Here is a 57,172-nt window from a genome sequence, read left to right on the forward strand (position 1 = left end):
TCGATGATGAGCGCGTATCGCCAAGTCATGTCACGAGCCTAGGCCCCGGGAATACCGTCCGGACATGGTCCGTTACACTGGAACAGCCGGGCCGCAGTAACCCCGGGCTCCATCTTCTGCCGCTGCGAGCGGCCTTGCGCCGAGAGGCGTTCTGCGGCCCGGCACCTTCTTGTCCGGGGCATGTCCCGGATGTCGGAGAATCGCGCGTTGGTCGGAGCATCGGCGAAGAACCCTCCGACATCGGCTCGATTCTCCGACTTCGGCGCGATCCCCTCGGTCAGGTGAGGGCGTCGCGCCGCCAGAGCGCAGCACTCGTCGCGAGGTCGGTGCCGTAGTCGGCCAAGCGCAGCGCGCGCCGGGTGAGCGCGCTCGCGCGGTCCGCCTCGGTCGGCTCGTAGTCGTCGGCGATGTGGGTCGAACCTGCCGCCTGCACGCGGCAGAATGCCGAGGCACGCTCGAGCGCGACCGCGAAGTCGCCCGAGAACGCACCCCGGAGGATCACGTCGATCAGCGTGACAAGCTCTTCCGGACCGGCGGGAGTGGGCGCTCCGGCGACGACGTCGTCGGCCGAGGAGAGCTCGATCCGCCCGCGCTCGTACAGCAGGGCCGCCGTCCCCGGATCGTCGTGGATCATCAGTTGGATCAGGTACAGACGCCACAGCGCTCCCGGCAGGCTCGTGGCCGGGGAACGTGACCACAGCTCGGCGATGTCGTCGATACCGTGCTGATCCGTGAAACCCACGAGTCTTTCGACGACGTCGGCGTCGGGCTCATCGCGCACCCTCGACAGGAGCGCCTGAGCCGTGGAGTGCGCGGCGCGGGAGACCTCCGCGGGGTCTTCGGCCGAATAGACCCGGTCGAAAAGCTCGGCCGGACGTCGGACCGGCTTGTGGAACTCCCGAGACTCGTCGCTCATCCCTCCAGGCTACGCGCGTGGAACCGGCCTCAGGCGGTCGGGATGACGACGATGGGCACCGTGGAGGGTGCACCCGTCGGCGAGCCACCCGCGGGTTCGACCGTCACAGCAAGGGCGTCTCCCGGCTCGAGCTCGCCGTCGAGCAGCGCCGGCTCGTCCCCCGGCGTGTACAGGCCGGCGGATATCGGCTGCTCACCACGGACGAACCAGAGCTCGTACGTCTCCTCGTCCGTCAGCGTCGGCAGATCGTCGGAGACCAGAACGGCTTGCCCGAGCGACTCCGACCAGTAGGCCGTGACGGTGCCCTCACCGGTGGCGAGCTCGGCGGTGGCCGCCTGCGAATCCGGCGCGTCTTCGATCTGCTGCAGCGCGACGATCGAGGCCGGTCGCGTCAGAAACTCATTGACGGTGACGGCGCCGAACCCGAGTGCGACCAGCAGCACCAGGGACGCGGCGAGGGCGAACATGCCCCGCATCCACTTCTGGCGGGCGACGGTCTGGACCGCCTCGGTGCGCGGCGCTCCCGGAGCTGCGGCCGCCTCTGCGGCCGGTGTCGCCGGAAGCTGTGGGGTCTGCGCGATCCGCGCGAAGAGAGCGTCTCTGACCGCCGGCGGCGGCTCTTCCGCCGGCACGGCGGAAGCGAGCACCGCGACGGTGTCCGCATCCTCGGCGGCGACATGCTGCCACTCGGGATTGGCGGCGAGCGCGGCCTGGTAGGCGCGCTCATCCTCGTCCGACAGGGCACGCATGACGTGCCCCGCCGACAACTCCGCGAACTCGTTCTGGTTCACGCCTTCACCCCCATCTCGACCCGCAGTCGCGACAGCCCGTCGCGCATCCTGGTCTTGACCGTTCCCAGCGGCGATCCTGTGAGCGCCGCGATCTCGCTTTGACTGTAACCCCCGTAATACGCCAGGACGATCGCCTCGCGCTGAGGGTCGGGAAGGGTCGAGAGAGCCGTCGAGACGCGTCGTCCCTCGAGCTTGAGCTCGACCTGCTCCGCGACCCCGTCGTGAGGTACTCCGAGATCACGGATGCCGGCGCGGACGTCACGATCACTGCTCGCCTGCGACGACCGCACGCGATCGACAGCTCGGCGATGGGCGATGGTGAGCACCCACGACCTTCCTTGCCCCTTCTTCGGAGCGAACTTCGCAGCGGATTGCCACACCTCGAGAAAAACCTCTTGCAGCACCTCCTCGCTCTGCGAGCGGTCGACCAGGACACGGAGGATGAGCCCGAACACGCGAGAGGAGAGCATGCCGTACAGAGCGGTGAACGCACTCTGCTCGCCGGCAGCGATCCGACCGAGCAGGTCGGCGACGTGGTCGGTGCGGTCGCTGCCGTCTTCGGGGACGTCGACGCCGTCAATGACCATAGGGTCCAGCATGCCGCACGCGCGCGCGTATGCCGGTATCCGACCGCCGTCCCTTGACATTTCGTCGGCGACCCGGGCAAGTCCTCGCGCGCCGGCGGAAACGAATCGACAAAAAACTTCCAATCCACCCGACGGGGGGCTCCGAACAGCCTGTGTACGCCGCTTCTGCGGACGACAATCCGGCCCTCGCGGCCACCTACACCGGAGGTAAGTCATGCTCACCAAGAAGTCGCACATCACTGCTGGTCTCTCGCTCGCCGTCGCCGCCACGTTCGCGCTGTCGGCCTGTTCCGGATCCACCTCGTCGGAGACGATGGACGAGGACATGACCGAAGAGACGACCGCCCCCATGGAAGAAGACACCATGGAGGACGACATGGAGATGGACCCGGCGGCGATGCTCGTCGGCCCGGGCTGCGCCGACTACGCCGAGGCCGTTCCGGACGGAGCCGGCTCGGTCGAGGGCATGGCGATGGATCCCGTCGCCGTGGCTGCGTCGAACAACCCGCTCCTCACCACCCTCACCGCTGCCGTCAGCGGCGGCCTCAACCCCGACGTCGATCTCGTCGACACCCTCAACGGGGATGAGTTCACCGTCTTCGCCCCGGTCGACGACGCCTTCGCGCAGATCGACGAGGCCACGATCGAGACGCTGTCCACGGACTCCGAGCTGCTCACCTCGATCCTGACCTACCACGTGGTCCCCGGTCAGCTGAGCCCCGACGAGGTCGTCGGCACGCAGACCACCGTCCAGGGCGGTGACGTCGAGGTCACGGGCTCGGGCGACGAGCTGATGGTCAACGACGCGATGGTCATCTGCGGTGGCGTGCAGACCGCCAACGCGACGGTCTACCTCATCGACTCGGTTCTGATGCCGTAAGGCCAGGACCGCCGGCGGCCGGACTCGGGGGAGGACCGGCCGTGAACAAGACGACGCGGTCGTCGACGCTATGCGAGGTGCGTCGGCGGCCGCGTCGCCCATTAGGCTGGTAGCTCGCGGGCCTCTAGCTCAGTCGGTAGAGCATCGGACTTTTAATCCGCGGGTCGTGGGTTCGAGCCCCACGGGGCCCACCGCATCACCATCGAGGACGCTGCCCGGTCACAGCGTCAGATAAAGGCCGATCGGCAGGATGACGGCCGCCGTTCCGATGACCAGGCCTGCCGCCGCCGGGAACCGGCCGCCGCGGCCCAACGCATGCAATCGGAACCCGAAGGCGCTGCAGGCCACGGCCGGCACCCCGACGAGGATGGACAGTGCCGGACTGACCACGCTCAGCAACAGAGCGATGATCGCGAGGACCAGCCCCGCGACCGCGACCGGATTGGTCACGCGATCCTCGGGCGAGTAGCCCGGTTGTTCCTCGGTCACACGTCGAGACTACGCACATCCGCACCCGGCCAGCGGATCAATCCACAGATGTGGCCAGGGATCCGCCGGCGTGGGCGATCTCGACGAGAGCCGCCTGGCTGGAGTCGGGCGCGACGCCGGCGACGAGGTCGGTGAGGACCCTCACATGACGGCCGGCGGCGATGGCGTCGAGGGCGGATGCGCGGACGCAGTAGTCGGTCGCGATTCCGACGACGTCGATGTCGAGGACGCCGTGTTCTTCGAGCAGTTGCAGCGCGGTCCGACCATCCTCGGTCGCCCCCTCGAAGAGGGAGTATGCAGGTTCGCCCTGACCCTTCTTCAGGTGATGCGTGACGGCGGAGGTGTCGAAGTGGTCGTCGTACTCCGCCCCCGGCGTGCCTGCCACGCAGTGCACCGGCCAGGTGTGGACGAAGTCCGGTTCCCCGGCGGCGAAGTGCCCGCCGTTGTCGCTGTCGGCGTCGTGCCAATCACGGGAGGCCACGATGACGGCGTAGTCGCCCCGGTGGTCGGCGAGGTAGGAGGTGATCCTCCGCGCGACGTCGTCACCGCCGGCCACCCCGAGCGCGCCACCCTCGGTGAAGTCGTTCTGGACGTCGACGATGAACAGCGACCTGGTCATTCTTCGAGCGTACGCCGGTACTCCGCGCGTGTCAGCGCATGGCCGTCCTCGGCGACCAGATCCTCGTCCGGCTCGGCCGCCGAGGATGCTCCCATCGGCTGTTCCCGGTCGTCGTGTGCGCCGGGCTCCTCCCCGCGCGAGAGCTTCGACGGCCACCAGATCGCGCGCCCGATGTCGTACGACAGCGCGGGGACGAGCAGCGAACGCACGACGAAGGTGTCCAGGAGCACGCCGAAGGCGACGATGAAGGCGATTTGGGCGAGGAACAGGATCGGGATCACCCCCAGCGCGGCGAACGTGGCCGCCAGGACCAGTCCCGCCGAGGTGATCACCCCACCGGTGGCGACCAAGCCGCGCAGGATTCCGCGTCGAGTGCCGTGGACGATGGATTCCTCGCGCACGCGCGACATCAAGAAGATGTTGTAGTCGACCCCGAGCGCGACCAGGAAGACGAATCCGTACAGCGGCACCGCGGGGTCGGCCCCCGGGAACTGGAAGACGCCGTTGAACACCAGGGCGGCCACTCCCAGCGCGGAGCCGAAGGACACGATCACGCTGAGGATCAGCAGGACGGGGGCCACGACGGCCCGCAGGAGGAGCATGAGGATGAGGAGGATCACCACCAGCACGACGGGGATGATGATCGTGCGATCGCGGATCGACGTGTCATTCGAGTCGATGTCGGTGGCCGTCACGCCCCCGACCAGGGCCGCGCCCTGCCCCATCTCCTCGTCGAACGAGGTGCGCAGCTCGCGGACCGCGTCTTCGGCTTCGACAGAGTCCGCCGCATCGGTGAGGGTCCCGATGAGCAGCACGTCGCCGTCGGACACGGTCGGCTCCGGCGCGGCGGTCCCCGGCGGGCCGAAAGCCTCGATGACGGCCTCCCCGCCATCGACCGACACGGCGGCCTGACCGGTCGGCGAGTCCTCGCTGGAGACGGCGACGGCATCCACACCGGCGTTGTCGTCGAGGATCTCGGCGGCGTCGGCCAGGTCGGACTCGGGGACGATCACGTACACGGGACTGCCCGACCCCGCGGGGAAGTGCTCGGACAGGACATCCTGTCCCTCCCGTGCCTCCGAGTAGCCGAGCACGAGGTCGCTCGTGGCGACACCGTCGGCCTTGAGCTGGGTGACCCCCACCGCGGCGGCCAGCAGCACCACGGTGCTGATGATCCACACCGGCCGGGAGTGGCGTGCGACCAGACGCGCCTGCCGCTGCCAGAAGCCCTTGACCGGCTGCGTGAGGTCCTCCGGGATCTGCGCCGGCGGACTCTTCGGGATGAAGGGCCAGAACGCCACCCGTCCGAACAGTGCCAGCAGGGCGGGGAGGAACGTGAGCGCGGAGAGCATCGAGAAGACGATGCCGATGGAGGCGATGGGGCCGAGCGCCCGGTTGGTCGCGAGATCGCTCAGCAGCAGGCAGAGCAGCCCGGCGATGACGGTGCCGCCGGAGGCCAGAATCGGCTCGAACGCCCCGCGCCACGCCCGCACCGCAGCATCCCAGCGCCGAGAGCCCTCGCCGATGGCCTCCCGGAAGCGCGCGACGTAGAGCAACGCGTAATCGGTCGCGGCGCCGATCACGAGGATGAACAGGATGCCCTGCACCTGCCCGTTGAGCACGACGATGTCGGCGAAGGCCAGCCACCACACCACGAGCAGCGCCACGCACAGCGCGAACACGCTTGTGAGCAGGACGAGGATCGGCAGCAGTGGCGACCGGTACACGATCACGAGGATGATGAACACCGCGATGAGGGCGACCGCGAGCAGCAGCCCGTCGATGCCCAGGAAGCCTTCCGTGAGGTCGGAGGTGAAGCCGGCCGGCCCGGTGACCCAGCCCTCGAGACCGGCGGGCAGATCGGCTTCGAGCAGGTCGCGGATCTCCTCGACGGTCTCCCTGACCTCGCCGGAGGAGTCGATCGGGACGAACATCTGGACCGCCTCACCGTCCTCGGAGGGAATCGGCGGCGAGACCCCGTCGACGACGCCGGGGAGCTCGGCGATCTCCTCGGAAACGGTGGTGATCTCCCCCAGCTCGTCTTCAGTGAGTTCGCCGTCGCCGGTGATCACGACGACAGCGGGGATCGTGTCGTCGCCCAGGAAGTCCGGAAGACGCTCCGAGACCTGCGTTGCGTCGGCGCTCTCCGGCAGGAAGCTCGACTGGTCGTTCGTCGCGACTTCGTCGACCTTCCCGAAGTACGGCCCGCCGACGGAACCGCCGACGAGCCAGACGAGGACCAAGACAAGGGGGATGCCCACCCGCACCCAGCGATGGGGTGAACGGCGGGCGTGATGCGGCGAGGTCATATAGCTAGCCTATCTAGCAATATCGACGGCTCGGTTCCCCGTAGGCTGATCGACGATGATCGCCGCACTCGTCGCCCTCGTGGGCGCGCTCGTGTACGGCGCCGCCGATTTCCTCGGCGGGCTTGCGGCACGGCGGTTGCGCTCTATCGTCGTCACCGCTGTGGCCGCCGTGTCGGGGCTGGTCGCCCTGGCAGCACTCCTCCCCCTCGTCGGCGGACAGTGGCACCCCGCCGACGTGCTGTGGGGCGCGCTGTCCGGGGTCGTGGGGGTCGTGGCGATCGTGCTGCTCTACGCCTGCCTGGGGATCGGACCGATGAGCATCCTCTCCCCCTTGACCGCGGTGATCACCGCGGTCGTGCCGATGTCGTGGGGCCTGCTCGTGCAGGGCGAGGCCTTCAGCACGCTCGGCTACGCCGGGCTCGCCGTCGCGCTGATCGCGGTGATCCTCGTGGGATTCGTCCCGGGTGAGAAGGTCGTCAGACCCAGCCTGCGCGGCCTCGGGATGGCGCTCGGCGCCGGTGCGGCCATCGGCGCATTCCTGATCATCCTCGACCAGACCAGCACCACCAGCGGGCTGGTTCCCCTGGTGGTCAACCGTGCGACCAACACCGTCATCACCGCGAGCATCGTCGTCGCCCTGATCATCCTCGCCCACCGCCGCGGGCTGACGATGGCCCGGGCGCTCGCCCCCGCCGGCATCCCGGTCGGTGCGGCACCCAGCGGACACGTCGACCTCGAGCACGCCGCCACGGCGCCGCCGCACACCGTCAGACCGGCCGGATTCTCGCCGTGGTGGCTCGCCATCGGCTGCGGCGTCCTGGATGCGGCGGCCAACCTCGCAGCACTCCTCGCGCTGCGTAGCGGCGACCTCGCGGTCGTCTCCGCGCTGACGGCGCTGTACCCGGCCGGCACGATTCTGCTGGCCGCCCTCGTGCTGCGCGAACGCGTGGCCGGTGTGCAGTGGGCGGGGCTCCTCCTCGCGATCACCGCCGGCGGCTTGTTGGCGGTGGGCTGAACGATCAGCCGCGCACGAAGATCATCACGATCGAGAGGGTCAGCGAGGCGGCGCCCACCGCGACGAACCCGACCGCGAACCACGCCACCGCCCGCACGAGCGGGGAGTGTGCCGTCAGTCGCAGCCGGTCCCGACTGCCCTGGCGAGCGAACGCATCGGCGTCATCGGCAGTCCCCAGCTGTCTGACCTGATCGTCGGTGAGCACGGCCTGACCGACGCCGTCATCGCCGAACCACCGGGCCACCCGCCCCTCGGGCGCATCATCGATCACGACGTGCACGGGCCGCCACGTACCGTCGATGAGATAGAGCACCAACGCCACACCGGCGACGAGGGCGCCGACTCCGAAGCCCAGCCACGCGAAGATCTCGGCGACGGTGTCGACCGCTCCATCCATCGGCGATTCCCCCGGTGAAGATGGCGAAAGGGGCCGCGGATGCGACCCCTTCGCGTGAGAGCCACCTGCGGGAATCGAACCCGCGACCTATTCATTACGAGTGAATCGCTCTGCCGACTGAGCTAAGGTGGCGCGCGTCGCTTGCGCGATGCACGATCAACGATCTTACAGCCTCGCGCGGGTCCCCGCGAACCACCCGCCGGAGCCGGAATCCCGTGGCGCTGAGCGGGACGGCTCGGCGACTCAGTCGCAGGTGAGATCCCCGTCGGGGACGATTCCGTCCAGGAGGTAGTCCTCGACCGCATCGTCGACGCAGGCGACACCCTTGTTGTAGCCGGTGTGCCCCTCCCCCACGCGGGTGACCAGCACACCGGAGGACAGCTGCTCGGCCAGTGCGACCGACCACTCGTAGGGTGTGGCCGGATCGTTGGTCGTGCCGACCACGAGAATCGGCGCCGCGCCGTCGGCCGGGATCGCCTCGCGCACCCCGGTCGGCGCCGCCGGCCAGGCGTCACAGGGGTCCGGCCCCGACCAGTACGGCGCGATCGTCGGCGCGTGGTCGGCGATGAGCTCCTCCGCCGCTGCTTCCTCCGCCGCTGAGGAATCGTCCGGGTAGTCCATGCAGTTGTACGCACGGAACGCCTCCGTGGAGTTGTCGGCGTACTCGCCGCCCTCGCGCCCGTTGTAGAAGTCCGCGAGCGTGAACGCCAGCGTCGGGTCCCCGGCGAGCGTGTCGGCGAGCGCCTGTGTCAGGAACGGCCAGCTGTCCTGCGAGTAGAGGGCGGCGATGATGCCGGTCATGAGGGAATCTGCTCCCAGCTCGCGCCCGTCGCCGGCCGGCAACGGCGCCGCGTCCACGGCGGCCAGCAGCGCCCCCAGGTCGGCCATGCCGTCGTCGACCGAGCCCCGGAAGGGACAGTCCTGCCCGTCGAGGCAGTCGGCCATATATGCCCGCAGCGCCGACTCGAACCCGAGCGCCTGCGTCGTGCCCACCTCCAGGCCCGGAATCGACGGGTCGATCGCGCCGTCGAGGACGAGCCTGCCCACCTTCTCCGGGTAGAGCTTGGCGTAGGTCGCACCGAGGAAGGTGCCGTAGGAGTAGCCGAGGTAGTTCAGTTCGGTATCACCGAGCACGGCACGGATGACGTCCATGTCACGTGCGGCGTCGTCGGTGGTGATGTGCGGCAGGATGCCGTCGCTGCCCGCCTCGCACGCATCGGCGAAGGCCTGATTGCGCTCCTCCAGTTCGGCGGTCCAGCCATCGCTTCCGCGCGGGTCCTCCGGGATGTCGTAGAGATACGAATCCATGTCGTCGGCATCGAAGCACGTCACCGCCGTGGACTCCCCCACGCCGCGCGGATCGAATCCGATCACGTCGTATGCCTCGATGACGTCGGACCCGACGGCGTAGGTGAGGGAGTCCCGGATGAGGGACACGCCGCTCGAGCCCGGACCGCCGGGGTTGGTCAGGAGCGAGCCGATCGGATTCCCGTCGGTCGCGCGGTGGCGGATGACCGAGAGCTCGATCTCCCCCGCACCGGGTTCGTCCCAATCGAGCGGGACGGCGACGGTCGTGCAATCGAACGCCCCGCACACGGCCCAGTCGAGGCTCTGCTCGTAGAAGGGCAGCAGATCGGCCGCGACGCCGTCGGTGTCCGGGTCTGCGCTCGTGGTGGGGGCGACCCGGGCGCCGTCTTCGGGGATCATCGCGTAGAGGCATCCGGTGAGCGTGAGACTCGCGGCGGCGAGCCCGGCGACGACGGCGCCTGCGCGGCGCAGCGGGGTGGTTTTCACGGTGTCCTCCCGCTGGCTACGGTCACCAGCAAGCTCTCAAGGGCCAAAGTGGGATTGGCGTTCTGTTCCAGGTTCCGCCGCGTCTCGGCGATGCGGTCGAGGACGAGCAGAGGGCGCTGTGGCCCCCACGTGTCGGCGAGCGCCCGCAATTCGGGTTCCAGCTCTCGATTGATGATCTGGGCCTCGCGGCCGAACGCGAGCATCACGACGTCCCGGTACATCGACTGCAGATCGGTCAGCACCCGGTCGATCCCGTCGCGCAGACTCCGCGTGGCCCGTCGCTTCTGTTCGTCCTCGAGAGCGGACAGCTGCGAACGGACGGCGGGCGGCACGGCCGCCCCCTCCGCGATGCCGAGCGTTCGGCGCAGATCGGCCCGCTCGGTCTCGTCACGTTCGACCGTGAGCGCCTTGGCGTCCTCCGTCGCCGCCTGCACGATCTGCGCGGCGACCTCGACCGCGTCGCCCACCCCGCGCACACCGAGGGCGGCGCGGAGGGTCTGCTCACGTCGGGCACGCGCGGCGACATCGGTGGCCAGTCGCTGCGCCATGCCGATGTGCCGCTGCGCGTGACGAGCGGACTGCTCGGCGACCCCCGCGTCGACGCCGGTGCGCTGGACGATCAGACGCGCGACATCTTCGATCTGCGGGTCGCGAAGTCGAAGGGTGCGAACGCGGGACCGGATCGTCGGCAGCAGGTCGGCGTCGCTCGGAGCGCAGAGGACCCACACGGTGTGATCGGGTGGCTCCTCGAGGGCCTTGAGGAGGACGTTCGAGGTGCGCTCGGCCATGCGATCGGCGTCTTCGACGACGATCACGCGGTGTCGACCCAGCGACGGGGCGTAATACGCGCGCTCGACGAGACGTCGGGCCTCATCGATGCGGATGATGACCTGCTCGGTGCGAAGCGCCGTGAGATCGGGGTGGGTCCGGGCGAGGACCTGCCGCATGACGGCCTCGTCACCCGGTTCGGCGATCAGCGCCGCAGCGAACGCGTAGGCGAGGGTCGAGCGTCCCGACCCGGGCGGCCCGGTGATCAGCCACGCGTGTGTCATCGCCTCCGGGTCGGCGGCGGCTGAGCGCAACAGCTCCACCGCCTCGGGCTGCCCCCAGACGGCGTCCCACGGCGCCGTGCCGGGATCAGCACGGTCGACCGCAGGTGTCGCGTCGACCGTCGCATCCATGACCGTCAGCCTAATCGGCCGCGCCGACGTCGTCCGGCGCCTCTCCCAGAAGAGTCCGGACACGCGCGCGGACCTCGGACGCGATGTCTTCCGGCGCCCTCGAGGCGTCGGCGACGAGGAATCTGGTCGGCTCCGCGGCGGCGAGCGCGAGGAACTCGGCGCGCACCGCCGTGTGGAACGCCTCCTTCTCGGCCTCGAGGCGGTCGAACGGCTTGTCCTCGGCATCGAGACGTGCACGCGCGGCGGCCGGGTCGAGATCCAACAGCACCGTCAGATCCGGGAGCAACCCCTCCGCCGCCCACAGGGACAGCTCACGCACCTCGTCGCGACCGAGCACCCGCCCCGCACCCTGGTACGCGACGGAGGAGTCGAGGTAGCGGTCTTGGATGACGACGTCACCGCGCTCCAAGGCGGGACGGACGAGCGCGGCGATGTGGTGGGCACGGTCCGCGGCGTACAGCAACGCCTCGGCGCGCGGGGCGACGTCGCCGCGATGATGGAGCACGATCTCCCGGATGAGGGCCCCCACCTCGGTGCCGCCCGGCTCACGGGTGCGCACCACTGTGCGGCCCGCCGCCGCCACCCACTGCTCCAGCAGGCGCGCCTGGGTCGTCTTGCCGGCGCCGTCGCCTCCTTCGAAGGTGACGAACAGACCGTCGGTCACGATTTCTTGGCGGTGGACGTGCGTGTGGTGGCCGCACGCTTGCGCTTGGGCGCGGGACCCTTGGCGCGCTTGTCGGCCAGCAGCTGCACGGCGCGCTCGAAGGTCACCGCCTCGACGTCCTCACCCCGCGGAATGGTGGCGTTGGTCTCGCCGTCGGTGACGTAGGGGCCGAACCGGCCGTCGCGCAGCTTGATCGGCTTGCCCGACGTCGGATCCGCTTCGAACTCCTTCAAGGCCGAGGCCGCGCGGCGCGCACCGTACTTCGGCTGCTTGTACACCTCCAGCGCCTGCTCGAGGGTGATGTCGAAGATCTGCTGCTCGTTCTCCAGCGTGCGAGAGTCGGTGCCCTTCTTGAGGTACGGACCGTAGCGGCCGTTCTGGGCCGTGATGGTCTCACCGCTGTCGGGGTCCTCGCCGACCGTACGCGGCAGCGACAGCAAGCGCAGTGCCGTGTCGAGGTCGACGGTGTCCACCGACATCGTCTTGAACAGCGACGCCGTTCGAGGCTTCGGAGCGTCCTTCTTCTTCGCCGTCCGCTTCTTCGGCGCCTCGGTCTCGGTCGACGCCGACTCCTCGGGCTCCGGCTCGACCTCCTGCACGTAGGGGCCGTACCGGCCGTCTTTGACGATGATCTGCTTGCCGTTCTCGGGGTTCTCGCCGAGCACGCGATCACCGGCCACGGGCGCGTCCAGCAGTTCGGTCGCCTTCTGGACGGTCAGCTCGTCCGGCGCCAGGTCCTCCGGGATGTTGACCCGGCGCGGCTCGCCTTCGGGGTCCTCGGCATTGGGCACCTCCAGGTACGGGCCGTACTTGCCGAAACGAAGCGTCGCCACGTCGCCGATCGGTGTGGAGTTGAGCGCGCGCGCATCGATCTCGCCGAGGTTGTCGACGATGTTGCGCAATCCGACGTGGGCATCCGAGCCCCAGTAGAACTCATGAAGCCAGTCGACCCGCTTCTGCTCGCCGCGAGCGATCGCATCGAGGTCGTCCTCGAGGGCCGCGGTGAAGTCGTAGTCGACGAGGTCGGCGAAGTGCTGTTCCAGCAGCCGCACGACACTGAAGGCCAGCCAGCTCGGGATGAGCGCCTGACCACGCTTGGAGACGTACCCGCGGTTGAGGATCACGTCGATGATGCTGGCGAACGTCGAGGGCCGACCGATGCCCTTCTCCTCGAGCGCCTTGACCAGGCTCGCCTCGGTGTAGCGCGGCTTCGGGGAGGTCGTGTGCCCCTTGGGCTCGACCTCGGACAGGCGCAGCACGTCGCCGACGGCCAGCTGCGGCAGCGACTGGTCGGCCGCCTGGTCGGTGTCGCCGTGCTTCTCGTCGCTGCCCTCTTCGTAGGCTTCGAGGAATCCCTTGAAGGTGTAGACGGTTCCGGACGCGGTCAGTTCCACGCGGCGCCCGTCGGCGTCCACCTCCAGGGTGACCGTGGTCGTCTCGTACTTCGCGTCGGACATCTGGCTGGCCATCGTGCGCTTCCAGATCAGGTCGTAGAGGCGCTGCTCGTCGCGGTCCAGTTCCCCGGCGACCGAGGACGGGGTGCGGAAGTCGTCGCCCGACGGACGGATGGCCTCGTGCGCCTCCTGGGCGTTCTTCGACTTGCTGCGATAGACGCGCGGATTGGCGGGCACCGCCGCGTCACCGTACAGGGCGACCGCCTGCGCCCGCGCCGCTTCGACCGCCTGCTTCGACAGCGCGGTGGAGTCGGTGCGCATATAGGTGATGAAGCCCTTCTCGTAGAGACGCTGCGCCACGCTCATCGCGTGTTTGGCGCTCATCGAGAGCTTTCGCCCGGCCTCCTGCTGCATCGTGGAGGTCGTGAACGGGGCCTTGGGGCTGCGCGTTCCCGGCTTCGAGTCGAGCTGGGAGACGGATGCGCGCGAGGCCGTGCGGATCGCTTCGGCCAGCTGGTGCGCCTCGGTCTCCGTGAGGACCAGCACGGCTTTCTTCAGTTCACCGCGGTCGTCGAAGTCCGTGCCGCGGGCCAGCGCCCCGCCGTCGACGCGCACCAGTCGTGCGGCGAAGGCCTTCTCGGGGTCGACGGCGTCACGCGTGGTGACCGCCGTGGTGTCGATGCCCCAGTAGGAGGCCGACACGAACGCCATGCGCTCGCGTTCGCGGTCGACCACGAGCCGGGTGGCGGCCGACTGCACGCGGCCTGCAGAGGTCCCCTGCTGGACTTTGAACCAGAGCACCGGGCTCACGTCCCACCCGTACAGGCGGTCGAGGATGCGCCGCGTCTCCTGCGCATCCACGAGGGCCAGATCGAGCTCGCGGGTGTTCTCGACGGCAGCGCGGATGGCGTCCTTGGTGATCTCGTGGAACACCATGCGCTTGACGGGCACCTTCGGCTTCAGCGTCTCGAGGAGATGCCACGCGATGGCCTCGCCCTCGCGGTCCTCATCGGTGGCGAGCAGGAGCTCGTCGGCCTGCTTCAGCGCGCGCTTGAGTTCGGTGACGGTCTTGCGCCCGCGCTCACTCTCGACGTAGTACGGGTCGAAGCCGTTGTCGACGTCGATCGAGTACTTGCCGTACGCGTCCTTCTTCTCCGCCGGGATCTGCTTCTTGTCCGCGAGATCGCGGATGTGCCCGACCGAGCTGAGCACCTCGTAGTCGTCGCCCAGGTATCCCTGGATCGACCTCATCTTGGTCGGCGACTCGACGATGACGAGCTTCTTGCCTGTGGCCAACGCGGGGTCCTTTCGTCGATGCACACCATACACACCGCTTCACGGCGTGTTCGCTGAGAGAGGACCGCTCACCGGGGGCGGTCCCGCCCGCGCAGACGCCTCGAAGGGCATGCCGGCGAAGCGCGAGGCGAGCGTCACGGTGACGATCAGCCCGACGGCCTCGCACGAGACGACCGTCACGGCGTGGGCCTCGGCGACCTCGGCCGCGCGCTCGCACGGCACCCCGCTGACCGCTCCGGACGCGGCGTCGGCCGCGGCCAGCGCGGCCGCATCGGCCGCCCCCGACAGGCGCTGAGCCGAGGCGGACGCCGCCCCCACGGAGGCGAGCCCGCCGATGAGGGTCGCCAACGCGGCGACGACACCCACGACCGTCGGCGCCCCGGGCATCACAGGCCCCCGGCGAGGGCGCAGCCTTCGGCGCGAAGCGTGAACGGAAGCGGAGCCGCGGTCGCGGCGGCGCTGACGCAGAGGAGATCCCCGCGCGGCACGATCTCCACGGTCGCCCCCGGCACCGCCGTGATCACCGCCCCGATTGCGCGACCCGGGTCCTCTTCTCGAGCGACCAGACGCGCGGCATCCGAAACGGCGTCCTGCAACCGCACCTGCCGCGTACCCGCACCGAGCGCCGCCACGCCGACGGCGATGACCAGCACCAGCGCGGGCAGCGCGACGGCGAACTCGGCGGCGACGGCTCCTCGATCTCCGATCCGGAGCAGCCGCGCGCCGAGACCGCCGGCGGTCATTCGACCGTCAAGGCGCGCCGCACCAGGTCGGTGAGGATGCCGCGCACCTCATCGGACCGCATGATCACGACCAGCAGTCCGGCGAAGGCCACCGCCGCCATGGTGGCGATGGCGTACTCGGCCGTGGCCGCGCCGGTGTCGTCGGCGAACAGCCGGCGGGCGCGAAGAGGGGTGAGGGTCGGGATGGACATTTCTTGCTCCTTCTCTATCGATGGCGGGTTCCTGCGGGAGGGGACGTGGGTGATGCGGGCGCGGTCAAGGAGCGACCCGGGAGATATCCAGCGGCACCGCGCCCAGCACCCCGAGCATCATGGGGGCGACACCCAGCAAGAGGAATGCGGGGAGGGTGCAGACACCGAGCGGTATGAGCAGTCGCGCGGACAGCCTCGCCGCTCGCAGCCGACCGTCCACCCGCGCACGATGCCGGGCGAGAGCCGCCGCCGCGCGGAGCATGTCGACCGCCGGCACCCCGGCGCGCTGCGACAGGGCGAGCGCATCGTCGGCGGTCTCGTCACGGCTTTGCGCCGGTCCGGGCCGGGCACGGTCGACGAGATCACGGGCCCGGGCGACCGACACCCCTCCGCTCAGGGCGACGGCGAGCAGCTCCGCGGTCATCCCGGGGATCCGGGGGTCTCCACCCGCCCGCCGGACCAGCGCGGCGTTCCATCGGTGCGCCGCGACCGTGAGCAGGATGCCCGCGGCGAGGCAGGCCGCACCCACCGGTGACCGCGTGAGGGCGGAGAAGGTGTCGAAGCCGAAACAGGCGGCCAGGACGACGCCGACCACGGGCAACCAGGCCATCAGTCTCGCCGTGGAGGTGGGTTCGGCCAGGGCGACCCGGACATCGTCGGCCGCCTCCTCGGCATCGCGAAGCGCCGTCGACAGCCCGCGGAGGCTCTCCGCGAGTGGCGCTCCGACCGTGGTGGCCACCTGCCATGCCGCCGCGACATCCCGCCAGCCGTCGAGTCGTGCGACAGGCCCCCGCCGGCGGCGCGGGCGGGCCGGCACCGGCTCCCGCGCTGCGATGGCGGACACGAGGTCGAGACCGGCGGCGACGTCGACGATGACGCGTCGAGCGGCCTCGTCTCCACTGTCGGCCAACAGCTGCCATGACCGCGCCGGGCTCACCCCCGCCTGCAGCATGACGGCGAGCCGGAGGACCGTCGCGGCAGGGTCGGCGAGATCGGGCGACGGGGCGGCGGTCACGACGGCCACGACGGCCCCTCGATCCGGAGCCGTCCCGACCCGTCGAGCCGCGGAGACCCGATCGATGCGACGACCCGTCGCCCGTCCGCACGTCGCGCGACATGGATCACGACGTGCAGCGCGCTCACCGTCTGCCGCGCGAGGGTCCGATCGTCCCACCCGGCGAGCGCACCGAGCGCCTCCAGGCGTGCCGCGACCTCCTCGATGCCGTTCGCGTGGACGGTGCCGGCACCGCCGTCGTGACCGGTGTTCAGCGCACCGAGAAGGTCGCGCAGCTCCGCCCCACGGACTTCTCCGACCGCGAGCCGGTCGGGCCGCATCCGAAGCGCCTCGCGGACGAGACGGGACAGATCGACCGCCCCGGCCCCTTCGAGGTTCGCCTGTCGCGCCTCCAACCGGACGTGGTGCGGATGATCCACCCGCAGCTCCGCGACGTCCTCGACGGTGACGATCCGTTCGAGCGGTGAGGCGGCGGACAGAAGAGCGGCCAGGAGAGTGGTCTTCCCCGCGCCGGCCGCGCCCGTCACGAGGACGTTGCGGCGCTCGGCGACGACCTCGGTCAGCCTCGCGCGGCCCTCCGCGCCGAACATGCCGGATCGTTCGAGTTCGTCCAGTCCCGGGCGCGAGACCCGCGGGATGCGAATGGAGATCTCGGTCCCTGCCGAGGCGACGGGCGGAAGGACCGCGTGCACCCGGATACCGTCGGCCAATCGGACATCGACGCACGGGTGGGCGTCGTCGATGTGCCGATCGCCCGCGCCGATCAGGGCGGTGGCGAGGTCGCGCACCTCGTCTTCTGCGAGAGACCAGCCCGGTTCCGGATGCGCCCCGTCACCGCGGTCGACGTGCAGGCCCCGACTGGCGCTGAGGAACAGGTCGGTGACGGCCCGGTCTCGCAGCACCCGTTCGAAGGGTCGCATCACGGCCGGCACCGCAACCACCTGGTCCGGCGCGGCGGGTGCCCGCTGATCGGCAGACCTCACCGGCGAGGACGAATCCGCCGGCGCCGGAGAGTCCCGGCGGGTGACGACGAAGGGAGCAGCCATGCCCCGACGGTAGGCAGGCCGCGCCGCTGCACATCGGGGGCGCGGGGCTCTCGTGGAACCCGGCGCGCGCGGCGGACGCTGTGCAGGAGGAGTCGGCCCGCATGAAGAAGGCGGCATCCCATGGGGGGAATGGGATGCCGCCGTGAGCGACGCTCCAATGTTGGGGGGGGTTCGGAGCGTCGCGATGCCAGAATCGAAGTTCGGCCGAGACGAGTGTACGCATGCGTGAACGTGCGCGGACGCCTTCTCAGCTCATTCTTTCCGATATATCGGACATGTACTCGATTTCTCCTGCGGACGCATTCGATACCTCCTCTCGGGGGTGGTCCGCCGTCGGCGGCGTGACTAGATTGACGTGCGACTCGAGCGGCCACGCGCGCCGCCCCGATGCGAAGGAGCACCGATGAGCAGCCAGATCGACCACTTGCTGAACGAAGACCGCCGTTTCGCACCCACCGACGCGTTCGCCGCCGACGCCGTCGGCGGGGCCGAACTCTACGAACGGGCCGCGGCCGACCGCGAAGGCTTCTGGGCGGACCAGGCCCGCACGCTCCTGCACTGGCACACCCCGTTCACCGCGGTGCTCGACTGGTCGAATCCGCCGTTCGCCGAGTGGTTCGCAGACGGCGAGCTGAACGTCGCCCACAACTGCCTCGACCGGCACGTCGATGCAGGCAACGGTGACCGGATCGCCCTGCTCTGGGAGGGCGAGCCCGGCGATGAACGGCGCGTCACCTACGCCGAGCTCACCGACGAGGTCAAGCGCGTCGCGAACGTGCTGACAGGTCTCGGCGTCGGACAGGGCGATCGCGTGGCGATCTATCTGCCGATGATCCCGGAGGCGATCGCGGCGATGCTGGCCGTCGCCCGCGTCGGAGCCATCCACTCGGTGGTCTTCGGCGGGTTCTCGGCCGACAGTCTGCGCTCACGCATCGACGACGCCGGCGCGAAGCTGGTCATCACCGCGGACGGCGGGTATCGCAAGGGCAAGGTCTCGGCGCTGAAGCCGGCCGTGGACGCCGCCCTCGGCGAGCGCAACGGCAGCGGCCCTCAGGAGACGGTCGAGCACGTCTTGGTCGTGCGCCGCGGCGGCAACGACGTCGACTGGACCGCGGGGCGCGATCTCTGGTGGCATGACGTCGTTCCGGCTGCGTCCGCCGAGCACGAGGCGCAGGCCTTCCCGGCCGAGACGCCGCTGTTCATCCTCTACACATCCGGCACCACCGGAAAGCCCAAGGGCATCCTCCACACCTCCGGCGGATATCTGACACAGGCGGCCTTCACCAACCGCGTCGTCCACGACATCCACCCGGAGACCGATGTCTATTGGTGCACCGCCGACATCGGGTGGATCACCGGCCACACGTACGTCACCTACGGCCCCCTCGCGAACGGAGCGACACAGGTGCTCTACGAGGGGACACCCGACACCCCGCACCCGGGGCGATGGTGGGAGCTGGTGCAGAAGTACGGCGTCACCGTCCTCTACACCGCGCCCACCGCGATCCGCTCGTTCATGAAGATCGGTCGCACCGTGCCGCAGTCCTTCGATCTGTCGAGTCTGCGGGTGCTGGGTTCGGTGGGTGAACCGATCAACCCGGAGGCCTGGATGTGGTACCGCGAGATCATCGGATCGGATCGGACACCGATCGTGGACACGTGGTGGCAGACCGAGACCGGGGCCATCATGATCTCGGCGCTCCCCGGCGTCACCGAGGCCAAGCCGGGATCAGCCCAGGTGCCACTGCCGGGCATCGCCGTCGACGTCGTCGACGAGTCCGGCGAGCACGTCGGAAACGGCAACGGCGGGCTCCTCGTGATCACCGAACCCTGGCCGAGCATGCTGCGGGGCATCTGGGGCGACCCGGACCGGTTCGTCGAAACCTATTGGGAGAAGTTCGCCGACCGGGGCTTCTACTTCGCGGGGGACGGCGCCCGGCTCGACGACGACGGCGACGTCTGGCTCCTCGGCCGCGTCGACGACGTCATGAACGTCTCGGGCCATCGACTCTCGACCGCCGAGATCGAGTCGGCCCTGGTGGCCCACGAAGCCACCGCCGAAGCCGCCGTGGTCGGCGCGTCCGACGAGACGACCGGCCAGGCCGTCGTCGCCTTCGTGATCCTCAAGCAGAGCTTCCTCGACGCCCACTCCGCCGAGGGCCTGGCGTCGACCCTGCGGCAGTGGGTCGGCGAGCAGATCGGCCCGATCGCCCGACCGCGCGACATCTACATCGTCGGAGAACTCCCGAAGACCCGCTCCGGGAAGATCATGCGCCGGCTGCTCCGCGACGTCGCCGAGGGGCGAGAGGTGGGCGACACCACGACCCTCGCCGACACGATGGTGATGTCGACGATTCAGGCGAAGATCACGAGGTAGCCCCGCCACCCCGGGCGGACGGGCAGACTGGGCGGGTGAGCCCTCTCGACCGCCTGCGCGCCCGGGTGGCGGAGCATCCCTCCAACACCTGGGCGCGCGAGGCCGGCTGGGAGCCGCTGATCGTCGGCACCGCGAACGCGCGGATCCTCATCCTCAGCCAGGCCCCGGGGCGCCTGGCACAGGCGTCGGGCATCGCCTTCGACGACCCGAGCGGTCGCCTCCTGCGCACCTGGATGGGCGTCACCGACGAGGAGTTCTGGAACCCGGACCTTGTCGCGGTCCTGCCGATGGACGCGTACTTCCCCGGCAAAGGGACCAGTGGGGACAAGCCACCGCGCCGCGATTTCGCCCCGCGCTGGCACCCGCTGTTCCTGGAGCAGTTCGCCGCGGTGCGCCTGACCATCGTCATCGGTGGTTACGCGCAACGCCGCTACCTGGGCTCGGCGGACGTGACCGCGAACGTGCGCGCGGCGGAATCGTTCCGGCCGATGTTCCCGATCGTGCACCCGTCCCCGCTGGCGAGGGGGTGGCGCAGCCGCAACCCGTGGTTCATCGAGGAGAAGGTGCCGCATCTGCGGCGACTCGTGGGCGACGCGCTCGGGCGACCTCAGGCGACGGTGAAGACGACCTCGACCTCGACGGGGCTGTCCAGCGGCAGCACCGGAACACCGACCGCGGAGCGCGCGTGACGGCCCGATTCGCCGAAGATCTCGCCGAGGACGTCACTGGCGCCGTTGATGACGCCCGGCTGACCGGTGAAATCGGGCACCGACGAGACGAAGCCCACGACCTTGAGCACACCCGCGAGCCGATCGACACCGCCGACCGCCGCGGCGGCGGCCGCGACGGCGTTCAGCGCGCACTGGCGCGCATAGGCCTGCGCGTCGGACGCAGAGACGAGTCCGTCACCCTCGCCGACCTTGCCCGTGGCGGGGAGCGCACCGCCGACGATCGGCAACTGCCCCGCCGTATAGACGAGGTCCCCGTGGACTTTCGCGGGCACGTATGCCGCGACGGGGGGCACCACCGCGGGCAGCTCGATGCCGAGTTCCTGCAGACGCCGGGAAACGCTCACGCCGAGCCCCCCTCGAACTGACGCGCAGCCTGCGCGGCCGCACCCAGCCCGGCCGCGTTCGAGGCGCCGTCACCGCCCGAAGGACGCTTGAAGTAGCCCACGAGTCCCCCTTCGGGGCCGGGCACCACCTGCACCAGCTCCCACCCCTGCTTGCCCCAGTTGTTGAGGATCGCAGCGGTGTTGTGGATCAGAAGGGGCGTGGTCATGTACTCCCACGTCGTCATCGAGAACTCCTCGGTGGTCGGTCCAGTGGCGGAAAGGCGCCGGTCGTCAAGGGGTTCCCCAGCTAGCTCCCCTACGATCAAGCCTATGCCTCAGAAGAATCGGACGGCTAGCGGTGTGCTCGGGGGGATCCTCGGCCTCGTCGGCCTGAGCGCGGTGGCCGGTGTCCTCATCACCGCCACGGTGACGCCCGCCATCGCCGTGACCGGCGCCGCGGCCTCGAGCGCCATCACGATGTTCGACAAGCTGCCGAGCGTGCTGGAGATCGAGAAGCTGATGCTTCCCTCCACCATCTACTACAAGAACTCCGACGGCGACTACGTCGAGCTCACCCAGTTCTACGACCAGAACCGCGAACCGGTCACGTACGACGAGGTGGCGCCGGTCATGTACGACGCGATCCTCTCCAGTGAGGACCCGCGGTACTACCAGCACGGCGGAGTCGACCTCATCGGAACGAGCCGTGCGCTCCTGAGCAACGCGCAGGGCGGCGCGACGCAGGGTGGCTCGTCGATCAGCCAGCAGTACGTCAAGAACATCCTCATCCAGCAGTGCGAGAGCAACGCCGAAGGCGAGACGGCCGAAGAAGAGGCCGCTGCGAAGCTCCAGTGCTGGACCGAGGCGACGACCGCCTCGGGCGTCGAGGGATACCAGCGCAAGCTGCAGGAGATGCGCTACGCCATCGCGCTGGAGCAGAAGTACTCCAAGAACGACATCCTCCTCGGCTACCTGAACATCGCCAACTTCGGCGGCACCAACTACGGCATCGAAGCCGCCGCACAGTACTACTTCGGCGTCAGCTCCGGTGACCTGAGCATCGCTCAGGCAGCCACCCTCGCGGGCATCGTCCAAAACCCGAACACGTACCGCATCGACAAGACCGGCGGGTCGATCACCAACAGCGAGGGCACCCCGCTGAACACCGCCCCCGACGGCGAGGTCAACGCGAGCGACGGCACCCTCGCCGCGCTCGACACGCTGCTCGCCGACGGGACCATCACCGACGAGGAGTACCTCGCGGCCGCAGACGGGTACACGCTCACCAAGGGCCGCCAACTCTACGTGCTCAGCCGCATGCTCGATGACGGCAAGATCACCGAGGAGCAGTACATCGAGGCGGCGAAGTCGCCGATCGAGCCGAAGATCACCGTCCCGTCCTCGGGGTGCGCCGAGGCCGGCGGTTCGGCGTTCTTCTGCAAGTACGTGCAAGACGTCGTGGCGAACGACCCCGCGTTCGGTGAGACCGCCGACGACCGCGCCGCGGCCCTCCGCCGTGGCGGACTGAACATCTACACCACCCTCGACATCGATCTGCAGCTCGCCGCCGAGCAGACCATGCGCGACACCGTGCCCCAGTCGATCGACGGGATGAAGCTCGGCTCGACGACGGTGAGCATCGAGGCTGAGACCGGCCGCATCCTCTCGATCGCCCAGAACAAGACCTTCAGCGAACGGGCCGACGAGGCGGAAGACCCCACGAAGACGTCGCTGGTGTTCGCCGGCGACCACCTGTACGGCTCGTCCGACGGCTTCAATGCCGGTTCGACCTTCAAGCTGTTCACCCTGATCGACTGGCTGGAGAAAGGCAACTCCCTCAACGAGGTGCTCAACGGCCGCGTACACAAGGTGACCCGTCTGACGGACAGCTGCATCGAAGGCGGCGCATGGGTCGACCCCGGCGCCGACGCGATCGACAACTTCGCGAAGGCCCCCGGATACGTCGGAACGCCGATGCGGTTCACCGCCGACTCGCTGAACTCCGGCTTCCTCGCGATGGCCGAGCGCCTGGACCTGTGCGACATCGAGAACGTCGCGACGAAGATGGGCGTGGTGCAGGCCGCGACCGGCCAGCCCGCCGACGTCAACGGCGCCTTCTCGATCCTCGGGTCCGAAGCCGTCTCCCCCATCGCCGTCGCCGGCGCCTACGCGACCGTCGCGAACGACGGCGTGTACTGCGAGCCCCAGGCGATCGACCGGGTCACCGACTCCGACGGCAACGAGCTGGCCGTGCCGGAGCGCTCGTGCGAGCGCGTGCTCGACTCCGCGGTTGCGGCAACGGCCGCCTACGCCCTGCAAGGCGTCATGAACGGCGGCACGGGCGCCCAGGGAAACCCGTACGACGGTGTTCCTGTGCTCGGCAAGACCGGTACGCACGAGACGTTCCAGACCTGGCTCGTCGAGTCGAGCACGAAGGTCGCCACCGCGGCATGGGTCGGCAACATCGAGGGCTTCTCGGACGTGTTCGACTACGGCGTCGCCTACTACCGCTACGCGCTCGGCAAGGGCGTGCAGGCCGCGGCCAATGCCAAGTACGGCGGCGGCGAGTTCGCGGCCCCCGACCAAAACCTGTTGCGCGTGGTCTACACCGACCTGCCGAACGTCGTCGGGATGTCCATCGACGAGGCCACCGCCACCCTGCAGAGCGCCGGATTCAGCGTGACGGTCGGTGACGAGGTCGACTCGGCCGAGTCCGCCGGCACGGTCGCCGAGCAGAGCCCGGGCGCCGGCCGTGTCGCCGGCGGCACGAACGTGACCATCCGCCCCTCCAACGGGCAGGGCGTGACCGTGCCGGATGTGTCCGGGCAGTCGCTGCAGGATGCGATCAGCTCGCTGCGGTCGGAGGGCTTCGGCAGCGTCCAACCGGGTCGCTGTACCGCGACCGGTGGCGGGGACGACGATGACGATGACGACAACAACGGCAACGGGAACGGGAACGGGAACGGCGCGACCCAGGTGACCGGGACGAGCCCCGGCGCCGGTGAGCTCGTCAACCGCGGCGACACCATCTCGGTGAACTACCGCGCCGAGTCCTGTTCGTGACCTCACGCCGTACGCGCACCGCCCTCACCGCCCTCGCGGCGGTGGGGGCGGTCGGCGCGTCAGCGGCGGTGTGGGGAATCGGTGTCGAACGATTCCTCTTCACCGTCCGCGAGCACTCCCTCCGCGTCCTGCCGCCCGGTTCCCCCCCCATCCGGGTCCTCCACGTCTCCGACGCGCACATGGCCCCCTGGCAGCACCGCAAGCAGGAGTGGATGGCGGGGCTCGCCGCCCTCCACCCGGACCTCGTGGTGAACACCGGCGACAACCTCGGTCACGCCGACGGGTTGGCCGGCATCCGTCGCGCGTTCGATCCGCTCCGCGGGGTGCCGGGGGTGTTCGTGCACGGCTCGAACGACCTCAGCGCACCGTCCCCGCGCAACCCCCTGCGCTACTTCACCGGTCCGAGCCGGTCGAAGCCGCGCGAAGTTCCCCTCGACACGGACGCTCTCGATGCGTACCTTCGCGACGAGCTGGGCTGGCTCGATCTGAACAACGCCGCCGGTTCGCTGTCGATCGCGGGCATGCGGATCGACGCATTCGGTGTGAGCGACGCCCACCGAGGCTGGGACGACCTCGACGTCCTCCCGGCAGCCCTCGAGGCGGTGCGGGAGAACGACGGCGCGGTCCTCACCATCGGAGTCACCCACGCGCCCTACCGTCGCGTCCTCGACGCCTTCGGCGCCCTCGGCGCCGACATGCTCTTCGCCGGACACACCCACGGCGGTCAGGTGCGCATCCCGGGTTCACCGTCGGCTCTCGTGGCCAACTGCGACATCCCGCTGGACCAGGCGCGTGGCCTGAGCAAGTGGATACAGGACGGGCGACACGTGCCCCTGAACGTCAGCGCCGGGATCGGGCATTCGATCTACGCCCCGGTGCGATTCGCCTGTCGACCCGAAGCATCGATGATCACCCTCACCTCCCGAGACTGACCACTCCCCCTCCACACGCCCCGGCCCTCACGGCAGCGTCCACAGGAACGGGAGCGGAGCACGAAGCCGGCGTGTCGCTCACGCAGGATCGAGCGCATGAAGCGCGCCCTCCTCCTCTTCGGGATCGTCCTCACCGTCGTGTGCGGTGGAGTGATCGTCACCTCGTGGCTAGCGGCTTCCCCGTCGCAGGCGGCATCCGCCGGCGCCGGGTTCGGCACATGGGCGCCGACGTCGCAGTACGGATGGCACGGGTCGATGCGCGTGGGCGACGTGCACACCTACTGCATCCGCCCCGGGCTCGCCGCTCCGACCGGAAAGACCACCGATCACGGGGTCCGCACCGATGCCGCGGGGCTCACCCCGCAACAGCTCACCGGCATCAACCACCTCGTCAGCGCATACGGACAGACCACCGATCCCGTACAGGCCGCGAGCGTGGGATGGGCGGTGAAAGCGATCGCCGACTGGGACGAGACCCTCCATAGCTTCGGCTACCGAGGCGACTCGCTGGCCGGGGCGATCAACTGGACGTTCTCCGCGCTGGCCCCGAAACACAACGAGCGCGTGCAGGAACTCGCCACCTCCTACTACGCCGAGGCGACAGCACTGGCCGCCGGCGACACCGCCCCCTCGGGTCGACTCGTGTTCACCGCCTCGCAGACCGACCCCCTCCGCGGCACCGTCACCGCGGAGGTCCCCCAGGCCGACGGCTTCGGCACGGTCGAACTGTCCGGCGCCGTGTTCGCCGACGGCAGCACCGTCCGCTCGGACCTCCGAGCGGGCGAGAGCTACGACATCCACGTCACCGGCGCGGCGGAGAACGAGATCACGGTGCGCGGATCGGGTGTTTTCCCCACGGCCGCCCTCGCCGCCGTGCGGTATTTCACAACCCCGGGCGGCCAGGACACCGCCGGACCGGCCGGCGCCGCTGAGATCACCGTCGAAGGCGCCGATGACGCGCCGCGCTCGCTGGTGTTCGCGCCGACGATCTCGACGCAGGTCGTCGACCGCTACGTGCACGACGGACGCTTCGTCGACGAGGTGCTGTTCGCCGCGGACGGGGCGTGGCCACGGTCGGACGATGACGCCTACGCCGTGGTCCACGCGGAGGCGGACATCTACCGCAGCACGTCTGAACCGAACCCCGGAGACGTACCGCCGGGCGAGCCGGTCGCGACGCTCACCCTGCAGACCGACCCGACCGTCGGACCGACGGCGCCGTACCGAGTCGAAGCGGTCGAGCCACTGCCGGATCCGGGTTTCTACACGGCCGTCTGGCGTATCTCGGCGAAGTCGCAGGGTGATGAGGTGCGCGGGCGTCTCCCGGACGGCTACGCGTGGGAGGAGCAGTACGGTCTGCGCAGTCAGACGATCATGGTGCCCGCGATCTCGTCCCGTGCCCAGGAAGAGCTCACGGTCGGCGCCCCGATGGCCGACGACGTCATCGTGGACGGCCCCGTACCCCGCGACGGGCTCGTCCTCCAGACCGCGGTCTTCCGCGCCGTCGAGGGTATCGCCCCGGAGGAGACCTGCACGGAGGAAAACCTTGTCTGGACCTCTGCCGCCGTGAGCGTGGATCGGCCCGGGACCACGACCTTCACGGCCCCGGAGGTGCCGGATTTCGGCACGTACTACTGGCAGGAGAGCGCGCACGATGCCGAGGGCACGCCGGTGCACGTCGGCCGGTGCGGTGTCGCGGAGGAGACCGGTGTCGCCGCCCCACCCACGGTGGTGACCGCCGCGCAACCCACGGCAGGGTTCGGCGCGTCCATCATCGACACCGCGACGGTGTCCGGCCGCGTCCCGGAAACAGGCGAGACCGTCCTGGTGTTCCGCCTCTACCGCGCGGGCGACGGCGCGGAGCCCTCGTCAGCGTGCACCGAGGAGACCCTCGTCGCAGAGACGACACCGATTCCGGTCACCGGCGACGGCGAGTACGAGTCCCCGGCCGTAGCGACCACCGCCTCGGGGACGTACTACTGGATCGAGGAGCTGACGTGGACGCCCCGCGGCGGTGATCCCCGCACGCTCGCCACCGGCACCTGCGGCATCCCTGAGGAGACGACGGTCGTCGAGCGTCCGAGTGTCACGACCCTCGCCACACCACGAGCCGCGACGGGCGAGCCCTTCACCGACGTGGCGACCGTGACCGGCCTGGACGACTCCGTCGATGCCGAACTGGTTTTCTCTGCTTTCCTGCACCCGACAGGCGACGCCGCCGTGTGCTCCGATCGGATCGCCGAGACCGAGCCGGTGCCGGTCACGGGTGACGGCGAGTACGAGTCACCGGCGGTGACCTCCGACACCTCCGGCACCGTCCAATGGATCGCGCTGCTGCAATACCGCCCCAGCCCGGAGAGCGACGTCGTGGTGATCTATCGCGGCGAATGCGGAGAAGAGGGAGAGTCGACGATCGTCGACGACCTCGCCGCCACGGGACCGGCCCTGCCGGCCGAGAGAACGACCCGGATATGGGCGGCGGCGGGCGCCGGTCTCCTCGGCCTCGGACTCGGCGCGCTCGCGCTCCGCACCCGCCGCCCGTGACCCGACGGTCGATCGAGGACGGCGGCACCGATTGGGCGCATCGCTCGAAGCAGGGTAGACTCGCAGGGTTGCCACGGGGTGTGGCGCAGCTTGGTAGCGCGCTTCGTTCGGGACGAAGAGGCCGCAGGTTCAAATCCTGTCACCCCGACCACAGAGAGGCTCCACCCGCGGGTGGAGCCTCTCGTATAGGGGTGTGCGGCCACGCATGCCTCGAGTACGGTGGCATCGACGATGTGGAGAATCGTGCCCGACAGCATCCGATTGGTCGCCTTCGACCTCGACGACACCCTCGCTCCCTCCAAGAGCGCCATCGACGCGCGCATGGGGCAGCTCCTGATCGCCCTCGCCGAACGCGTCGAGGTCGCCGTGATCTCCGGCGGGCAGCTCGCCCAGTTCCGCAGCCAGGTCGTCGAACGACTCCCCGATGCCGACCCAGCCACCCTCGATCGGATGCATCTGCTCCCCACCTGCGGAACGCAGTACTACCGCCTGCGCAACGGCGAGGTGGACACCGTCTACGCGCACAGTCTCACCGACGACGAGAAGAACCGCGCACAGACGGCGATCGAAGAGGAGGCCCGCCGTCTCGGCTACTGGGAGCGTGAGACGTGGGGCCCGATCCTCGAGGACAGGGGCTCACAGATCACCTTCTCCGCCCTCGGCCAGTCCGCCCCGCTCGCGGCGAAGAAGGCATGGGACCCCTCCGGCGAGAAGAAGAATGCGCTCCGGCAGGCCGTCGCCGACCGCATCCCCGATCTGGAGGTGCGCTCGGGCGGCTCGACCTCCGTCGACATCACCCACCGGGGCATCGACAAGGCCTACGGCATGCGGCAGCTCGCGGAGCAGACCGGCATCGCGCTGGACGAGATGCTGTTCGTCGGCGATCGCCTCGACCCGGACGGCAATGACTATCCCGTCCTCGCCATGGGTGTGGCGTGCCACGCGGTGGACGGGTGGGAAGAGACCGCCGATTTCCTCGACGGACTCATCCCCACCCTCCCCCGGCGCTGACCTCGCCGCAGGTGTGATCAGGCTCCAGCCGCAGCCTTCTGCGAGGTCTTCGCCGCCGCGCGGGGTCGCGGGGCGCGACCGGGTGCGGCGATCGGGGTCATCCGCTGCAGCTGTGTGACATGCCGCGGCTCCAGCTCGTCGAGCGAGGAGACGCCGAGCAAGGCCATCGTTCGCGTGATCTCAGTGCGCAGGATGTCGATGGTCTTGTCGACTCCGGCTCGCCCGCCGGCCATCAGACCGTACAGATACGCCCGCCCGATGAGCGTGAACTTCGCGCCCAATGCGATCGAGGCGACGATGTCGGCACCGTTCATGATCCCGGTGTCCACCATGATCGTGGCGTCTTTGCCGACTTCGCGCACCACCTGCGGCAGCAGGTGGAACGGCACGGGTGCGCGATCCAGCTGGCGTCCACCGTGGTTGGACAGGATGATCCCATCCACGCCCAGGTCGACCAGCTTCTTCGAGTCCGCCACGTTCTGGACACCCTTGATCACGATCTTGCCGGGCCACAGCTCCCGGATGACCTCGAGATCCTCGTAGCTGATCGTGGGATCCATCGCGGCGTTCAGGAGTTCACCCACCGTGCCGCCGGTCGTGGACAGCGACGCGAACTCGAGCTTGGGCGTCGTGAGGAAATCGATCCACCACCACGGGCGCGGGATCGCGTTGAGGATGGTCCCGACCGTCAGCTGCGGCGGAATCGAGAACCCGTTCCGCTTGTCGCGCAGCCGTGCGCCGGCGATCGGCGTGTCGACCGTGAACATGAGGGTGTCGAAGCCCGCCTCGGCCGCACGGCGGGCGAGTCCGTAAGAGATGTCCCGGTCGCGCATGACGTACAGCTGGAACCAATTGCGGCCACCCGGGTTGGCGGCCTTGACGTCCTCGATCGAGGTCGTGCCCAGCGTCGACAGGGTGAAGGGGATGCCGGCAGCGCCGGCGGCGCCGGCGCCGGCGACCTCCCCCTCGGTCTGCATCAGCCGCGTGAAGCCGGTGGGTGCGATTCCGAAGGGCAGCGCGCTGGGACCTCCGAGTACCTCGATCGAAGTGTCCACATGCTCGGCCGGGCGCAGCACATCGGGGTGGAACTCGATGTCCTCGAACGCCTGGCGGGCGCGCGCGAGCGACAGTTCGCCCTCCGCAGCGCCGTCGGTGTAGTCGTAGGCCGCTTTCGGCGTGCGACGCTTGGCGATGCGCTGCAGATCGTAGATCGTCAGCGCGCCGTCCAGGCGACGCTTCGTGGCGTTCAGCTCGGGCTTCTTGAACTGCATGAGCTCCAAGAGTTCGGCGGGCTTGGGCAACTGGCGCTGGACCATGTTCTCCTCGTGATTCTGCGATAGGCGGTCAGCGGGACAGGCCCGCGTGGGCGTAATATCCGGCGATGTGCGAGTGCACGAGTTCACGCGCCTTCTCGGCATCGCCGGCGTCGATGGCATCCAGGATCGCGACGTGCTCACGGCGCAGGCGATCGGCGGTGGCGTCCCAGTCGTCGATGTTGTCGGCGCCCTCACGCACGTACGACTCGATGGATGAGCGGAGCCCGGCCATCATCGCCGTGATGACGACGTTGCCGGACGCTTCGGCCAGGCTCAGGTGCAGCTGCGCGTCGAGAGCGAGGAACTCCGCCGGCGACAAGTCGGATGCGACCATCACCTCGGTCATGCGTCGCGCGGCGGGGATGCTCCGATTCGGGTCCCGCGCGAGGGATTCCACGACGGCCTCCTCGAGGGCGAGGCGGGTGCGCACGACGTCATCGAGGGGAAAACCCTGCGCGGCGACCTGCAGTCGCAGGAGCGCCTGCATCCCCCCGGTGGGGGCGGCGACGATGATCGCCCCCGACGAGGGCCCGGAACCCGTGCCGGTCCGGATGAGCCCCATCACCTCGAGAACGCGAAGCGCCTCGCGCACGCTGGAACGCCCGACGCCGAGATTCCCGGCGAGCTCCCGCTCGGCGGGAAGCCGGTCCCCCGGACCGAGACGACCGTCGAGAAGGTCGTTCTCGACCTTCTCGAGCACGACTCGCCAAGCGCGAGACGGCGCGGACTGTTCGGCCATGAATCACCCTCCTGTGGTCCGACCATAGTACACACTGTGGTCAGACCACGCAGTCCGGGCGGACCGGGCTGCGAAGGGGACTACTCGGCGGTGGCGTATCCCTGCGGATTCTGCGACTGCCACGTCCAGTAATCGCGGGACGCCTCGTCGATGCCGAAGCGCGCCTTCCACCCGAGTTCGCGCTCCGCCTTCGCCGGATCGCAGTACGTCGCGGCGACATCACCGGGCCTGCGCTCGAGGATCTGCGTGGGGAGCTCGCGCCCCACGGCCTTCTCGAACGAGGCGATCAGCTCCAGCACGCTCACCGGTCGCCCCGTGCCGAGGTTGTACACGGCGTAGCCCGGTGCCGCCTTCTCCAGCGCCGACACGTGACCCTCCGCGAGGTCCACGACATGGATGTAGTCGCGCAGCCCGGTCCCGTCGGGGGTGTCGTAGTCGTCGCCGAAGACACCGATGCGTTCGAGGCTGCCGATCGCGACCCGCGAGACGTAGGGCATGAGGTTGTTCGGGATACCGGTCGGGTCTTCGCCGATCAGGCCGCTGGTGTGGGCTCCGACCGGGTTGAAGTACCGCAGGACCGTGACGTTGACATCGGGATTCACGCGCGCGACGTCGGCCAGGACGACCTCGTTCATGCGTTTGGACTTGCTGTACGCGTTGGAGAGGTCGACGCTCGTGGTCGACTCTTCCGTGAAGGGAAGATCCGCCGGATCGGAGTAGACCGTTCCGGTGCTGGAGAAGATGAAGGACCGGATCCCGTGCGCCAGTCCCACCCGAAGAAGCGCGAAGGTGGTGTCGAGGTTGTTGGCGTAGTACTCCAGCGGCTTCTGCGTCGACTCCCCGACCGCCTTGAACGCGGCGAAGTGGATGATCGCGTCGATCGGCCCATACTCGGTGAACGCGCCTTCGACCACCTCGTCGTCGGCGGCGTTGCCCACGACCAGGGGTGCGGGCTTGCCGGTGATGCGCTCTACGCGCTGAGCGGCGACGGCACTGGTTCCCGACAGATCGTCGAGGAGGACCACGTCGTGGCCGGCATCGAGCAAGGACACGGCGGTGTGCGCGCCGATGTAGCCGGCTCCGCCGGCAAGGAGAACTCGCATGAGTCCAGCCTAGCCAGCGCCGCCCCCGCGGACGATCAGCGCCCGTCCAGCCGTCCCCCCGACTCGCGCAGGTAGCACTCGGCACACATCGACTCGTACGTCACCCGGTCGGCGGTGAGCTCGTCGATGGCCACCTGGTCGCCGTCGAAGACGAATCGGCCACCGACCAGGCGTGCGTTGAACAGCGCTTTGCGGCCGCAACGGCAGATGGTCTTCAGCTCCTCGAGACTGTGGGCGAGTTCCATCAGGCGTCGCGACCCGGGGAACGCCTCGGTGCGGAAGTCGGTCCGGATCCCGTAGGCCAGCACGGGGACGCCGTCCAGCACGACGATGCGCAGCAGATCGTCGATCTGCTCGGGCGTGAGGAACTGCGCCTCGTCGATGAGAAGGCACGCGACGTCGGCGCGCCTCGGCGCCTGCTCGTCGGGCAGCAGGCCGGCGTGCGCCTCCGCTTTGATCCGATCGCGGTGCCCCGCGAACAAGGCGCGGAGGTCGGCGCCGGGCGGGATGAGGAAGTCGACGGGCCGGGTCACACCGAGCCTGCTGGAGACGCGATCGGCGTCTTTCGTGTCGATCGCGGGCTTGGCCAACAGCACCCGTTGGCCCCGCTCCTCGTAGTTGTAGGCAGCCTGGAGCAGAGCGGTCGACTTGCCGGAGTTCATCGCGCCGTAGCGGAAGTACAGTTTGGCCATCGTCGGTCGTCCTCAGCCGCGCCGCACGGCCCTCGCGGGCACGCTCCTCGATCCGGTCATCGCCAGATCGAGAGCTTCTCGGCCGTCTCTTCGAGAACCGCCTCTGCCACCTCCGGACGAGGGTTGAGGGTCTCGCCGTAGCTGGGGATCAGCTCGCGCAGGCGCGGTTCCCATTCCGTGATCCGGTCGGGGAAGCAGGTCTTCAGCAGGCCGAGCATGATCGACACCGCCGTGGAGGCACCGGGGGACGCACCCAGCAGGCCGGCGATCGAGCCGTCGCCCCCGGTGACGACCTCCGTGCCGAACTGCAGCACGCCGATCTTCTTCGGGTCCTTCTTCATGACCTGCGCACGTTGTCCCGCGTTCAGCAGCTCCCAGTCCTCGGCTCGAGCCGTCGGCATGAATTCCCGGAGGCTGTCGACTTTCTTCCGGTGGTTCTTCAGCAGTTCGCTGACGAGGTACTTGATGAGGCCCGGATTGTCGACCGCGACCTTGAGCATGGGGAGGATGTTGCCCGGCCGGACCTGCGCAACCAGATCGAACCACGATCCGTTCTTGAGGAACTTCGGGCTGAAGGTCGCGAACGGCCCGAACAGCAACGAGGTCTCCCCGTCCACGACGCGCGTGTCCAGGTGCGGTACCGACATCGGCGGTGCGCCCACCGACGCCTGCGAGTAGACCTTCGCGCGGTGCCGCGCGACGATCTTCGGGTTCGATGTCTTCAACCACTGCCCACCGATGGGGAAGACCCCGTAGCCCGAGATCTCGGGGATGCCGGAGGACTGCAGCAGCTTGATGGCCCAACCGCCCGCGCCGACGAAGACGAACTTCGCGTCGGAGACGCCGGGCGTGCGGCCGACGGTGTCGCGCCAGCGCACCCGCCAGGAGCCGTCCGCGCGACGCTTCAGCCCGCGCACCTCGCGGTCGGTGACCACCTCGACGCCGCGCTCACGCAGCGCCGCGAACATCTGGCGGGTCAACGCGCCGAAGTCGACGTCGGTTCCGGCGGGAACACGCGTCGCCGCGAACGGTTCACCCGCGGGGCGACGATCCATCAGCAGCGGAGCCCACTGATTGATGACCCTCGAGTCCTCGCTGTACTCCATTCCGGCGAACAGCGGCTGGCCCTTCAATGCCTCGTAGCGCTTCTTGAGGTAGGCGACGTCCTTTTCGCCGCGCACGAAGGTCATGTGCGGTGTTGCGTTGATGAACGTCGAGGGAGCATCGAGGATCCCCGCCTCGACGAGCGAGGACCAGAACTGCCTGCTCTGCTGGAACTGCTCGTTGATCGCGATCGCCTTGGCGGGATCGACCGTGCCGTCCGCCGCTTCGGGCATGTAGTTCAGCTCGCAGAGCGCCGCGTGCCCGGTGCCGGCGTTGTTCCACGCATTCGAGCTCTCCTCAGCGACCTCGCCGAGGCGCTCGTACACGACGATCTTCCAGTCGGGCTGCAGTTCGGAGATGAGCGTGCCCAGGGTGGCACTCATGATGCCACCACCGATGAGCACGACGTCGGCGGGTTGGGTCACCCGTCGATTCTAGGCGGGCGGACGGGGATGTACCGAACTCAGGTGGAGGCGCCGCGCGTGGCCGCAACGACCTCGGCGATCTGCACCGCGTTCAGCGCCGCGCCCTTGCGCAGGTTGTCGTTGCTGATGAACAGTGCGAGTCCGCGGCCCTGCGGGGCCGACTGGTCGGCGCGGATACGGCCGACGAAGCTCGGGTCCTGCCCCGCGGCCTGCAGCGGCGTGGGGACCTCTTCGAGGCGCACCCCGGGAGCCTCGGCCAACACCTCGCGGGCACGCTCGGGGGTGATCTCCCGAGCGAACTCGGCGTTGATGGACAACGAATGTCCGGTGAAGACGGGCACACGGACGCAGGTTCCGGCGACGCGGAGGTCGGGAAGTTCGAGGATCTTGCGGCTCTCGTTGCGCAGCTTCTTCTCTTCGTCGGTCTCGTTGAGACCGTCGTCGACGACCGAGCCGGCGAGCGGGATCACGTCGAACGCGATCGGCGCGACATACTTCTCCGGCTGCGGGAAGTCCACCGCCGACCCGTCGTGCACCAGGCAAAGCGCGTCGCCCTGCGCGAGCACGCCTTCCACCTGCCCGAGCAACTCCTGCGCGCCGGCGAGCCCGGAGCCGGACACCGCTTGGTAGGTACTCACGATGAGTCGCTCGAGGCCCGCTTCGGCGTGCAGCGCCTTCAGAACGGGCATCGCGGCCATCGTGGTGCAGTTCGGGTTCGCGACGATACCCTTCACGGCCTGACCGATCGCGTGGGGATTCACCTCGCTGACCACCAGCGGCACCTCGGGGTCCATGCGCCACGCGCTGGAGTTGTCGATGACCATCGCGCCGGCCTCGGCGAACCGCGGCGCGTGCGCGCGGCTTCCCGTCGCGCCGGCCGAGAACAACGCGATGTCGATCCCCGCGGGGTCGGCGGTGGCGACGTCCTCGATCACGACGGTGTGCCCCGCGAAGTCGACGGCCGTGCCGGCCGAGCGCGCCGTGGCGAACAGCCGCAGGTCGCGGATCGGGAACGACCGCTCAGCGAGGATCTCGCGCATGACGGTGCCCACCTGGCCGGTGGCGCCGACGACGGCGACGGAGAGTCCGGAATCGGAGATACGGGTCATGACGGTTCCTCGGGTCGGGTCGAGCGCGCGCGCCCGCTGGTGGGCCGCCGGAGCGGCGTGTCGGGTGAAGAGCCGAGTCTAGCGGCCGGTGCCGGCGTGGACGGTCGCCTCGACGTCACCATCGAGACCGTACGCGGTGTGCACCACGCGCGCGGCCTCGGCGAGGTCGTCGCCCCGAAGCACCACCGAGATGCGGATCTCAGAGGTCGAGATCATCTCGATGTTGACGCCGGCCGTGCTCAGCGCCTCGAAGAGGGTGGCGGACACGCCGGAGTGCGTCCGCATCCCCGCTCCGACGACCGACAGCTTGCCGATCTGATCGTCGTGGACGAGGCTGGCGTACCCGATGTCGTCCTGATCGCCGGCGAGCGCCTTGAGCGCCGTGGCCGCGTCGGATTTCGGGAGCGTGAACGAGATGTCGGTGCGCCCGGTCGACGCCGCTGAGACGTTCTGCACGATCATGTCGACGTTCGCGCCCGACTTCGCGACGATCTTGAAGATCTCCGCCGCCTTGCCGGGCACGTCCGGCACGCCGATGACGGTGATCTTGGCCTGGCCGAGGTCGGTGGCGACTCCGGCGACGATCGGCTCTTCCATGGTCTCTCCCTCTTCGCCGTCGGGGATCGACATCCCCGGACCGAGAACGTAGGTGCCCACGCCCGAACTGAACGTGGATCGGGCGTGGATGAGCACGCCGTGACGGCGGGCGTACTCGACCGCCCGGATGTACAGGACCTTCGCACCGTTGGCCGCGAGTTCGAGCATCTCTTCGGCGCCGACCACCGACAGCTTCCGAGCCTTCGGCACCACCCGGGGGTCGGCGGTGAAGATGCCGTCCACGTCGCTGTAGATCTCGCAGACGTCGGCCTCGAGGGCGGCCGCCAGCGCGACGGCCGTCGTGTCGGAGCCGCCTCGGCCCAGGGTGGTGATGTCACGGGTGTCGCGGTTGAACCCCTGGAAGCCGGCGACGATGACGATCGCGCCGTCGTCGAGGGCCTCGCGCAGCCGCACCGGCGTCACGTCGACGATCCGCGCCGAGCCGTGGTCGGCGGTGGTGATCATCCCCGCCTGGCTGCCCGTGAACGATCGCGCCTCGAACCCCATGGAGTGGATCGCCATGGCCAGCAGCGCCATGGAGATGCGCTCGCCGCTCGAGAGGAGCATGTCCATCTCGCGCGGGGCGGGGATCGGGGCGACCTGCCCGGCGAGGTCGATGAGCTCGTCGGTGGTGTCGCCCATGGCGCTGACGGCGACGACGACGTCGTGACCGGCGCGACGGGCGTCGACGATGCGCTTTGCGACGCGCTTGATGCTCTCCGCGTCGGCGACGGACGAACCGCCGTACTTCTGGACGATCAGCGCCACGTTGATTCTCCGGGGTTGCGCGGGCACGAAGGAAGGGGATGGGCGAAAGCACGCCCGACCCACCATCTTACGGACGCGACCATGCGCGCATCGCCATGTGACGGGCCACACCCGTGGTCCGTTCGGCTCACACCCTGTCGGCGCACAGGTGAGGGGATCTAGGATCGATGCGGTCCTCGCGCCCGGAGGACATCCGCCGCACGAGTCACAGGAGGTCGCGGCCGCATGCCCTCTCGCCGCCGCAGGCTGCTGCCGTCGCTGAGCAGTCTGGTGCACAGCGATCTGCCCACCGACACCCTCACCGAAGCGCTCCCGGTGATCGACGACGCCCTGGCCGCCCAGATCGTGGAACTGGCGATCCGCATCGGGGAGACGATGCTCGTTGCCGGCGCACCCGCCAGCGAGGTGACCCTGACCATCGTCCGGATCACGGGCACCTACGGACTCGACCAGGTGCATGTGTCGGTCAGCTACAACTCGATCACGGCGACCTATCACCGCCCCGGCGCAGCGCGCCCGATCACCTCGATGCGGGTGGTGCGGGGCGCCGCACCCGACCACGAGCGATTGCAGCGCGTACAGGCGCTCGTCGCCGACATCCGTTCCGGGCTGGACCCGCAGACGGCTGCTGACCGGTTCCGCCGGATCCGCCGGACACCTTTCCTCTATCGGCCCCCGGCCGTGGTGATCGCCCAGGGCATGCTCGCCGTCGGCGTCGCCATCATGTTCGGGGCACCGTGGATCGTGATCGTGCTCGCTTTCGTCGCGGCGATCCTGGCGGCGCTGACCCAGTACGGCCTGGCCAAAGCCCATGTGCCGTACTTCTTCAGCCAGATCGCGGGGGCGTTCGTGCTCACCCTGGTGGCGGCGTTCACGCCGCTGCTGGCTCTGACGCCGCTCCCCGGCGCGCAGGAGATCAGACCGTCCGTGATCGTCGCCTCCGGGATCGTGCTCATGCTGGCCGGTCTGACCGTCGTGGGCGCCGCTCAGGACGCGATCGACGGCTTCGCCTTGACGGCGATGGGGCGCATCCTCGAACTGATCACGCACACGCTGGGCGTCGTGCTGGGCATCCTGGCCGCGCTCGAGGTGGCGCGGGTCGTGGGACAGGGTATGGATCCGCCGAACGAGGCGGTGCCGCTCGGGCCGGTTCCGCTTCAGTTGCTCGGCGCCGCCCTCATCGCCGTCGCCGTGGCCGTCTACAACGGCGCCGGCCGCCGCATCATCGTCGTCAGCACGGTCCTCAGTCTCATCGCGTGGCTCGGCTATCTCGCGGCCGACTCGACCGGGCTCGACGCGGCGGCGGCGAGCGGCTTCGGCGCGTTCGTCGGCAGCTTCATCGGGGTGCTCGCCGCCTACCGCCTGCACGTTCCTTCGGTGGCCATCACCATCGCGGCGATCCTGCCCATGGTTCCCGGTGCCGCTGTCTTCCGCGGGCTGCTCAGCATCGTCGAGGCGGGCGACGAAGGCACCCTGATGCTCACGGGTTTCGAGACCCTGGTGGGGGCAGCGGTGGTCGGCATCAGCCTCGCCGTCGGTGCGTCACTCGGGATCTACATCGGACAGCCCGTCCGCGCTTCGCTCGGGTCGGTCTCGAAGGCGCGCGTCCGCCTGCGCCGTTGACCCGGGCCGACCCTGCTCACCCGACCGCGCGGCGTCCTTCGAAGGCGCGACCGAGTGTGACCTCGTCGGCATATTCGAGGTCACCGCCCACCGGGAGCCCGGAGGCCAGCCGCGTGACGGAGATCTGCAAGGTCTGCAGCAGCCGGCTCAGGTAGGTCGCCGTGGCCTCGCCCTCGAGGTTGGGGTTGGTCGCGATGATCACCTCTTGGACCGTCCCGTCGGCGAGGCGCTGCATGAGCTGCGTGATGCGGAGGTCGTCCGGCCCGATGCCGGCGATCGGGCTGATCGCCCCGCCGAGCACGTGATACAGGCCTCGGAACTCACGCGTGCGCTCGATCGCCGCGACGTCTTTGGCGTCTTCGACGACGCAGATGAGCGTGAGGTTGCGCCTCGGATCGCGGCAGATCCCACATCGCTCCTGCTCGGAGACGTTGCCGCAGATCTCGCAGAATCGCACCTTGTCGCGCACCTCCGACAGCAGCTGCGCGAGGTGGGAGACATCGAATCCCGGGGTCTGCAGGATGTGGAAGGCGATGCGCTGGGCCGACTTGGGCCCGATACCCGGCAGCCGGCCGAACTCATCGATCAGGTCTTGGACGATCCCGTCGTACATCAGCTGAACCTCGTCGGCGCTTCGTAGGGTTCCTCACGGACGAACGTGGCGCCGAGCACCTGACGGACGACCGCCTCGCCGTACCGCTGGACGCCGTCCCGACCGGACGGGCGGCTCGCAGCCCGCGGCTCGGGTGCGGACAGCCGAGGCGCGACCACCGGAGGCACCGGAGCGTCCGACGCGCGCACATCGGTATCCAGCTCCGGGTCCTCGTCGCGGTCGTCATCGGGAGTCGGCGCGGTGTCTTCGCGCGGCAGCACGTCGCCCTCGCGAGCGGGGGCGAGGGTCTCGGTCCGAACCGCCGCGCGGGCGTCCTCGGGATCGTCGTCGACGGCGAACTGGCCGAGCGACGCCCCCGGGGACGAGCCGACCGCGGGGCCCTCACGGGGAGCGGAGGGGACATCGCGCGGGATCGGCGCGACGGCCCAGTCCGTCACCGGCGCGGCCGCGGCAGGAGCGGTGCCCGCCTCGGATCGGGGCGAACCGTGCGGGGAGCGGCCGGCGGGCGTCGCGGTCGGGCCGGGTGCGGGCGGCGACGGCGCCGGGCCGCCGGGTCCGCCGCCGGGCCCGGAGCCATCGTCGTCGAGGTTCGCGAGGTACTTCACCCGCACGCCCAGTACGGCCACGATCGCCTGGCGGAGGTCCTCACTGGGGCCGGCGCCCGCGGTGCGCTGCTTGAACTTCGCGATGTCGGCGTTGCTCGTGAACGCCAGCGTCAGGACGTCGCCGGTGAACTCGGCGACGCGGGCGCCGAGCACGATCAGCCACGACGACCGGCTGATGCCCTCCAGTCGCGCCAGAACGGCGTCCCAGTGCTCACGGACCAGCTCGGTCGTCAACGGCCCCGACGGGGGCGAGGGCTCCGGCTCGGGCTCGGGCTCGGGTCCGGACGCCGGGTCGCTGTGCATGTCGACGGGAGAAGCCGTGGATGCCCCCTGCGACTCCTCGGCTTTCGGCGCGGCGACCGGGGCCGCACTCGGGACGGGCGCGGCGGCGGCGGGCGCGACCGGCCCTTCTGCCGGTGCGGGGACGGGGCCGTCGGCCGCGGTGAGCACGCGTGCGACCATGAGCTCGAGCTGAAGTCGAGGAGAGGTGGCCCCGGTCATCTCGTCGAGGGCGGCGATCACGACGTCGGCGGTACGCGAGAGGCGCGACGCGCCGAACGCCTCGGCCTGCCGGGTGTAGTTCTGCAACTCCTCGTCGGAGACGCCCCGGAGGACCGCAGCCGCCCCCTCGCCGGTGGCGGCGATGATGATGAGATCGCGGAGGCGTTCGAGCAGGTCATCGACGAACCGACGAGGATCCTGCCCGGTCTGGACCACACGGTCCACCGCGCCGAACGCGGCGGCGGCGTCCCGCGCACCGAGCGCGTGGACGACGTCGTCGAGCAGCTCGCCGTGCGTGTAGCCGAGCAGGGCGACCGCTCGCTCGTAGCGCACGAGGACGCCGCCATCGGCGACGTCGGAACCGGCGATGAGTTGATCCAACAGCGACAGGGTGTCACGCGGCGACCCGCCGCCGGCGCGCACCACCAGCGGCAGCACGCCCGTCTCGACGCGGACGCCCTCACTCGCACACAGCTCCTCCACGTAGGAGAGCATCGCGGCGGGCGGGACCAGCCGGAACGGGTAGTGGTGCGTGCGCGAGCGGATGGTGCCGATGACCTTCTCGGGCTCGGTCGTCGCGAAGATGAACTTGACGTGGTCCGGCGGCTCCTCGACGAGCTTCAGCAGGGCGTTGAAACCCTGCGGCGTCACCATGTGCGCCTCGTCGAGGATGAAGATCTTGAAGCGGTCGCGCGCGGGAGCGAACACCGCGCGTTCGCGCAGGTCGCGGGCATCGTCCACACCGTTGTGCGATGCGGCGTCGATCTCGACGACGTCGAGCGAACCGCCCCCGCCCCGACCCAACTCCACGCAGCTCTCGCAGCTGCCGCACGGGGTGTCGGTGGGCCCCTCCGCGCAGTTGAGGCAGCGCGCGAGGATGCGAGCCGACGTCGTCTTGCCGCAGCCGCGCGGCCCGGAGAACAGGTAGGCGTGCCCGACGCGGTCCCCACGCAGCGCCGTCATCAGCGGCTCGGTGACCTGCGACTGCCCGATCATCTCCCCGAACGCCTCGGGACGATAACGGCGGTAGAGGGCGGTGGTCACTCCGACAGCCTACGGCGTCGCTCCGACATCGCGGCAGGTGGGCAGGGGCCACCGATCACTCGGGCGCTCCCTCCTCGATCTCGTCTTCGTCTCCGAGGACCGGGATGGTCGTGGTCATGGCGGGAACCGATGCCGAGATGAGGGTGCCGTCCTCCCGACGGGCGTCCAGGAAACTGCGGATCGAGGGACGCCCCGGGATGACCGGCCCCTGGTCCGGAAGCGGGACGACGACCTCTCCCCCGCCCTCGATGACGTACGACGCCCCGCGCACCGTGAAGGCGACGGGGGCGCCCTCGCCGGCCGAGAGGCGCAGTTCGTGCGGGCGCACCGAGACGCTCAGACGCGTGCCCTGCCAGTGCAGCGTGTACGACAGCTCCGGCCAGTCCGCGGGAAGGCGCGGGTCGAACGACAACTCGCCGAAGTGGTCCCGCATCCCTCCGAAGCCGGAGACGAGAGCCGTCCACACCCCACCGGCCGAGGCGACGTGGACACCGTCCGAGGCGTTGTTGTGCAGATCCGCGAGGTCGACGAACAGGGATTGGGTGAAGTACTCCAGCGCGAGGTCCTGGTACCCGACCTCGGCGGCGAGGATCGACTGCACGACCGCCGACAGGGTCGAGTCGCCCGTGGTCAGCGGGTCGTAGTACTCGAAGTCGGCGAGCTTGTCCTCCGGCGAGAAGTGGTTGCCCTGCAGGAACAGCGCCAGAACGACGTCGGCCTGCTTGAGCACCTGATACCGGTAGATGACCAGCGGGTGGAAGTGCAGCAGCAGCGGGCGCTGCTCCTCGGGGGTGTGCTCGAGATCCCACACCTCTCGGTCGAGGAAGACCTCGTCCTGCGGGTGGATGCCCAGCGCCTCGCTGTACGGGATGTGCATGGCCTCCGCCGCGCGATCCCACGTCTCGGCCTCGGTCGGATCGAGGCTGAGCCGCTCGACCATGAGGCGGTACGCGTCCGGGTCGTTCTCGGCCATCTCTTCGACCGTCCGCGCCGCGAAGCGCAGGTTGAACCGCGCCATGACGTTGGTGAAGAGGTTGTTGTTGACGACCGTCGTGTACTCGTCGGGCCCGGTCACCCCGTGAATGTGGAAGGAGTCCTCACCGTGGCCGTTGCTGGAGCGCCAGAACCCCAGCGTCGTCCACAGCCGCGCGGTCTCCACGGCGATGTCGACGCCCTCCCTGTAGAGGAAGTCCTCGTCGCCGGTGGCGCGCACGTACTTGGCCACGGCGAAGCTGACGTCGGCGTTGATGTGGTACTGCGCGGTGCCGGCGGCGTAGTAGGCGGAGGCCTCTTCGCCGTTGATGGTGCGCCACGGGAAGAGGGCACCCGCCTCGTTCAGCTGGCGCGCACGCCGGCGCGCGGCGGGGAGCATGAGGTAGCGCATGCGGAGGGCGTTCCTGGCCCAGAGCGGGCTGGTGTACGCCATGAACGGCATGATGTACACCTCGGTGTCCCAGAAGTAGTGACCGCTGTAGCCCGAGCCGGTCATCCCCTTCGCGGGCACGCCCATGCCGTCGGCCCGAGCCGCGGCCTGAGCGAGCTGGAAGAGGCACCAGCGAACGGCCTGCTGGATGTCGTCCTGACCCCCGACACGGACGTCCGAGCGGTCCCAGAACTCCGACAGCCAGTCGCGTTGGGCCGAGACGAGGGCGTCGTACCCGCGCTCGCCCACGCGATCGACCACGCGGCGCCCGCGGTCCACGAGCTCGCGCGCGGGCACGCCGCGGGAGGTGTGGTAGCTCACGAACTTCGTCACCGTCGTCGGCACCCCGGCGCGGGCCCGGACACGGAAGACGTTCTTGGCGATATCGGGTTCGATCAGCCGGCGGACGTCGTATTCGTTGTCGGTCTCGATGACGTGATCGGCCACCACCGCGATCGTCATCCCCGACTCGGAGACCCGGAACGACAGCGCGGAGCGGTCATGGTCCTGCCAGTACTCCTGCGGCTGCAGGACCCGGTCCTGGATCCGCTCGGCCTTGCGCGGGTCCCAGCCGGACTTCTTCGTGGCGTTCGGGACACCGCCGTAGACGTCCTCGCCGTCCTGGCGATTGAGCAGCTGGCAGGAGATGGTCACCGGCGCATCGGAGTTGAGGACCGTGACCGTGCGGCGCATCGCCGCGAGGTGCTTCTCCTCGAACGACACGAGACGCTCGTCTTCGATCAGCACCTCTTTGCCGGAGGGGGTGACCCACAGGATGCGCTGGCGCAGCACGCCCTCGCGCATATCGAGAACGCGCTCGTACTCCCGCACGTCGGCGAGATCGAGCGAGAGCGGCTCGTCGTCGATGTAGACCCGCATGACCTTCGCATCAGGCGCATTGACGATCGTCTGTCCCACCTCGGCGAACCCGTAGGCGCGCTCGGCGTGATGGATCGGGAAGGTCTCGTGGAAACCGTTGATGAACGTGCCGTCTTCATGGGCGTGGCGGCCTTCGGGCGAATTACCCCGCAGACCGAGGTAGCCGTTCCCGACGGCGAAGAGCGTCTCGGTGACGCCGACTTCGGACATGTCCACGCGCGTCTCGACGAGCCGCCACGGGTCGGCGGGGAAGCGATCCCGGTCGATCATGCGCTCTCCTCCCGGACGAACTCGGCCAGGTCCGACACCACGACGTGCGCCCCCGCCGCGCGCAGCGCATCGGCGCCGGCTCCGCGGTCGACGCCGACGACCAGGCCGAACCCCCCGGAGGCGGCGGAGCGCACCCCGCTGATGGCGTCTTCGACCGCGACGCTTCGCGCCGGGTCGACCTCCATCATGCGGGCAGCCGTCACGAACACGTCAGGGGCGGGCTTGGACGCGAGGTTGTCGCGCTCGGCGATCACGCCGTCCATCACGACCGGGAATCGGTCGCGGATGCCCGCGGCCGTGAGCACCTCTTCGGCGTTCTTCGAGCTCGACACGACGCTGACCGGCATGCCTGCCGCGCCGAGGGCGTCCAGCAGACGGAGGGACCCGGGGTAGGGGGCGATTCCGTCGGCGCGGAGCACGCGCGCGAAGACGTCGTTCTTTCGATTGCCGATCCCGCACACGGTGTCGGCCGAGGTCGGATCGGCCGGATCGCCCCACGGCACCTCCACGTCGCGGCTGCGCAGGAGCGCGGCGACACCGTCATAGCGCTTCTTGCCGTCGAGATGGTCGAAGTAGTCGCGCTCGGTGTAGGGGGGCTCGATCCCCCACTGCGCGAAGAGCTCCTCGAACATCGTCCGCCACGCATGCATGTGGACCTCGGCGGTCGGGGTCAGGACGCCGTCCAGATCGAACAGCACGGCATCGTAGGTCGTCAGGTCGGGCAGAGCGGGGGTGGACACGGGACCTCCTCGCGGGGGCGGACGGGACGGGCACGCCTTCGCGCCTGTGGCCAGCTTAGGGGGATCGGGGCGCCGGCTAAGACGCGTCAGGCCCGCGCGACCCCGAGGGTCTGCCGGGCGATCTCGAGCTCCTCGTCGGTCGGGACGACCAGCACGGTCACGGCCGAGTCCGTCGTGGAGATCATCCGGATGCCTCGCTCCGGCGTCGCATTGCGTTCTCGGTCGATGTGGACGCCGGCGAATCCGAGGGTCGCCAGCGCCTCCTCGCGCACGCGCGGGGCGTTCTCGCCCACCCCGGCGGTGAAGGAGATCACATCCACCCCGCCCAGCTGGGCGATGTAGGCCCCGGCGTAGGCGCGAAGACGGTGGACGTACACATCGAACGCGAGCGTCGCCGCCTCGTCTCCGCGCTCGACCCTCGCCTGGATGTCGCGCATGTCCGAAGCGCCGGTCAGCCCCAGCATTCCGCTCCGCTTGTTCAGCAGGGTGTCCAGTTCGTCCGTCGACAAGCCCGCGCGGCGGGCCAGGTGCAGCAGGACGGCGGGGTCGAGGTCGCCCGAGCGGGTCCCCATGACCAGGCCCTCCAGCGGTGTCAGTCCCATCGAGGTCTCCACCGAACGCCCGCCCTCGATCGCGGCGACCGATGCGCCGTTGCCGAGATGGAAGACGATCTGACGCAGGTCTTCGAGCGGACGGCCGACGAACTCCGCGGCGGCTTCGCTGACGAACTTGTGGGATGTGCCGTGGAAGCCGTAGCGGCGGACGCGATGGGCGGCCGCCAGCTCGGCGTCGATGGCGTACGTATAGGCCGCCGGCGGAAGGGTCTGGTGGAACGCCGTGTCGAAGACCGCGACGTGCGGCACCGAGGGGAAGGCCTTCTTGGCCGCGACGATGCCCTGCAGGTTGGCCGGGTTGTGCAGTGGCGCGAGCACGGAGAGCTCGTCGATGTTGATCTCCACGAGGGGGGTGACCAGCGTCGGCTCGAAGAAGCGGGCGCCGCCGTGGACGACCCGATGACCGACCGCGACCGGCGGGTCGGCCTGGAGCGAGGGACCGTGGTCGTCGAACGCGCGAGACATCACCTCGAACCCGGCGGCATGATCGGGGATCTCCGCCTCGAGCGAGTACGTGGCCTTGTGGACGGCGGGCGCCGGGCCGTCCGCGGCACGGAAGAAGACGGTGTGCGTCGCCGACCCCGTCGCTTCGCCGATCCGCTCGACCAGCCCCGACGCGAGGACGGTCTCGTCCGTCATGTCGATGAGCTGGTACTTGAACGACGACGACCCGCTGTTGATCACGAGGACCGGTGTCATCTCACTCCCCCTGCGCCTGGATGGCTGTGATGGCGATGGTGTTCACGATGTCCTGCACCAAGGCCCCGCGGGAGAGGTCGTTGATCGGCTTGTTCAAGCCCTGGAGGACCGGGCCGATCGCGACCGCGCCGGCTGACCGCTGCACGGCCTTGTAGGTGTTGTTCCCGGTGTTCAGGTCCGGGAACACGAAGACCGTCGCACGGCCGGCCACCTCGGAGCCGGGAAGCTTGGCCGCCCCGACGGCCGCGTCCGCTGCGGCGTCGTATTGGATCGGGCCTTCCACGAGAAGCTCGGGGGCCCGGTCTCGCACCAGTGCGGTCGCCTCGCGCACTTTGTCGACGTCGGCACCGGTCCCGGACGCCCCGGTCGAGTACGAGAGCATCGCCACCTTCGGCTCGATGCCGAACTGCGACGCGGTCGCGGCCGAGGAAACGGCGATGTCGGCGAGCTGTTCGCTGGTCGGGTCCGGGATGACCGCGCAGTCACCGTAGACCAGGACGCGATCGGCGAGGGCCATGAGGAAGACGCTCGAGACCACCGACACGTCCGGCTTGGTCTTGATGATCTCGAAGGCGGGGCGGATCGTGTGGGCCGTCGTGTGCGCCGCTCCCGAGACCATGCCGTCGGCGAGCCCGGCGTGGACCATCATCGTGCCGAAGTACGACACGTCGGTGACGGTGTCGGCGGCGCGTTCGAAGGTCATCCCCTTGTGGGCGCGCAGCTGCGTGTACGCGTCGGCGAACTTGTGCACGTGCACCGCGTCGAACGGCGAGAGGACCTCGGCGGCCTGGATGTCGATGCCCAGCTCGAGGGCGCGGGCGCGCACCTCGAAGGGCTCGCCGAGGATGACCAGATCGGCGATCCCCCGCTTGAGGACCGTCGCCGCGGCCCGGAGGACGCGATCGTCGTCACCCTCGGGGAGCACGATCTTCTTGCGCGCCGCCCGGGCCCGCTCGATCAGCTGGAACTCGAACATCAGCGGGGTGACCACGGTGGCGCGCGCGACACCGAATGCCCGCAACAGCTCCGTCGTGTCGACATGGTTCTCGAACAGCGACAGCGCGGTGTCGTAGCGCCGCTGCGAGTCGGCGGCCAGCCGCCCGCGCGTGGACATGATCCGGACCGCCGCCTCGTACGTACCCAGATCCGAGGTGATGATCGGCACCTTCGACCCGAGCCCGTCGAGCAGCCGACGGACCGGTTCGGCCAGGTCGAAGCCACCGTTGAGGACGATCCCGGCGATCGAGGGGAAGGTACCCGACGCGTTGGCCAGCAGGGTCGCGAGCAGCACCTCGCTGCGGTCCGCCGGGATGACCACCACGGCGCCCTCGTACAGCCGCGGGAGCACGTTGACCAGCGACATGGCCGCGACCACGACCCCGAGGGCCGGGCGCGTGAGCAGGTCGGGGTCTCCGGCCAGCAGGTCGCCGTCGACCGACCGCATGATGCCGCGGATCGACGGCGCGACCAGGAAGCGGTCTTCCGGAATGGCCCACACCGGCACGTCCGGCTGGTCGGCACGAGGGTGCGACGCGATCGATGCCTTGACCGAGGCGCGCACCGCCTCGGTGGTCTCGGCGAGGGTGATGTCGTCGGCGCGGTTGGCGATCACCGCGAAGAGCTCGGCGCGCTCGTGGAGCAGCTCGGTCACGGCGAGCGCGGCGATCTGACCCATCTCGTCGGGCGTCCGGGGGACGGTGGAGCCCAGCTGCTCGGGCTGTCCCTGCGCCGCCCGACCGCCGAGCACGAGCAGGACCGGCGCACCCAGGTTCGCCGCGATTCGCGCGTTGTACGCGAGCTCGGCCGGACTGCCGACGTCGGTGTAGTCGCTGCCGACGACGACGACCGCATCGCATCGCGCTTCGACCGCCTTGTACCGCTCGACGACCGTCGACAGCGCGGCATCGGGGTCGCGGCGCACGTCATCGTAGGTGGTGCCGATGCAGTCCTCGTAGGCGAGGTCGACGCCGTCGTGCGCGAGGAGCATGTCCAGCACGTAGTCCCGCTCGGTCGTCGACCGGGCGATGGCACGGAAGACGCCGACCTTGGGCGTGGCGTGCCTGAGGGTCTCCAGCACACCCAGCGCAACGGTCGACTTCCCCGAATGGCCCTCGGCGGACGTGATGTAGATGCTCTGCGTCACGCTCCCAGCCTACGCGGCACGTTGCGGCGCCCGCCGGAGTTCGCCGGATGTTCAGCGTGGCCTCCGGGGGACGTCAACGTCGACGCACCCCGGCAAAAGTAAGACTCTCCGCGAACCCGGCAGAGCCCGGTTACCCTTGCTACGTTTCCGTCCTGGGGGAGTTGGCCTGGATGCCGCCTCGCGGAGAGCTGCGTCCAGTCTAACCGTTCTCACGCCGCCGTCGAGCCAGGGGCCCCGGCCCCGAGGCACGCTCGCGTTGTTACGATCGAGGCATGGGCGAGGATGCCCGCGCACCGCGGGCGAGGGGAGTCCCAGTGACAGAAACGGCCGGCACCGCAGACGCCGCGGGCAGGATCGACACCGCGGAGGGATTCGCCCGCACCACCCGCGCCATCATCGGGTCCGTCGAACGTGTCATCGACGGAAAACCCGCGGCGGTCCGCTCCGCCCTGGTCTGCCTCCTCGCCGAAGGTCACCTGCTCATCGAGGATGTCCCGGGCGTGGGCAAGACGATGCTCGCGCGCGCCCTTGCCGCGTCTGTGGACGCGAGCGTGCGACGCATCCAATTCACCCCCGACCTGCTGCCGGGCGATGTCACGGGCGTGAGCGTGTTCAACCCCGTCGCGCGCGAGTTCGAATTCAAAGCCGGCGCGATCTTCGCCAACATCGTCATCGCCGACGAGATCAACAGGTCCTCCCCCAAGACGCAGTCGGCCCTGCTGGAGGCCATGGAGGAGCATCAGGTCACCGTCGACGGGCTCACCCACGAACTCGCCGAGCCCTTCCTCGTGGTGGCGACGCAGAACCCCCTCGAGATGGAGGGAACGTACGCGTTGCCCGAGGCGCAACGCGACCGCTTCATGATGCGCATCTCGATGGGATACCCGGATCCCGCGTCGGAGGCGCTCATGCTCCGCCAGCGCGAAACGGTGAATCCGTTGCGCGGCATCGCCCCCGTGGTCACCGCCGCGCAGGTCGAACAACTCATCGCGTGGGCGCGTCACGTGCACGTCGCACCCGCGATCGAGGAGTATGCCGTCGCCCTCGCCTCGGCGACCCGGACCCACCCGGACCTGCGGCTCGGGGCGAGCCCCCGCGCGACGCTGCAGCTCGTGCGGGCCGCAAAGGTCTGGGCTGCCCTGGACGGCCGGGGATTCGTCATCCCCGACGACGTGACCGCGCTCCTCGCCCCCGTCTTCGCGCACCGGCTGATCCCGACCCGCACGGCCGGCGGATCACGATCGCGCTCGGGCCCCGACACGGTCGACCACGTGCTGGCGGCGATCGCCGGCTCGGTGCGCGTACCCCTGGCCACCCGCGCGTGATCCGCACATGAGACGTCTGTGGCCGCTGACCGGGCGCGGGACGGGCGCGCTCGTGCTGGCCGTCGGATGCCTGATCGCCGCCGGTGAGCTGGGACTGGTCGAACTGCTCTACTTCGGCGTTCTGCTGCTCGCGGTGTTGGCCGCCGCGATCCTGTCGTTGTTCCTGACCCGCCGGACGGGGGCGGTGGAACGAACGATGACTCCCGAGTCGGTCGGGGTCGGCGAGACCGCCGTCGTGACGGCGCGCGTCACCGTGCGCACCGCCGTCCCCACACCGCCGGGGACCTGGCGGGACGGACTTCCCGCGGGACTGGCCGGCGAGGCCGCCGGTGCGTTCCCGCCCTTGGCGTCGGGTCTGCGGGGATCGCAGCGGGTCATCGAGCGGTCGTACACCGTCACGGGCGTCTCGCGCGGCGTCCATGCGATCGGCCCGTTCGACCTGACCACGACCGATCCGTTCGGCCTCGCGCGACGGCGCACGGTGCGAACCGAACCGACGCAGATCACCGTCACGCCCGCGGTGGTGGACCTTCCCGGCCTCCCGGATGCCGCGGGCGCTTCGGGCGGCAGCAGGCTCACCGTGGACCTGCACCTGGGGCAGGGTGCCGACAACCTCGTCGCCCGCCCCTACCAGTCCGGCGACTCGATGCGACGCATCCACTGGCGCGCGACCGCGCATCGCGACGAGCTGATGGTCCGGCAAGAGGAGCAGGAATCGACTCCGGAGGCGACCGTGGTGCTGGACCTCGGCGCGTTGCGGTGGTCACCGGAGGCCATGGCGGCGCCGGGTGCCGATGACGCCTTCGAGACGGGCGTGTCCACGTGTGTGTCGGTCGTGGCGCGTCTGGTGCGCGACGGGTACAGCGTCGACGTCGTCGACAGCGACGGCGAGACACTGGCGGACCGGATCGATGCCTCGGAGATGGTCGAGGTGGATGCTCTCATCACCCGATTCGCGACGTTGCTGGCGCGCCCGGACGATCACCTCCCCCGACTCGCTCCGGTCTTCACCGGCGGCATGAGCGGCCCGGTCGTGCTCATCGTGGGCAGACTGGATCCGACCGACATCGCATCGATCGCCCCGATAGCGCACCACAGCACTCTGCCGATGGTGCTCGCGGTCACGCCCCGCGCCGATGCGCTCACCGCCGCCGAAGACGCCGGATGGCACGCTGCGGCGATCCCCGTCGGAGGCGACCCCGCCGCCGCGTGGGCGGACGTGGGCAGACGATTGGCGGGCGACCGTGTCGGCTGACCCCGCCCTCACCCCGCGCGAGCGTGCTGTCTTCGCGGTGCTGCTGCCGCTCGGCGTCGGCGCTGCCGTCGTGGCCGCCCTGCTGCCGTTGACCCGCGTCGTCCTGCCCGGACAGTGGCTGCCCGGCACGATCATCGTGGTCACCCTCGTGCTGGCCGCCGGCTTCCTCGCGCGCCTCGGGGGACTCGCGGCCCTCGCCGTGACACTGATCGAGACCGGCGTATGGGCCGCGGTGGTGATGCTGTTGTTCCTCCGCGACACCGCTCTGGTGTGGCTGATCCCGACCGGCGACACCGTGGACGAGCTCATGCGGCTGCTGGCGACGGCTGCCGAGGAGATCACCTACGGCGCCGCCCCGCTCCGCGCCGGCCCCGCGTTGGCGTTCCTCATCGTCGCCTCCGTCGGACTGCTCACGGTCGTCATCGACCACGTCGTCGTGACGGCGCGCATGCCCCTGCTCGCGGGGGTCGCTCTCGTCGCGGTGTCGCTCATCCCCTCGATCGTGGTGCCCGATGAACTCGACGTCGTCGCCTTCGTCCTGCTCGCCGCGTCGATCCTGTTCCTCCTGCGCGTCGACACGCTGTCGCGCCAGACACCCTCGGCGCGCGCATCGACGCGAACCGCCGGCATCCCCGCCACGGCCGTGGGGATCGGAGCGGTCGCCGTCGTGGTCAGCCTGATCGTGACCCCGTCGTTGCCGCAGCCGATCGCCCGCGCCGCCCCGGGCGGGGTCAACGTGGGAAGCGGTATCGACGCGACGCTCCAACTGGGCGACGACCTGCGTCGTCCGCGCGAGGTCGAGGTGCTCCGCGTGTACAGCACGTCGCCGCTTCCCCCGTACCTGCGCGCGACGACCCTCTCGGCGTTCGACGGCGCCGTCTGGCTGCCGGACGAGGACGAGACGCGGGCGCTGAGCGAGGAGGCCGCGATGGACCGGGTGTCGGTCCCCGCAGAGGTCCGACTCGAGGAGTACAGCACGAGCGTGGCGATCGAGAATCTCTCATCGACCTGGTTGCCGATGCCGTTCCCCGCGGTGGATGTCGCCGGGCTCGAAGGCGAGTGGTCCACCGTGCCCTACAACCGCACCGTCATCAGCGAGCGGGCCCGCACGCAGGATCAGGACTACGAGGTCACCACGCAGGTCGCCCGCCCCACCCGCGAGCAGATCCGCACCTACGACGCCGCGGCGCCCGGCATGCGGCCGGAGCTCACCCAGTTGCCGGGGGATCTGCCCGATATCGTCGGCGACCTCGCGCGAGAGGTGACCGAGGGTTCGGCGAACGACTACGACGCCCTGATCGCCCTGCAGGCGTGGTTCCGCGGATCGGAATTCCGGTACTCCCTCGACGCCCCGGTCGACGACGGATTCGATGGAACCGGCGCGGAGGCGGTCGCGACGTTCCTCGAGCAGAAGGAAGGGTACTGCGTGCACTTCGCCGGGGCGTTCGCCCTGATGGCTCGCGCCCTGGACATGCCGAGCCGCATCGTCGTCGGATACCTGCCGGGCACCTCGACGACCGACGCGATCGACGGACAGACGGTCTACTCGGTGTCGTCGTCGCAGCTGCACGCGTGGCCCGAGATCCACTTCGACGGCCTCGGGTGGATCTCCTTCGAACCGACGAACAGCCTCGGCACTCCGACGAACTTCTCCGCCGAGACCTCACTCACCGGCCCGGCGGCCGATCGCGGCGACACGACCGACACCGAAGACGCCGAATCCACCCCCACTCCGACCCTGCTGCCCGAGGAGCAGGAACAGCAGCAGAACGGTGAGGCGGCGGGCTCCACGGGCGGGTCCGCCGACGGACTGCCCGCCATCGGCGTCGTCATCGCCCTGCTCCTGCTGCTCGCCGCCCCCGCCATCCTGCGCGCAGCGCGGGCCCGACGTCTGCTGGACGCTGCGCGCGCGGGCGACGTCGCGGCCGCATGGCTGGTGGTCCAAGACAGCGCCATCGATCTCGGGATCCCGGTTCCCGCCAGCGACAGTCCCCGCGTGCTGGCGGCGCGCCTGACCACCGCGCACGGCGCACCCCCTGGCGCCATGGCGACCCTCGCCGACGCCGTCGAGCGGGCGAGCTATGCCCCCGACGGCGTGGTGCCCACCGCCGATGCCGACGCGCTGGCCGACGCGGCCGCCGAGGCCGCCGCGACGCTGGTGCGCACCGCCCCGATCGCGCGGCGGATCCTCGCGATCGCCGCCCCCCGCTCGCTGATCGTGCGCCCCGGGAGCTCCTTCGCCGGCGCCGGCGCACGGGGCCGGGCGTGAGACGCACCCGCACGTAGGTTAGGATGGTCCGCGGCCCTCCGGGGCCCTGGAGGATTCGCCTAGTGGCCTATGGCGCACGCTTGGAAAGCGTGTTGGGTGCAAGCCCTCAGGGGTTCGAATCCCCTATCCTCCGCCATGCGTCGAGCGCCGTGACCGAAAGGTCCGGCGCTCGACGCGTCTTCGGCGGCGGGTGGATCTCCCGCCGAGGCGACGGTCAGCCGTCGTCGACGCCGACCGTCACGCTCCTCCGCTCGATCAGAAGCGTGTCCCGCCAGAGTCCGGCTCGCTCGCCGGCAGCCCCCCGCGCAATGCGCTCTCGACGCCCCACGACACGGAAGCCCAGGGATTCGTGCAGCCGAAGACTCACGGTGTTCTCCGGGAACACGCTGGATTGCACGGTCCATACACCCGCCGCCTCCGACGCATCGAGGAACGCTTCCAGCAGGAGGCGGCCGATGCCGCGCCCGCGTGCCCGGGAGGAGACGTACACCGAGTGTTCGACGACCCCGGCGTAGGCGACGCGGGACGACACGGGCGACGCGGCGACCCATCCGAGCACGGCACCGTCAGCCGGGTCGATGGCGACGAGCCGCCCCGTCGACAGCTTGCCGGCGACGAACTCCTCCCACGTCGGCGTCGCCGCCTCGAACGTCGATTCCCCTTCCGCGATGGCCTCGGCGTAGATCTCTCGGACCGCGGTCCAGTCCGCCGGCGCCATCGCTCGGAGGAACGGCTCGCCCCTCCCATCCCTCACCACGACTTCAGCCCGAGATCGCCTCGGCGACGGGGGTCTCACCGCTGTTGAATCGGATGGTGCGTCCGATCGTCGCGTCGTCCGCGACCGCAGCGGCGATGACCGCGGCGACGTCGGCGCGCGGCACGGAATCCGCCTCCTCGGCGGTCGTGTCGATCATGCCGGTGCCGTCGTCGAGGGTCAGGGCGCTCGGAGCGAGGATCGTCCAGTCCAGGTCGGCGCTGCGCAGGTGCTCGTCGGCGGCGGCCTTGGCTTCGGCGTAGGCGAAGAAGGCGTTGTCTTCGGGAACGCCGTGATCGGGCCCCGCACCGAAGTACGACACCATCAGGTAGCGTCGCGCCCCGGCGGCGACAGCGGCATCCATCGAGCGGATGGCCGCATCCCGGTCGACGGCGTAGGTTCGCTCCGGGTCTCCCCCGCCGGCACCGGCCGACCAGATCACCACGTCGTTTCCGCTGACCAGATTGCGCATCTGCTCCGCGTCGAAGGACTGCACGTCGGCGACGAGCGGGGTCGCGCCGGTCGCTTCGACGTCGGCTTCGTGGTCGGGGTTGCGGATGACCGCGGTCACGTGGTGTCCGGCTTCCACCAGAAGCGGTTCGGTCAGGAGGGCGACCTTGCCGTGGCCGCCGATGAGCAGGATTCGGGTCGTCATGCGTGGTTCCTTCCGTCGGTGACGCGAGCATACCCACGACGGATGGCCGACCCACGTCGGCAGACATCTCGCCGTGGGTGTGCTACATCCCACCTCGAGAACTGCATCCACGGGAATGGATCAGACGGGCGAGAGGTTGCACCGAGCATGGAACGCTTCGGAACGCTCTCGTTCGGACACTACGGACCCCTCGGCGGCGGACGACAGCTCACCGCGCGCGACTCGATGCACCACGCGATCGACCTGGCGCAGGGTATGGACGAGCTCGGTGCCAACGGCATTTTCTTCCGTGTGCACCACTTCGCCCGCCAGCAGGCCTCCCCCATGCCGCTGTTGGCGGCCATCGCCGCGCGTACCGAGCGCATCGAGGTCGGCACCGGAGTGATCGACATGCGCTACGAGAATCCGCTCCACCTCGCCGAGGAAGCGGCGGCGGTGGACCTGATCAGCGACGGCCGCCTCGCCCTGGGCGTCAGCCGCGGATCACCGGAGACGGTCGTGCGCGGCTACGAGGCGTTCGGGTACACCGGATCGACGGATCCGCGCGGGGCGGACATCGCCCGCGACCACTTCGCCACCTTCCTCCGGGCGATCGACGGCGAGGGCCTCGCCGACGGCGATCCGACCTCGCCGTTCGGAGGTGTGGCGGGGCGCGCGCACATCGAGCCGCTCTCGGAGGGGCTCCGCTCTCGCGTGTGGTGGGGCGCGGGCAACCGTGACTCCGCCGAGTGGGCGGGCCGCACCGGCGTGAACCTCATGTCCTCGACACTGCTCACCGAGGCCGACGGCACGCCGTTCGACCAGCTCCAGGCACAGCAGATCGACGCGTACCGCGCAGCGTGGCGCGAAGCCGGCCACATCGGGACGCCGCGGGTGTCGGTCAGCCGCTCGGTGTTCCCGATCCTCACCGCCGAAGACCACATGTTCTTCGGCGGTGCACAGGGCGGCGATCAGATCGGAGTGATCGACGGAATGCGCTCGACCTTCGGCAAGACCTACGCGGGCGAACCGGATGTGCTGGTCGAGCAGCTTCTGGCCGACGCCGCCGTGCAGTCCGCCGACACCTTGATGCTCACCATCCCGAGCCAGCTGGGGGTCGAGTTCAACCTCCGCCTCGTGGAGAACTTCGCCACGCACGTGGCCCCGGCGCTCGGATGGAGGAGCACGCGGCAGACCGCCGCGGCGTAACCCCCTCGGCGGCACCCCGCCGCCCGGCCGGATGTCGGAGAATCGGGCCGATGTCGGAGGATGCGGCGGGAATCGTCCGACAACCACGTGGTTCTCCGACATCGCGCACCGGCGGTGCGCAGCGGTGGCGGATCAGCGGGATGCGAGGAGGGCGACGGCAGGCAGGTCAGGCGCCGCCCAGGTCAGCGCGGGGAGGTCGGCCGGCGCGACCCAGCGCAGCTCATCGTGATCGGTGCTGGCGGTGGGCGCCTCGCCGACCACCTCTGCGCGGAGGCATATCAGGCGGATGCCGCGCCCGTCCACCGGTGTGACATCGGCGGTCAGCTCGCCGACCACACGGATCGTGACGTCCAGCTCCTCGGCGATCTCGCGCTGCAGCGCGGCGTCGGCAGCCTCGCCCGGTTCGACCTTTCCGCCGGGGAACTCCCACAGTCCTCCCGCGGAGCGATCGACCCGCCGCCGGCATGCCAGCACGAGACCGTCGCGCTCGATCACCGCCGCCACGACATCGAGGATCGGCCCCTCAGCTGCGGAAGTCATCGGGGTCGACGTCGTCGAGGAACCGCTTGAACTCGTCGACCTTCTGCTCGGCGGCCTCGGTCTCCTCGGCGTCGGCGAGCATGTCGGTCACGCCCGCCTCCTCCATCACGACATCGGCGACCCAGATCGGCGCCCCGGTGCGGGACGCCAGCGCCACCGCATCCGACGGCCGGGAATCGACGACACGCGACCCGAGCGGTGTCGAGACGGTCACCTCGGCGTAGTAGGTGCCCTCCTCGATGCGGGTGACCTCGACGCGATCGACATCGGCACCGACGCTGTCCAGGAGCGTCTTCATGAGATCGTGAGCCAAAGGTCGCGGCGTGGGGGCACCCTCGACGGCGATGAGGATCGACGTCGCCTCCTGTTCACCGATCCAGATCGGCAGCACGCGACCCTCCCCCGGGATCTCGTCGACGGGCTTGAGCAGGATGACGTGCTGCCGCGAGGCGTCGAGAGCGACGCCGGCGACCCTCACCTGCACCATGGCGACCTCCCGGATCCGCGTGATGCCATCGTACGGCGCCTCGCGCGCCGCGTCTCGCCTCAGTCGACGGGCGCGTCGAGCAGGGCGCGGAGCAGTCGCGCGAGCGTCGCGCGGTCCGCCTCCGACACACCCACCAACACGTCGGCCTCACGCCGGGCGAGCGCTGCCATGGCCGCGTCCACGTGTCGCGCTCCGTCGTCGGTGAGCTGCACCAGAACGCCGCGACCGTCGAGCGGATTGGCCATGCGCGCGACGAACTCCCTGCCGACCAGCCCGTCGAGGCGATGGGACATCGCGGCGCTGGAGATCATCGTCGCCTCGATCAGCTGCGCCACCGAGAGACGGTGCGGCGGGTCGGCTCGACGAAGGGCGGCGAGCACATCGAACTCCCACGCGGCCAGACCCGCGGCGCGGAAGGCGGCGGCGCGCAGGCGCCCGAGCCGGAGGGCGACCCGGCGAAGCCGGGAGAACACGTCCAGAGGGGTCAGATCCACGTCCGGCAGCCGGTTCGACCATGCGTCGATCAGCAGATCGACCTCGTCATCCGGCCCGATGCTCGCCATGCACCGAATCTAACGGAATAGTTCGACACCGAGACATCGCGGCCCGCCGTCCTTGTGTGGTCAGACCACACGAGGATACGCTTGCTCCACCCGCTCTTGCGCCCAGACCCGGAAGGTGCCCCGTGGAACTGCTCGACCCCCTCCTCCTCGCCCGATGGCAGTTCGGCCTCACGACGCTCTACCACTACCTCTTCGTCCCCCTCACGCTCGGAATGGCGCTGGTCACGGCGATCTTCCAGACCGTGTGGCACCGCACGGGCGACGTCAAATGGCTGCACCTGACACGCCTGTTCGGCAAGATCTTCCTGATCAACTTCGCGATGGGCGTGGTCACCGGCATCGTCCAGGAGTTCCAGTTCGGCATGAACTGGTCCGCCTACTCACGTTTCGTCGGCGACGTCTTCGGTGCTCCGCTGGCCTTCGAGGGCCTGATGGCCTTCTTTTTCGAGGCGACGTTCATCGGGGTCTGGATCTTCGGGTGGAACCGGCTGCCCAAGAAACTCCACCTCGCCAGCATCTGGGCCGTCGTGTTCGGCTCCACCCTCTCGGCGTACTTCATCCTCGCCGCCAACGCCTTCATGCAGAACCCCGTCGGGTACCAGATGGCCGGCGACGGCGGCCGCGCCGAGCTCACCGACATCGTCGCCGTGCTCACCAATCCGGTCGTCCTCGCCGCTTTCCCGCACACGATCACCAGCGCGTGGATGTTCGCGGCGGCGATCGTGATCGCCGTCTCGGCCTGGCATCTGCGACGCGGCCAGCACATCGAGACGATGCGCTCGTCGCTGAGATTCGGGCTGTGGTTCATGATCGTCTCGTTC

51 protein-coding genes, 4 tRNA genes and 1 other RNA gene (2 of these 56 only partly in view) are annotated in these 57,172 nt (G+C 69.7%); 17 read left to right on the forward strand and 39 right to left on the reverse strand.

Translation table 11 applies throughout. From position 1 onward, the window contains the following. From RZO50_RS00570 to sigK, 4 genes are all read right to left on the reverse strand, one after another. On the reverse strand, positions 1-29 hold the start of the coding sequence (locus tag RZO50_RS00570; protein WP_322597775.1) for an aminodeoxychorismate lyase. 856 nt of this gene lie to the left of the window's left edge; 29 of the gene's 885 nt are visible here — the first part of the coding sequence; the start codon lies at positions 27-29; its stop codon lies beyond the left edge, outside the window. 248 nt (positions 30-277) lie between these two features. After that, complete coding sequence (locus tag RZO50_RS00575; protein WP_322597776.1) at positions 278-916, reverse strand: DNA-directed RNA polymerase subunit beta; 639 nt, start codon at positions 914-916, stop codon at positions 278-280. Positions 917-945: 29 nt separating this feature from the next. Then, positions 946-1,707 carry an anti-sigma factor gene (locus RZO50_RS00580; protein ID WP_322597777.1) on the reverse strand — a complete coding sequence of 254 codons (762 nt, stop codon included), beginning with the start codon at positions 1,705-1,707 and terminating at the stop codon, positions 946-948. Beyond that, a complete protein-coding gene (sigK, locus tag RZO50_RS00585; RefSeq protein WP_322597778.1) occupies positions 1,704-2,306 on the reverse strand; it encodes an ECF RNA polymerase sigma factor SigK in 603 nt (200 codons plus the stop codon). Before sigK ends, RZO50_RS00580 begins: the two co-directional genes overlap by 4 nt. 202 nt (positions 2,307-2,508) lie before the next feature. Between sigK and RZO50_RS00590 the strand changes: the two genes are divergently transcribed. After that, positions 2,509-3,174 carry a fasciclin domain-containing protein gene (locus RZO50_RS00590; protein ID WP_322597779.1) on the forward strand — a complete coding sequence of 222 codons (666 nt, stop codon included), beginning with the start codon at positions 2,509-2,511 and terminating at the stop codon, positions 3,172-3,174. A 118-nt stretch (positions 3,175-3,292) separates the two neighbouring features. Further along, positions 3,293-3,365 (forward strand) — tRNA-Lys (locus tag RZO50_RS00595). Positions 3,366-3,393: 28 nt separating this feature from the next. On the opposite strand, the gene RZO50_RS00600 is transcribed toward RZO50_RS00595, so the two are convergent. From RZO50_RS00600 to RZO50_RS00610, 3 genes are read right to left on the reverse strand one after another with little or no spacing between them, the layout of a single operon-like run. After that, complete coding sequence (locus RZO50_RS00600; protein WP_322597780.1) at positions 3,394-3,663, reverse strand: hypothetical protein; 270 nt, start codon at positions 3,661-3,663, stop codon at positions 3,394-3,396. Between the two features lie 37 nt (positions 3,664-3,700). Then, a complete protein-coding gene (locus RZO50_RS00605; RefSeq protein ID WP_322597781.1) occupies positions 3,701-4,282 on the reverse strand; it encodes an isochorismatase family protein in 582 nt (193 codons plus the stop codon). Further along, positions 4,279-6,591: an MMPL family transporter gene (locus tag RZO50_RS00610; protein WP_322597782.1), complete on the reverse strand. Its 2,313-nt coding sequence runs from the start codon at positions 6,589-6,591 to the stop codon at positions 4,279-4,281. Before RZO50_RS00610 ends, RZO50_RS00605 begins: the two co-directional genes overlap by 4 nt. Positions 6,592-6,646: 55 nt before the next feature. Between RZO50_RS00610 and RZO50_RS00615 the strand changes: the two genes are divergently transcribed. After that, positions 6,647-7,606, forward strand: coding sequence for an EamA family transporter (locus RZO50_RS00615; RefSeq protein ID WP_322597783.1), 960 nt, complete (start codon positions 6,647-6,649; stop codon positions 7,604-7,606). Between the two features lie 4 nt (positions 7,607-7,610). Here the strand turns inward: RZO50_RS00615 and RZO50_RS00620 are convergent, their stop codons facing one another. The 11 genes from RZO50_RS00620 to RZO50_RS00670 all read right to left on the reverse strand — a co-directional run bounded on the left by RZO50_RS00620 (position 7,611) and on the right by RZO50_RS00670 (position 17,327). Beyond that, positions 7,611-8,003: a hypothetical protein gene (locus tag RZO50_RS00620; protein WP_322597784.1), complete on the reverse strand. Its 393-nt coding sequence runs from the start codon at positions 8,001-8,003 to the stop codon at positions 7,611-7,613. Between the two features lie 59 nt (positions 8,004-8,062). Then, a tRNA-Thr gene (locus RZO50_RS00625) sits at positions 8,063-8,135 on the reverse strand. A 111-nt stretch (positions 8,136-8,246) separates the two neighbouring features. Continuing rightward, on the reverse strand, positions 8,247-9,797 hold the full coding sequence (locus RZO50_RS00630; RefSeq protein WP_322597785.1) for an alpha/beta hydrolase: 1,551 nt from the start codon (positions 9,795-9,797) through the stop codon (positions 8,247-8,249). Beyond that, entirely contained in the window at positions 9,794-10,978 is a 1,185-nt protein-coding gene (locus RZO50_RS00635; RefSeq protein ID WP_322597786.1) for a DNA polymerase III subunit delta', read from the reverse strand. Before RZO50_RS00635 ends, RZO50_RS00630 begins: the two co-directional genes overlap by 4 nt. Before the next feature lie 10 nt (positions 10,979-10,988). Then, positions 10,989-11,642 (reverse strand): dTMP kinase, encoded by a 654-nt coding sequence (gene tmk, locus RZO50_RS00640; protein ID WP_322597787.1) that lies wholly within the window; start codon positions 11,640-11,642, stop codon positions 10,989-10,991. Further along, positions 11,639-14,332: a type I DNA topoisomerase gene (gene topA, locus RZO50_RS00645; RefSeq protein WP_322597788.1), complete on the reverse strand. Its 2,694-nt coding sequence runs from the start codon at positions 14,330-14,332 to the stop codon at positions 11,639-11,641. The genes tmk and topA overlap by 4 nt, the downstream gene beginning before the upstream one ends. 39 nt (positions 14,333-14,371) lie before the next feature. Then, complete coding sequence (locus RZO50_RS00650; RefSeq protein ID WP_322597789.1) at positions 14,372-14,719, reverse strand: Rv3654c family TadE-like protein; 348 nt, start codon at positions 14,717-14,719, stop codon at positions 14,372-14,374. After that, on the reverse strand, positions 14,719-15,075 hold the full coding sequence (locus RZO50_RS00655; protein WP_322597790.1) for a TadE family type IV pilus minor pilin: 357 nt from the start codon (positions 15,073-15,075) through the stop codon (positions 14,719-14,721). Before RZO50_RS00655 ends, RZO50_RS00650 begins: the two co-directional genes overlap by 1 nt. Next, a complete protein-coding gene (locus RZO50_RS00660; RefSeq protein WP_322597791.1) occupies positions 15,072-15,266 on the reverse strand; it encodes a DUF4244 domain-containing protein in 195 nt (64 codons plus the stop codon). The genes RZO50_RS00655 and RZO50_RS00660 overlap by 4 nt, the downstream gene beginning before the upstream one ends. 64 nt (positions 15,267-15,330) lie before the next feature. Further along, on the reverse strand, positions 15,331-16,290 hold the full coding sequence (locus RZO50_RS00665) for a type II secretion system F family protein (protein ID WP_322597792.1): 960 nt from the start codon (positions 16,288-16,290) through the stop codon (positions 15,331-15,333). Then, positions 16,278-17,327: a TadA family conjugal transfer-associated ATPase gene (locus RZO50_RS00670; protein WP_322597793.1), complete on the reverse strand. Its 1,050-nt coding sequence runs from the start codon at positions 17,325-17,327 to the stop codon at positions 16,278-16,280. The genes RZO50_RS00665 and RZO50_RS00670 overlap by 13 nt, the downstream gene beginning before the upstream one ends. Before the next feature lie 403 nt (positions 17,328-17,730). Here RZO50_RS00670 and acs point away from each other — a divergent pair, with 403 nt between their 5' ends. Continuing rightward, positions 17,731-19,704, forward strand: coding sequence for an acetate--CoA ligase (acs, locus tag RZO50_RS00675; RefSeq protein WP_322597794.1), 1,974 nt, complete (start codon positions 17,731-17,733; stop codon positions 19,702-19,704). Positions 19,705-19,739: 35 nt separating this feature from the next. Next, positions 19,740-20,393, forward strand: coding sequence for a uracil-DNA glycosylase family protein (locus tag RZO50_RS00680; RefSeq protein WP_322597795.1), 654 nt, complete (start codon positions 19,740-19,742; stop codon positions 20,391-20,393). On the opposite strand, the gene RZO50_RS00685 is transcribed toward RZO50_RS00680, so the two are convergent. After that, complete coding sequence (locus tag RZO50_RS00685; RefSeq protein WP_322597796.1) at positions 20,312-20,779, reverse strand: RidA family protein; 468 nt, start codon at positions 20,777-20,779, stop codon at positions 20,312-20,314. The two genes, RZO50_RS00680 and RZO50_RS00685, sit on opposite strands and share 82 nt — an antisense overlap. Further along, positions 20,776-21,003 (reverse strand): DUF4177 domain-containing protein, encoded by a 228-nt coding sequence (locus RZO50_RS00690; protein WP_322597797.1) that lies wholly within the window; start codon positions 21,001-21,003, stop codon positions 20,776-20,778. The genes RZO50_RS00685 and RZO50_RS00690 overlap by 4 nt, the downstream gene beginning before the upstream one ends. 85 nt (positions 21,004-21,088) lie before the next feature. Between RZO50_RS00690 and RZO50_RS00695 the strand changes: the two genes are divergently transcribed. From RZO50_RS00695 to RZO50_RS00715, 5 genes are all read left to right on the forward strand, one after another. Continuing rightward, positions 21,089-23,821: a transglycosylase domain-containing protein gene (locus RZO50_RS00695; protein WP_322597798.1), complete on the forward strand. Its 2,733-nt coding sequence runs from the start codon at positions 21,089-21,091 to the stop codon at positions 23,819-23,821. Continuing rightward, positions 23,818-24,753, forward strand: coding sequence for a metallophosphoesterase (locus RZO50_RS00700; RefSeq protein ID WP_322597799.1), 936 nt, complete (start codon positions 23,818-23,820; stop codon positions 24,751-24,753). The genes RZO50_RS00695 and RZO50_RS00700 overlap by 4 nt, the downstream gene beginning before the upstream one ends. 96 nt (positions 24,754-24,849) lie before the next feature. Next, complete coding sequence (locus tag RZO50_RS00705; protein ID WP_322597800.1) at positions 24,850-27,297, forward strand: hypothetical protein; 2,448 nt, start codon at positions 24,850-24,852, stop codon at positions 27,295-27,297. 74 nt (positions 27,298-27,371) lie between these two features. After that, a tRNA-Pro gene (locus RZO50_RS00710) sits at positions 27,372-27,448 on the forward strand. Positions 27,449-27,528: 80 nt separating this feature from the next. Beyond that, the gene (locus tag RZO50_RS00715) at positions 27,529-28,308 is read left to right on the forward strand and encodes an HAD-IIB family hydrolase (RefSeq protein ID WP_322597801.1); all 780 of its coding nucleotides are present in this window, start codon (positions 27,529-27,531) and stop codon (positions 28,306-28,308) included. Between the two features lie 17 nt (positions 28,309-28,325). Here RZO50_RS00715 and RZO50_RS00720 read toward each other — a convergent pair whose 3' ends face one another. The 7 genes from RZO50_RS00720 to RZO50_RS00750 form a co-directional block, all read right to left on the reverse strand. Next, positions 28,326-29,624 (reverse strand): alpha-hydroxy acid oxidase, encoded by a 1,299-nt coding sequence (locus RZO50_RS00720; protein ID WP_322597802.1) that lies wholly within the window; start codon positions 29,622-29,624, stop codon positions 28,326-28,328. Between the two features lie 28 nt (positions 29,625-29,652). Continuing rightward, on the reverse strand, positions 29,653-30,363 hold the full coding sequence (locus RZO50_RS00725; RefSeq protein WP_322597803.1) for a FadR/GntR family transcriptional regulator: 711 nt from the start codon (positions 30,361-30,363) through the stop codon (positions 29,653-29,655). A gap of 80 nt (positions 30,364-30,443) precedes the next feature. Then, entirely contained in the window at positions 30,444-31,466 is a 1,023-nt protein-coding gene (galE, locus tag RZO50_RS00730; protein ID WP_322597804.1) for a UDP-glucose 4-epimerase GalE, read from the reverse strand. A 35-nt stretch (positions 31,467-31,501) separates the two neighbouring features. After that, positions 31,502-32,158 carry a thymidine kinase gene (locus tag RZO50_RS00735; protein ID WP_322597805.1) on the reverse strand — a complete coding sequence of 219 codons (657 nt, stop codon included), beginning with the start codon at positions 32,156-32,158 and terminating at the stop codon, positions 31,502-31,504. A gap of 56 nt (positions 32,159-32,214) precedes the next feature. Next, on the reverse strand, positions 32,215-33,687 hold the full coding sequence (locus RZO50_RS00740; RefSeq protein ID WP_322597806.1) for a malate:quinone oxidoreductase: 1,473 nt from the start codon (positions 33,685-33,687) through the stop codon (positions 32,215-32,217). A gap of 38 nt (positions 33,688-33,725) precedes the next feature. After that, positions 33,726-34,796 (reverse strand): aspartate-semialdehyde dehydrogenase, encoded by a 1,071-nt coding sequence (locus RZO50_RS00745; protein ID WP_322597807.1) that lies wholly within the window; start codon positions 34,794-34,796, stop codon positions 33,726-33,728. Positions 34,797-34,874: 78 nt separating this feature from the next. After that, complete coding sequence (locus RZO50_RS00750) at positions 34,875-36,161, reverse strand: aspartate kinase (protein WP_322597808.1); 1,287 nt, start codon at positions 36,159-36,161, stop codon at positions 34,875-34,877. 225 nt (positions 36,162-36,386) lie between these two features. Between RZO50_RS00750 and RZO50_RS00755 the strand changes: the two genes are divergently transcribed. Beyond that, the gene (locus RZO50_RS00755) at positions 36,387-37,784 is read left to right on the forward strand and encodes a threonine/serine exporter family protein (protein WP_322597809.1); all 1,398 of its coding nucleotides are present in this window, start codon (positions 36,387-36,389) and stop codon (positions 37,782-37,784) included. A 16-nt stretch (positions 37,785-37,800) separates the two neighbouring features. Here RZO50_RS00755 and recR read toward each other — a convergent pair whose 3' ends face one another. From recR to ffs, 7 genes are all read right to left on the reverse strand, one after another. After that, positions 37,801-38,397 (reverse strand): recombination mediator RecR, encoded by a 597-nt coding sequence (recR, locus tag RZO50_RS00760; protein ID WP_322597810.1) that lies wholly within the window; start codon positions 38,395-38,397, stop codon positions 37,801-37,803. Beyond that, a complete protein-coding gene (locus RZO50_RS00765) occupies positions 38,397-40,547 on the reverse strand; it encodes a DNA polymerase III subunit gamma and tau (protein WP_322597811.1) in 2,151 nt (716 codons plus the stop codon). The genes recR and RZO50_RS00765 overlap by 1 nt, the downstream gene beginning before the upstream one ends. A 55-nt stretch (positions 40,548-40,602) precedes the next feature. Then, the gene (locus tag RZO50_RS00770; RefSeq protein ID WP_322597812.1) at positions 40,603-43,119 is read right to left on the reverse strand and encodes a glycoside hydrolase family 65 protein; all 2,517 of its coding nucleotides are present in this window, start codon (positions 43,117-43,119) and stop codon (positions 40,603-40,605) included. After that, positions 43,116-43,859, reverse strand: a complete 744-nt coding sequence (locus tag RZO50_RS00775; RefSeq protein ID WP_322597813.1) for an HAD family hydrolase — start codon at positions 43,857-43,859, stop codon at positions 43,116-43,118. Before RZO50_RS00775 ends, RZO50_RS00770 begins: the two co-directional genes overlap by 4 nt. 86 nt (positions 43,860-43,945) lie before the next feature. Further along, positions 43,946-45,172 carry an acetate/propionate family kinase gene (locus RZO50_RS00780; protein WP_322597814.1) on the reverse strand — a complete coding sequence of 409 codons (1,227 nt, stop codon included), beginning with the start codon at positions 45,170-45,172 and terminating at the stop codon, positions 43,946-43,948. Between the two features lies 1 nt (position 45,173). Next, positions 45,174-47,315, reverse strand: a complete 2,142-nt coding sequence (gene pta, locus RZO50_RS00785) for a phosphate acetyltransferase (RefSeq protein ID WP_322597815.1) — start codon at positions 47,313-47,315, stop codon at positions 45,174-45,176. A gap of 96 nt (positions 47,316-47,411) precedes the next feature. Continuing rightward, positions 47,412-47,508: signal recognition particle sRNA small type (ffs, locus tag RZO50_RS00790), an RNA gene on the reverse strand. A 79-nt stretch (positions 47,509-47,587) separates the two neighbouring features. On the opposite strand from ffs, the gene RZO50_RS00795 reads away from it, so the two are divergent. The 4 genes from RZO50_RS00795 to RZO50_RS00810 all read left to right on the forward strand — a co-directional run bounded on the left by RZO50_RS00795 (position 47,588) and on the right by RZO50_RS00810 (position 52,300). Continuing rightward, positions 47,588-48,640, forward strand: a complete 1,053-nt coding sequence (locus RZO50_RS00795) for an AAA family ATPase (protein WP_416211476.1) — start codon at positions 47,588-47,590, stop codon at positions 48,638-48,640. 7 nt (positions 48,641-48,647) lie between these two features. Continuing rightward, positions 48,648-49,895, forward strand: a complete 1,248-nt coding sequence (locus tag RZO50_RS00800; RefSeq protein WP_322597816.1) for a DUF58 domain-containing protein — start codon at positions 48,648-48,650, stop codon at positions 49,893-49,895. After that, positions 49,885-52,164, forward strand: coding sequence for a transglutaminase TgpA family protein (locus tag RZO50_RS00805; protein ID WP_322597817.1), 2,280 nt, complete (start codon positions 49,885-49,887; stop codon positions 52,162-52,164). Before RZO50_RS00800 ends, RZO50_RS00805 begins: the two co-directional genes overlap by 11 nt. A gap of 48 nt (positions 52,165-52,212) precedes the next feature. After that, positions 52,213-52,300 (forward strand) — tRNA-Ser (locus tag RZO50_RS00810). A 78-nt stretch (positions 52,301-52,378) separates the two neighbouring features. On the opposite strand, the gene RZO50_RS00815 is transcribed toward RZO50_RS00810, so the two are convergent. Both RZO50_RS00815 and RZO50_RS00820 read right to left on the reverse strand, forming a co-directional pair. Further along, positions 52,379-52,882: a GNAT family N-acetyltransferase gene (locus tag RZO50_RS00815; RefSeq protein ID WP_322598709.1), complete on the reverse strand. Its 504-nt coding sequence runs from the start codon at positions 52,880-52,882 to the stop codon at positions 52,379-52,381. Positions 52,883-52,925: 43 nt separating this feature from the next. After that, entirely contained in the window at positions 52,926-53,573 is a 648-nt protein-coding gene (locus RZO50_RS00820; RefSeq protein WP_322597818.1) for an NAD(P)H-binding protein, read from the reverse strand. A 147-nt stretch (positions 53,574-53,720) separates the two neighbouring features. On the opposite strand from RZO50_RS00820, the gene RZO50_RS00825 reads away from it, so the two are divergent. Then, a complete protein-coding gene (locus RZO50_RS00825; RefSeq protein ID WP_322597819.1) occupies positions 53,721-54,761 on the forward strand; it encodes an LLM class flavin-dependent oxidoreductase in 1,041 nt (346 codons plus the stop codon). A 132-nt stretch (positions 54,762-54,893) separates the two neighbouring features. On the opposite strand, the gene RZO50_RS00830 is transcribed toward RZO50_RS00825, so the two are convergent. Genes RZO50_RS00830 through RZO50_RS00840 form a run of 3 tightly spaced genes read right to left on the reverse strand, consistent with a single transcriptional unit; the run spans position 54,894 to position 56,351 of the window. Continuing rightward, positions 54,894-55,301, reverse strand: coding sequence for a (deoxy)nucleoside triphosphate pyrophosphohydrolase (locus RZO50_RS00830; RefSeq protein WP_322597820.1), 408 nt, complete (start codon positions 55,299-55,301; stop codon positions 54,894-54,896). After that, a complete protein-coding gene (locus tag RZO50_RS00835; protein ID WP_322597821.1) occupies positions 55,285-55,788 on the reverse strand; it encodes a bifunctional nuclease family protein in 504 nt (167 codons plus the stop codon). Before RZO50_RS00835 ends, RZO50_RS00830 begins: the two co-directional genes overlap by 17 nt. 59 nt (positions 55,789-55,847) lie before the next feature. Then, positions 55,848-56,351, reverse strand: coding sequence for a MarR family winged helix-turn-helix transcriptional regulator (locus tag RZO50_RS00840; RefSeq protein ID WP_322597822.1), 504 nt, complete (start codon positions 56,349-56,351; stop codon positions 55,848-55,850). 122 nt (positions 56,352-56,473) lie between these two features. Between RZO50_RS00840 and RZO50_RS00845 the strand changes: the two genes are divergently transcribed. Further along, positions 56,474-57,172 carry the start of a cytochrome ubiquinol oxidase subunit I gene (locus tag RZO50_RS00845; protein ID WP_322597823.1) on the forward strand. Its footprint extends 729 nt past the window's final position, so the window shows 699 of its 1,428 coding nt (coding positions 1-699); it begins with the start codon at positions 56,474-56,476; its stop codon lies off the right edge, out of view.

This window comes from Microbacterium xanthum, from assembly GCF_034531355.1.
GTDB lineage: Bacteria > Actinomycetota > Actinomycetes > Actinomycetales > Microbacteriaceae > Microbacterium > Microbacterium xanthum.

Coding starts and splice junctions, on each gene's coding strand:
- RZO50_RS00575 (WP_322597776.1), bottom strand. CDS start 916: ATGAGCGACGAGTCTCGGGAGTTCCACAAGCCGGTCCGACGTCCGGCC.
- sigK (WP_322597778.1), bottom strand. CDS start 2,306: ATGCTGGACCCTATGGTCATTGACGGCGTCGACGTCCCCGAAGACGGC.
- RZO50_RS00590 (WP_322597779.1), top strand. CDS start 2,509: ATGCTCACCAAGAAGTCGCACATCACTGCTGGTCTCTCGCTCGCCGTC.
- RZO50_RS00605 (WP_322597781.1), bottom strand. CDS start 4,282: ATGACCAGGTCGCTGTTCATCGTCGACGTCCAGAACGACTTCACCGAG.
- RZO50_RS00610 (WP_322597782.1), bottom strand. CDS start 6,591: ATGACCTCGCCGCATCACGCCCGCCGTTCACCCCATCGCTGGGTGCGG.
- RZO50_RS00615 (WP_322597783.1), top strand. CDS start 6,647: ATGATCGCCGCACTCGTCGCCCTCGTGGGCGCGCTCGTGTACGGCGCC.
- RZO50_RS00620 (WP_322597784.1), bottom strand. CDS start 8,003: ATGGATGGAGCGGTCGACACCGTCGCCGAGATCTTCGCGTGGCTGGGC.
- RZO50_RS00635 (WP_322597786.1), bottom strand. CDS start 10,978: ATGGATGCGACGGTCGACGCGACACCTGCGGTCGACCGTGCTGATCCC.
- RZO50_RS00650 (WP_322597789.1), bottom strand. CDS start 14,719: ATGCCCGGGGCGCCGACGGTCGTGGGTGTCGTCGCCGCGTTGGCGACC.
- RZO50_RS00655 (WP_322597790.1), bottom strand. CDS start 15,075: ATGACCGCCGGCGGTCTCGGCGCGCGGCTGCTCCGGATCGGAGATCGA.
- RZO50_RS00660 (WP_322597791.1), bottom strand. CDS start 15,266: ATGTCCATCCCGACCCTCACCCCTCTTCGCGCCCGCCGGCTGTTCGCC.
- RZO50_RS00670 (WP_322597793.1), bottom strand. CDS start 17,327: ATGGCTGCTCCCTTCGTCGTCACCCGCCGGGACTCTCCGGCGCCGGCG.
- acs (WP_322597794.1), top strand. CDS start 17,731: ATGAGCAGCCAGATCGACCACTTGCTGAACGAAGACCGCCGTTTCGCA.
- RZO50_RS00690 (WP_322597797.1), bottom strand. CDS start 21,003: ATGACGACGTGGGAGTACATGACCACGCCCCTTCTGATCCACAACACC.
- RZO50_RS00695 (WP_322597798.1), top strand. CDS start 21,089: ATGCCTCAGAAGAATCGGACGGCTAGCGGTGTGCTCGGGGGGATCCTC.
- RZO50_RS00705 (WP_322597800.1), top strand. CDS start 24,850: ATGAAGCGCGCCCTCCTCCTCTTCGGGATCGTCCTCACCGTCGTGTGC.
- RZO50_RS00715 (WP_322597801.1), top strand. CDS start 27,529: ATGTGGAGAATCGTGCCCGACAGCATCCGATTGGTCGCCTTCGACCTC.
- RZO50_RS00720 (WP_322597802.1), bottom strand. CDS start 29,624: ATGGTCCAGCGCCAGTTGCCCAAGCCCGCCGAACTCTTGGAGCTCATG.
- RZO50_RS00725 (WP_322597803.1), bottom strand. CDS start 30,363: ATGGCCGAACAGTCCGCGCCGTCTCGCGCTTGGCGAGTCGTGCTCGAG.
- galE (WP_322597804.1), bottom strand. CDS start 31,466: ATGCGAGTTCTCCTTGCCGGCGGAGCCGGCTACATCGGCGCGCACACC.
- RZO50_RS00735 (WP_322597805.1), bottom strand. CDS start 32,158: ATGGCCAAACTGTACTTCCGCTACGGCGCGATGAACTCCGGCAAGTCG.
- RZO50_RS00745 (WP_322597807.1), bottom strand. CDS start 34,796: ATGACCCGTATCTCCGATTCCGGACTCTCCGTCGCCGTCGTCGGCGCC.
- RZO50_RS00755 (WP_322597809.1), top strand. CDS start 36,387: ATGCCCTCTCGCCGCCGCAGGCTGCTGCCGTCGCTGAGCAGTCTGGTG.
- recR (WP_322597810.1), bottom strand. CDS start 38,397: ATGTACGACGGGATCGTCCAAGACCTGATCGATGAGTTCGGCCGGCTG.
- RZO50_RS00770 (WP_322597812.1), bottom strand. CDS start 43,119: ATGATCGACCGGGATCGCTTCCCCGCCGACCCGTGGCGGCTCGTCGAG.
- RZO50_RS00780 (WP_322597814.1), bottom strand. CDS start 45,172: ATGACACCGGTCCTCGTGATCAACAGCGGGTCGTCGTCGTTCAAGTAC.
- RZO50_RS00795 (WP_416211476.1), top strand. CDS start 47,588: ATGGGCGAGGATGCCCGCGCACCGCGGGCGAGGGGAGTCCCAGTGACA.
- RZO50_RS00800 (WP_322597816.1), top strand. CDS start 48,648: ATGAGACGTCTGTGGCCGCTGACCGGGCGCGGGACGGGCGCGCTCGTG.
- RZO50_RS00815 (WP_322598709.1), bottom strand. CDS start 52,882: ATGGCGCCGGCGGACTGGACCGCGGTCCGAGAGATCTACGCCGAGGCC.
- RZO50_RS00820 (WP_322597818.1), bottom strand. CDS start 53,573: ATGACGACCCGAATCCTGCTCATCGGCGGCCACGGCAAGGTCGCCCTC.
- RZO50_RS00825 (WP_322597819.1), top strand. CDS start 53,721: ATGGAACGCTTCGGAACGCTCTCGTTCGGACACTACGGACCCCTCGGC.
- RZO50_RS00830 (WP_322597820.1), bottom strand. CDS start 55,301: ATGACTTCCGCAGCTGAGGGGCCGATCCTCGATGTCGTGGCGGCGGTG.
- RZO50_RS00835 (WP_322597821.1), bottom strand. CDS start 55,788: ATGGTGCAGGTGAGGGTCGCCGGCGTCGCTCTCGACGCCTCGCGGCAG.
- RZO50_RS00840 (WP_322597822.1), bottom strand. CDS start 56,351: ATGGCGAGCATCGGGCCGGATGACGAGGTCGATCTGCTGATCGACGCA.